Origin of the sequence: Kosakonia sp. YIM B13588 (genome assembly GCF_042788165.1) — a bacterium.
Lineage (GTDB): Bacteria > Pseudomonadota > Gammaproteobacteria > Enterobacterales > Enterobacteriaceae > Kosakonia > Kosakonia sacchari.
On record NZ_JBHZPO010000004.1, the window covers coordinates 253,025 to 310,695 of the forward strand.

Here is a 57,671-nt window from a genome sequence, read left to right on the forward strand (position 1 = left end):
ACGCTGCTGTTTTCGCAAACCGGCGAACGCCTGACATTACAAGCCATTACCCGCCCGGACTGGCGACCCGGTATGAAAGTGAATCTGCAGGTTAACGGAAGCGCCCGCGTATTTCCCCGCTGAAGACGATGCCCGGTTAACGCCGGGCCGAGTTATCAATTGTCATATTCTTGAGACCGATCTCAAAACAATGTTTTTACATGTGTAAAACTTCGTTTCGTTTTATATCACCATAAAAATAAAAGCCTTTGTTACCCGTAATGCCTGATGGCATTCACTCTTGGCCACATTTTCCAGAAACAGAAACTCGCGATTACACCGGTGCAGCCTGCCGGGAGAACCTGTTTCAGGAGAATGACCCATGCAATACCCTCTGGGACTTAGTGTGTTGTTTTGTTGCCTGCCAGCGATGGCGAATGCGGCAACGATACTTGAAGGCGCGGTTTTTGCCGACGCGCCGCTGGCGGGTGCATCGGTGACGGTGACCGACAGTTCAGGCAAGCGCCTTACCACCAAAACGCGCAGCGACGGACGCTATTCACTGGCCGTTGATGCGCTCACGCCGCCGTTAACCCTTTCCACCATTCAAAGCACGGGAACCGCACAGTCGTGTTTGCGAAGCGATGAGCCGCGTGCGCGCTGTATGGCCTCGCTGCTGATTACGCTGCAAAAAGAGCGCCGCAATACCGCTAACATCACGCCCTTTACCGACAGACTGGTTTCCGAAGTGGCCGGTGCGCTGGGCTTTATCGGCCCACAGCAATGGGTTGAGCGCGGTGATAACAGCAAGCTGAATGCCGGTTTGCTGACCGAACCACTGGCTAACTTTCGTCAAGGTATGGCCGACGCGTTGCGTTTATCTGGCCTGAATGCGCAAACCGCCGATCCGGTGCAGACGCCGATTCGCACCGGCAACGGCATGGCGCGGATTTTGTCGGTGATTAACCATAACCGCAACTATGACAACAACAGCGGCGAGGCGGGAAGTGCGGTGCTGACCGACAGCGCCTTTCGCCCGATTGTCGGTTTACAGAACAACGGGCCGTGGGAACCGTTAGATTTGCCGCGTGCGCTGCGCGATCGGCAGGCTATCAGCAGCGCGAAAACGCGGATTTTGCTGGTCAGCGACTCCACCGCCGCCACGTACGAAGTCGCCCGTTTACCGCGCATGGGCTGGGGGCAAGTTTTCCAGCACGCGTTTCGCGCTGATAGCGGTGTCGTGGTGCTTAATGGCGCGCGTTCCGGGCGCTCCAGCCGGGATTTTTACAACGAAGGCTGGTACCAGCAAATGGCGCGCGATTTGCGCCCCGGCGATTATGTCTTTATCGCCCACGGTCATAACGATCAAAACTGCGATAGCGATAAAGCGTTGCGCGGCGCGGCTGACGTGAAAAACCTCTGCACCTATCCCAATGATGCCAGCGGCAATCCGCAGTTTCCGCCGGGCGAGCCGTTGTTGTCGTTCCAGCACTCGCTGGAGCGCTATATCACGCTGGCGCGCGCAGCGGGCGCGACGCCGGTGCTGTTTACACCAACCACGCGGGTAAAAAACCGCGCCGGGAAAACGGCCTTTGAGCTGGGCGCCGACGATGTGGTGGTCAGCAGTCATTACACGGTGAAAAAGCCCGGTTACCGCTTTGCCGGGAATTACATCGACACCATCAAACAGACCGCTCAACGCAATCACGTGCCGCTTATCGATCTGGAAAAAGCGACCATCGATTTCGCCAATGCACATGCCAGTAACTGGATGAATTACTGGCTGGCCGTGGATGCCAGTGACCCGCGCTACCCCTGGTATAAAACGCAAACCTCCGGCATTCGCAGCAATCCTGATACCACCCATTTCCAGCAACAAGGTGCAGAAGCTGTCGCATCGATGGTGACTGATCTAATCCGAACCACCCCTGAATTGAGCTCGCTTGCCGACACATTAAAACCCTAAGGAGAGACCGATGAAAACACTGCACTATTCACTGCGCTATTCAGCGCTGTTGCTGGCTTGTATCAGCGTTTCCGCTCAGGCGAGCGAGTGGAATGCCGTTGTCTCCACCGCGCCGCAAGCCGGTGAGTACGCCACCATCAGCCAGGCGCTGGCTGCCGCGCCTGACAGCGGCACGCCGTGGCGGATCCTGGTCAAAGAGGGGCGCTGGAACGAACGGCTGGTGATTGAAAAACCGGTCACGCTGGTGGGGCAATCCAGAGAGCAAACGCAGATTGAGGCAAATACGCCTGCCGGTTCATTAGGCAGCGACGGACAGAAGCTCGGCACCGGGCGCACCAGCACGGTGGAAGTGCGCGCATCGGGCGTGACCATTGAGAATCTGACCATTCGCAATAGCTTTGACTTCCCGGCCAATGCCGCGCTGCCGGATGGCGATGCGAAGAAACTTAAAGACACGCAGGCGGTGGCGCTGATGGTGTCGGAAAACGTCGATAAAGCGCGTTTCCGCCATGTCCGGCTCGAAGGCTACCAGGACACCTTTTACAGCAAGAGCGGGAGCCGCAGCTATTTCACCGATTGTGAAGTGAGCGGGCACGTTGATTTTATTTTTGGCCCCGGCATTGCGGTGTTTGATCGCTGCGAGATTATCGCCCGTAACCGCAATGATATTGCCCCGCCGTATGGCTACATCACCGCGCCGGCAACGCAGGCGGATGAGAAGTTTGGCTTGTTGATCATCAACAGCAAGCTCAGCAAAGAAGCGGGCGTTCCGGCGAAAAGCTTCGCGCTGGGTCGCCCGTGGCATCCGACAACACAGTTCAGCGACGGGCGCTATGCCGATCCAAACGCCATTGGTCTTGCGGCGTTTATTAATTGTGAAATCGACGACCATATTTACGGCTGGGATAAAATGTCCGGCAAAGATAAAGCCGGGGAGAAAATCTGGTTTTATCCGGAAGACAGCCGTTTTTATGAGTTTGATAACCGTGGTCCGGGCGCAGGGCAAGGCGGTGAAAAATATCAATTAAGCAAGGCGGAAGCCGCGCAATACGATCCGGCGGCGATTTTTAGCGGCTGGGATAAGTCGTTGCTGGAGTAAGGGATGTTGCCCCCGTGAGCGGGGGCAATTTATCAGGATCAGCTGCCGTATTTCACGTTATATCCGAGCGTATCGCCTACGGTAGTGTATTCACGGAAATTGAAAATCAGGGGTTTCCATTTGCCTGAATCAACAATGCCATTTTCATTTAACAGCGCGTTTTCAACCCATAAGTTCACGATATCCAATTCCGCCAGCATAAAACGGCCTTTATCGCTGGTGGAGACTAAACGGCATTCAGCCTGGATTGGGCACTCTGCGACGCGCGGCGGTGCAACATCGACAGAGGCTTCTGTGTGTAACCCGGCTTTGGCGAATTTATCGTGGCAGATTTCTATGCCCCATTTGGTCTGGTTTTCCGACAAGCTGTCGCCGCCGGTAAGTTTGCCTATTTGCTCCACTTTTTCCCAAAGCGTGTGATCGGGAATATTGATCACGGCGTCTGAACCAGCCAATAAATTATTGTAGGTTTTACCGCCTTTACTGATGCCAATAATCAGTTTCTCACCAAGGGAAATAGAGGAGGATGCCGCTGAAATATTTGTGTTGCCATCTTTATCTTGCGTGGTGACTAAAAAAACAGGAAAGCCGTAATAAAAAGAATTGAGTTTGGATTTGTTTTTCATTGTGCATTAACCCTACGTTATAAATAATTCCTCACCCATTTTTCCCCTTTCGATATGCGCTTTACAATAACCATTTTTGAGTAATAAAAACCGACGGGAAATAGCCACTAAAAAAGTAGTCCACAAATTATAAAACAGGTATATCATATGCAACAAATTCTTTTCCCCCTCCCGGCAAACTCGCTTTGCTGAGATACAAAGAGGATGAAACATGCAACGTATTGCGATACCCGCGAACTATGTCCACACCCGCTCAACGCCGTTCTGGACCAAAGAAACCGCTCCGGCGTCCATCTGGAAGCGCCATCTCGACGCCGGAACACGGCAGGGTGTTTACCCCCGTTTGAGTGTGCTGCAAGGGGCGATCCGCTATTACGGTTACGCCGATGAAACCAGCCCGCAACCGGTAGAGACATTAACGATTAATGCCGGTGAATTTGGCGTTTTTCCGCCGGAAAAATGGCACAACATTGAAGCATTAAGCGACGATACGATATTTAGCGTCGATTTCTATGTTGACCCGAAAATTTTGATTGAAGGCTGAGGTAATTCTTATGACAACTGAAAACAAAGGTTATTCTTTAGCAGTTTCTAACCGTGCGAATAATGAAACGCAGGAAAAGGTCTATCTCAAGCCAATGTCGTTATATGTCCCTGATGTTGCCGTACAAGCGGTTTCGGAACTGATTGCTGGCCTTGCGGGTGCGAAAGATAATTCCAGTGAGTTTATCCTGACGGTGACCAACAATAATAACGGTGTTTCTGTGGATAAAGAGTTTTCCAGTCTTAATGAACTGAAAGATCCGCTTAATGCTGCAGACGCGGTGAAAGAGTTGATTAATATCGTCCGGGGCTATGAATCGGACGAAGAAACTAACGTGTGCGGCTGGTAATCGAAGCGGTTGCAGGAGGTTTTATGGCGTATCAAATTCCCGTTCATTTCCGTCATACCCGCTCAACGCCTTTCTGGACGAAAGAGACGGTTCCACAGGCGCTGCTCACCCATCACAACACCAAAAAAGGTGTCTTTGGCCGTTTGTCGGTGATGCAGGGGGCGGTGAAATACATTGGTTTTGCCAGCGAGCACGACACCACGCCGGAAGTGGAAGTGGTGATTGAAGCCGGGCATTTTGGCATTAGCCCGCCGCAATACTGGCACCATATTGAACTGTTAACCGATGACACCTACTTCAATATCGATTTCTTTGCCGACCCCAATGAAGCGTTGGAAGGGAAGGGAAGGGGATTGGTCAGGTTGTGAATACCCACCGTAGCTAAACATTTCACGCCCGCTTCGCAGCGGGCGTTTTTAAAAGTTCTCAATAAACCGTTTTACGGCGGGCGAACGCTCGAACTTGCGCCACGCCAGCGCTACATCCGTTTTTAATGTCTGTTCCGGCATCCGGTGAAATGTCACTTGCGGGTGGCTGAAACAGGCCATGGATTGCGGAACGATGGCGAAGCCGAAACCGGCGGCCACCATACTCAGCGAAGAGGAGAACTGCGACGCTTGTTGCTGGTTTTCCATATCAATACCCGCGCGCAGGCAAGCGTTGTAAACCAGTTCATACAGCCCCGGCGCGACCTGCTGAGGGAAGATAATCAGCGGTGTTTGTTGCAATTCGTTAAGCGAGATATCCGTTTTCGCGGAAAGTGGATGTGAGCGGTGTAACGCCAGCACCATCGGCTCTTCGTCGATCAGTTTCAAGTTGAACATTTTGCTGTTTTCACACGGCAGGCGCACAAAGGCCACGTCAATCAGTCCCTCTTCCAGCTCCTGCATCAGTGTCGCCATATTGTCCTCTTTTTGATACAGCGCCACCTGCGGATAGCTTTGCTGAAACTGGCGAAGCGCTGAAAAAATTTGCGTGTGAAACGCATTGGAGCTGGTCACGCCAAGGTACAATTTTCCATTAATCCCCCGCGCAATCCCTTTCGCTTTTTCCATTGCCGCATCGCTCAACGCGATGATTTGGCAGGCATCTTCATAAAACGCTTCGCCCGCTTCGGTGAGCTCAACACCGCGAGTTTGCCGGTAAAAAAGCGGCGTACCCACTTCTTGCTCAAGACGGCGAATTTGCTGGCTTAACGGCGGTTGCGACATACCCAGCATTTCTGCGGCACGGGTGAAATGTTGCGTCTGCGCAACGGCGACAAAATAGCGTAGATAACGGAGTTCCATATTAAAAACATCTCAAACCCTGATGCTTTGTATATTGGAATCTCTCGCTGAAACGAGTCAATAATTAATCAGCTTTTCTAAACGACTGCTCAGCGAGGTAAAGGATAATGAGTCATGTAACCGGTTGTTCTTGCGAGGAAAGTCTACGGGAAACATTTCGTGCTTTTTCACAAACCCGTCCAGAATGTGTGATATATCAAACATCGCTAATGAGTGCGCTATTAAGCGGTGTTTACGAAGGAAATACCACGATTGAGGATTTACTCAATCACGGCGACTTTGGGCTCGGCACATTTAACGAACTGGATGGCGAATTAATTGCGTTCAACAGTGAGGTTTACCAGTTGCGTGCTGACGGTAGCGCACGGGAAGCCAGCCGACAGCAAAAAACCCCTTTCGCGGTAATGACCTGGTTTAAACCAGAGCATGAATTTCACCTGGATAAACCGGCCAGCCGCCAGCAACTGCACGACATTATCGATAAGACGATCCCCTCCGATAATGTCTTTTGCGCCTTGCGTATTGATGGTCATTTTCGCCATGCGCACACCCGCACCGTTCCGCGCCAGACGCCACCTTATCGCGCCATGACTGACGTGCTTGACGATCAACCCGTGTTTCGTTTCAACGGGCGTGATGGCGTGCTCGTTGGGTTCCGCACACCGCAGCATATGCAGGGGATTAACGTGGCGGGCTACCACGAGCACTTTATTACGGATGACCGTCATGGCGGCGGACATTTGCTGGATTACCAGCTTGAAAGCGGCACGCTGACGTTTGGCGAAATCCACCATTTGCTGATTGACCTGCCTGCGGATGCGGCGTTTCTCAACGCCGATTTACACCCGGACAACCTGGACGCTGCCATTCGTTCCGTCGAGAACTGATAAACATTTAAAGGAGTAAATGATGAGTAAAGAGAGCCGTACACACCAGTGGGCGCATGGCGCCGATATGGTGGTGGCACAACTGGAAGCGCAGGGCGTGAAACATGTGTTTGGCATTCCCGGTGCCAAAATCGACAAAGTGTTTGATTCGCTTATTGATTCAACCATTCAAACTATTCCGGTGCGCCACGAAGCGAACGCGGCATTTATGGCGGCGGCAGTCGGGCGTATTACCGGTAAAGCTGGCGTCGCGCTGGTCACGTCTGGTCCCGGCTGTTCCAATTTGATTACCGGTATGGCGACCGCCAACAGCGAAGGCGACCCGGTGGTGGCGCTGGGCGGGGCGGTGAAACGGGCGGATAAAGCCAAGCTGGTGCACCAGAGCATGGACACGGTGGCGATGTTCAACCCGGTCACGAAATACGCAGTAGAGATAACCTCATCCGACGCGATTGCCGAAGTGGTATCCAATGCTTTTCGCGCCGCCGAGCAGGGTCGGCCGGGCAGCGCGTTTGTCAGCCTGCCGCAGGATATTGCCGATCAACCCGCGAGCGGCACTATCTTGCCCGCCAGCGGTGTTCCGCAGTTAGGTGCCGCACCGGATGCGGCGATTGACGAGGTGGCGAAACTTATCGCGCAGGCGCAAAACCCGGTGTTTTTACTCGGGCTGATGGCAAGCCGTGAGGAAAATATTTCGGCGCTGCATCAGTTGCTGGAAAAAAGCCATATTCCGGTCACCAGCACGTATCAGGCAGCAGGCGCGGTTAATCAGCAACATTTCACCCGCTTTGCCGGACGCGTGGGGTTATTTAATAACCAGGCCGGGGATCGGCTGCTGCACCTGGCGGATCTGATTATCTGTATTGGTTACAGCCCGGTGGAATATGAGCCATCGATGTGGAACACCGGTGACGCGAAACTGGTCCATATCGATGTGCTTCCCGCTTATGAAGAGCGCAATTACGTGCCGGATTGTGAACTGGTTGGCGATATTGCCAGCACGCTCGACAAACTGGCCGCGAAAATCGAAAAACCGCTGATCCTCACGCCGCGCGCCTCAGAGATCCTGATTGAGCGCCGCAACCAGCGGGAACTGCTCAGCCGTAAAGGGGCGCAGCTCAGCCAGTTCGCCATTCACCCGCTGCGTATTGTGCGGGCGATGCAGGATATTGTGAATAACGATGTCACGCTGACGGTTGATATGGGCAGTTTCCATATCTGGATTGCCCGCTATCTCTATAGCTTCCGCGCCCGCCAGGTGATGATTTCCAACGGTCAGCAAACCATGGGCGTTGCGTTGCCGTGGGCGATTGGTGCCTGGCTGGTCAACCCTGGCCGCAAAGTAGTGTCGGTTTCCGGCGATGGCGGTTTTTTACAATCGAGCATGGAACTGGAAACCGCTGTGCGCCTCAGGGCGAATGTGCTGCATATCATCTGGGTGGACAACGCCTACAACATGGTGGCCATTCAGGAAGAGAAAAAATATCAGCGCCTTTCCGGCGTCAATTTTGGCCCGGTCGATTTTAAAGCTTATGCCGAAGCATTTGGGGCTAAAGGTTTCGCTGTTGAAAGTACGGCAGAACTGGAGCCCACGCTGCGTGCGGCAATGGACACGGACGGTCCGGCGGTGGTCGCCATTCCGGTTGATTACAGCGATAACCCTCTGCTGATGGGCCAGCTCAATCTTAACCAGATTCTTTGAAAACCAAGGAGATATGATGAAAAAAGTTGCATTCGTGACCGGTGCGGGTCAGGGCATTGGTAAAGCCATTGCGTTGCGTCTGGCGAAAGATGGCTTTGCCGTCGCTGTTGCTGATTACAACGCCGCAACGGCAAAAGCAGTGGCTGACGAAATTAATAACAACAATGGCAGCGCGATTGCGGTGACGGTGGATGTTTCTGACCGCGACAAGGTGTTTGCCGCGGTAGAGGAGGCCAGAACCAAACTGAACGGTTTCGACGTGATTGTGAATAACGCCGGTGTTGCGCCTTCGACGCCGATTGAGTCCATCACGCCGGAAGTGGTGGATAAGGTTTATAACATCAACGTAAAAGGCGTGATTTGGGGTATCCAGGCGGCGGTAAAAGCCTTCAAAGCGGAAAAACACGGCGGAAAAATTATCAACGCGTGTTCACAAGCCGGACATGTCGGTAACCCGGAACTGGCCGTGTACAGTTCCAGCAAGTTCGCCGTGCGGGGATTAACGCAAACAGCCGCGCGGGATCTCGCGCCGCTGGGCATTACCGTCAATGGCTACTGTCCGGGCATCGTGAAAACACCAATGTGGGCGGAAATAGACCGTCAGGTCTCGGAAGCGGCTGGTAAACCGCTGGGGTATGGCACCGAGCAGTTCGCTAAACGCATTACACTTGGGCGTCTTTCGGAACCTGAAGACGTTGCCGCCTGCGTCTCTTACCTCGCAGGGCCGGATTCCGACTATATGACCGGCCAATCATTGCTGATCGATGGTGGTATGGTGTTTAACTAATTTTTATGGCTCGGACACAGCCTTGCCCTTGCGAAAACGCAGGGGCTTTTTTGTTGATGAAAGCCATTCTCATCTCCACACTGTTGTGTTAAGTTGCATATAAAATGCATGTTATGGAAAGGAGAGTCCGATGGCCGACAGTGATAAAGCAGGGCATACCTTTTTGGCGAGCCTCGGGAAAACGCGTTTGCGCCCCGGCGGGGTGGAAGCGACCGAATGGTTATTTAGCCAGGTACCGCTAAATGAGCAGAGCCGGGTGCTGGAAGTCGCCTGCAATATGGGCACCACCTCGATTGAACTGGTGCAGCGTTTTGGCTGTACGGTGGATGCCATCGACATGGATAAAAATGCGCTCGCGCAGGCGCGACAGAACGTGATTTCTGCCGGTCTCGACAGCCACATTCATCTTAGCGAAGCCAATGCGAATAAGCTGCCGTTCGACGATAACACTTTTGATGTGGTGATTAACGAAGCGATGCTGACCATGTATGTGGACAAAGCGAAAGCGAAGCTTATCAGCGAATATTACCGCGTGCTGAAACCCGGCGGTCGTTTACTGACGCACGACATTATGTTTATGCGCAGCGGGCTGGCGACAGATAACCAGTCAAAACTGGAGCAGGTGGTGAGATCGAATGTCAGCCCGATGACAGAAGCGGCGTGGAGAACATTGTTTATCGACAATGGCTTTGCCGAAGTAGAAACGCGCCACGGGGCAATGTCGCTGATGTCGCCCGTTGGGCTGATCCGTGATGAAGGTTTCGCGCGTACGCTGCGCATTGTTTTTAATGGCTTGCGCACCCGTGATAACCGGACGCGTTTTCTCGGCATGTTCCGCTTTTTCCGCGCAAATCGCCGCCAGTTAAACTACATTGCCTGCTGTTCACGCAAGGCGTAACACCTCAGATTTTGCGTGCTGTCCAGCCGTGAATTAACAGCGACTGGAAAAAGCGCTGCGGCGGGGTAAAACCAGCCTGTTCAATCAGTTCTTCCGTGGTTTCTGCCGGCAACAGCAGCAGGCGCTGTGACAGTTGCGCTTTGATTTCAGCCATATCGCGCGGTGCCTGGCTGGCGGTTTCGTGCATGGTTGTCCACACTTCGAGCTGTTCATCAAACGCCGGGCTGTGCATGTCCCCGGCGATCTCCGCCGTGATCACACGTCCGCCGCATTTTAACTGGCTCGCCATTTGTGAATAGATGCCATCGCGCTGTGGATGCTGAATGAAGTGAGTTACCAGCAGGCTGAGCACCGCATCAAAATCGCCGTTGGCGGGAAGCTCACTAAGATAGCCTTCATGCAATGTGCAGCGGTTGGCAATGCCTGCCTGGCCGAGCTTTTGCTGGCAAACTGCCAGCATATCTGGCGAGGGATCAACGCCGGTAAAATGCCAGTGCGGATGGTGCTGTGCAAGGCGAATGATTTCACTGCCGGTGCCGACGCCAACACAGAGAATTCGCGCTTGCTGCGGCATTTTGTTCAGCAACAGAGATATTAGCAGGTGCAGATTATTGGCAATTTCGCCCAGTCGCTCGTTGTAAGCATCGTACTGGCGGGAGAATTCGCTGTTAAAAATATCGTTCGTATTCTGTGCCACGTTATCTCCGGGATGGGTGTCAGTCATGTAACTTACAATATTACATGATAATAGGCAGCGCAAGACATATGCATATTTCGGCAAACCAGCGCAAAAATGATCGTTTTGGTTATAGCGCGCTTTGCGTTTAACTGAGCGCGTCAACCTTTGCTGGAGAACGTGCTGATGAAGACATTGCTGCAACGGTGGCTTAATCGCCTTACCCCGACGCTGCCATTACAGACGGACGCGGGGGAATATGATTCGGGGCGCCATGTTGCGCTGCTAATCCCGTTCGGCCTGCTTTATGGTCTCGATTATCATCCTTCTGTATGGATTTACGATGAAAAATGAGCGCCTTCACCTGGTGATACGCTATAGCTACTGGAATGAACTGTGCGCTGAAAAGTTAAAACCCGTCTGATAGCAGGCGGGTTTTTTGTTTGCGCTGCGCAGGGTTTTCGTGAATTCACAACTGCCGCTTTTTAACTGTTCTTTCGATCTCATTTCTCACTTTTTTAGAATTTACGAAGGCGATTTTTTCTGGCTTATGCCTGAGGTCACATTTTCGACAACTTAACTTGTATGGTAGTAGACATGAATTCCATAAGGGAGATAACGTGAAGACTGTGATGTTTTCCGGTGGCAACAGGCGTCCGTTATTAACGGCGCCGTTCTGGCACAAATAATTCTCTTATGGAGTTTTTATGTCCATGATAAATAAAGAACAGTTACAGCTTGAGAGATTTGTAAAGCTGAACAATCGCGGGGGCTGGCTATGACCCGTAAAAACCGAAAAGTAACGATTCCTGTCAGCATTGGTTACGGCATGACAGACATAATGGGCGGTGGCGCTTTTACGGTAATTGGTGCCTGGCTGCTGTTTTATTACACCACGTTTGTCGGTTTATCGCCGATTCAGGCGGCGTCCATTGTCGCGATCGCAAGGATTGTTGATGCTATCGTGAGCCTGTTTATGGGCAGTTTTACCGATCATTTTTATAAAAATTTTCTAGGCAAGAAATTTGGTCGGCGTCGTTTCTTTTTACTTATCGGCGCGCCGCTGATGCTGGTTTATATTCTGTTATGGCTGAACGGTATGAATTTTTGGTTTTATCTTGCCGTTTACCTGGCGTTTGAAATCATTGCTGCCATGGTCTTAATCCCGTGGGAAACATTGCCATCGGAAATGACCAAAGATTTTAACGATCGCACCAAGCTTTCCACTTGCCGCATGTTTCTTTCGGCTTCCGGCACGTTTCTCGCGACCTTTATCCCCGGTGTGCTAATTGGCTGGTTGGGTGAAAAAAACGCCGATGCTTATTTGATTAACGGTGTTGTTTTTGCTGTGCTGTTTATGGTCTGCGTATTTATTTCCTGGAAAGTAAGCTGGGAGCGCGAAATTACACCAGAAATGATGCAGGAGATGGAGAAAAAACGTCAAACTGGCAATGCAGCGCAAACACTTACCGGGGTGATTAAGTTATTTAAAGATTATGCCTCAACGCTGAAAATTCGTGCGTTCCGCAAGCATCTGGCTATTTATCTTTTCTCTTTCACGGCGAAAGATATTTATAACACGGTGTTTGTCTTTTTCTGTGTTTATTGCTTGCATGTCTCGTCTTCGCTGGCAGGAACTTTGCTGTCAATGAGCATCGTCGGGCTGCCGGTAACGCTCGTTGCGGGCTTCGCCATTATCAAATATGGCCCGTCCCGGCTTTATGTTTTTGCCTACAGCATGATGCTGCTGTGCCTGGGGGGGTTCTTCCTGGTGTACCAGTTCCCCACGGAAAACAAAGTGCTGCTGCTGGTGATCCTCGCCGGGTTTTACCAGGTTGGGCGCTGTGTTCTGGAATTCACGCCGTGGAACGTGTTCCCGTTTATTCCGGACATTGACGAAATGGTTACGCGCCAGCGCCGCGAAGGGCTATTTGCCGCCGTGATGACGTTTTCACGTAAAACTACGGTAGCCATTGCGACTTTTGCCGTGGGTTTGCTATTGCAGAGCGGTGGTTTTGTAAAAGGCAGCCTGCAACAGCCTCAGGAAGCGATCACTACCATTGTAATGCTGCTGTTTATCGGCACCGCCGGGCTTTTGCTGGTGGCAATGTGGCAAGCGCTGACCTTCCATCTGAATAAGCGCACGCACCGTATTTTTGTCGATGAACTTGACCGCCTGAAAGCCAACGGCAATAAACAGAGTGTGACGCCTGAAGCGCGTAAAGTTGTCGAAGATTTGACAGGTCACCGTTACGACACGCTTTGGTCTGATGCAACGGTCGACGATGCAGTAATATCAACTGCCGAATTAAGTAAAAGTTATATGCCGAAATAGGATTAATCGCCCGCTATATATCGAGTTGATATTTTAAAAAAAAACGGATCGGCTATTTTTGAAGGGCATTTATTGATGAATCAATATTATGTTGAGTCGGTGGAATATTCTCGGTGAGGGTAACTTTGCGGGCGGAAAAAATAACTTACATAATGTTGCACATCTGTCATATGAAGGCTGTGGTTTTCGTGTTTAATAGCTGCGGCTACTGTAACTCAGTGCGCGCCTACAAAGCACGCAGAGTTGCAAATTTTAACCGTTAGGTTAATTCATCTTTTCTAAGATTTGCTTAGACCTCCCGATTGCGATCCGGAGGTCTTTTTTTGCTTGTTGTGCCGCCTTTTTTTATTTTTCGCGGCTGACACAAAATTGTCATAAATTCGCTCTATGCTGCCCTCCCTCTTAATATTATTCAAAAATTTAATCACTATTTCGATTCGGAGAGATTATGGCAATGCTTAATGCGTCAGTTCGCCTGATGGCTGCTGCTCTTGCACTTTCTACGACTACTGTTTTCGCGGCAACGAATGTGACGGGTGCTGGTGGTACTTTCCCGGCGCCTGTGTATGCAAAATGGGCGGCCGAATACCAGAAACAGACGGGATCTCAGGTGAACTACCAGGGGATTGGTTCTTCTGGCGGCATCAAACAGATTATTGCGAAAACCGTGGATTTCGGCGCATCCGATGCCCCGATGAGTGATGATGATCTGGCGAAAAACGGCCTGTTTCAGTTCCCGACCGTCATTGGTGGTGTGGTGCTGGCGGTTAATATCCCTGGCGTAAAATCTGGCGAACTGACGCTGGACGGTAAAACGTTGGGTGATATCTATCTGGGCACCGTTAAAAAGTGGAACGACCCGGAAATCACCAAACTGAACCCGAAAGTCAAACTTCCGGACACGAATATTAACGTGGTGCGCCGCGCAGATGGCTCCGGCACCTCTTTTGTTTTCACCAGCTACTTATCCAAAGTGAATGCTGACTGGGCAAGCAAAGTGGGTAAAGGCTCAACGGTGAACTGGCCGGTTGGCTTAGGCGGTAAAGGCAACGATGGCGTTGCCGCGTTTGTACAGCGTCTGCCGGGCTCCATCGGCTATGTTGAATACGCCTATGCTAAACAGAACAACCTGACCTGGACAAAACTGTTTGACGCCGATGGCAAAGTGGTTGAGCCGTCACAGCAGAGCTTCAGCAACAGCGCTAAAGGGGCTGACTGGAGCAAATCTTTCGCTCAGGATCTCACTTTCCAGAAAGGCAAAGATGCATGGCCGATTTCGTCCACCACCTTTATCCTGGTGTATAAAAAACAGGATGACGCGGCGAAAGGTGCCGAAGTGCTTAAATTCTTCGACTGGTCTTACAAAAACGGCAGCACCATCGCCAGCGATCTGGATTACGCGCCGCTGCCGGATTCCGTTACCGCTCAGGTTCGCGCTGCATGGAAAGCCAACGTACAGGACGCTTCTGGTAAGCCGCTGTTCTAATCTCGCTTATTTCCTAAAAAATAAACCCGGTGCACTACCGGGTTTTTTTGTTATTAGCCCAAAGCTAATTTCCTACGCAACGTATTTTTATTTTATTACGTTGAGTGGCAAATAATTATATTAAGCAGATTAATAAGACTGAACTTTGTTATAGTGCCTTAAAAGATAATTCTGCACCGATGTTTTTATTGTCTTAATGCTTCTAAATTTTATTTTAAATAATGTGCTTCGATTGTCTGTTTTTCACTCACCAGGCCAAATGAATCATCTGATTTTGAAGTATGGCATATTGTTCTATTCCTGAACCCCTGTTAGTTTTTAGCCCGGTCTTGATTTATTCCCCGCTCGCGGGATACTGCGATGTTCAATCCTGATGTTAATTCTTCACAGGTTTTGTAAAAACCAGACGTCTCGCGAGGTGCCAGGTTTCAATTTTTATTGTGATTCGGTATGCCTGGTGAAGTTTGCCAATAAATTCATTCGAATAAACAAAATCGATTCCAGGCTCAGGAAACAAGACTGAGAACGTTTTATTTCAAATTGGTTCTGAAGGTTAATTAAAGGGAAGCAAAAGCGTGATTAATTCGGAAAAGAAAGTCCAACGCCTTGTGAGAACTCAGCTGGCCCCGTTGACGGTAGCAATGATATTCGCATTACCTGCTGTTGCGCATTCCGCTGGTTTAAGTATGAAAAATGGCACGCTATATAATGCGAATGGCGTGCCGGTCGTGGATATTAATAAACCTAACAGCAATGGCTTGTCACATAACGTCTGGGACAACCTGAACGTCGATAAAAACGGTATTATTTTTAATAACAGCGGCTCAGCATCCGATACGGTATTGGGCGGCACCATCCAGGGTAACAGCAACCTGACATCCGGGTCGGCAAAAGTTATTCTCAACGAAGTTACCTCCAAAAATGCGTCTACGATCAACGGCATGATGGAAGTTGCGGGTGATAAAGCTGCATTAATTATCGCCAACCCCAATGGTATTACGGTAAATGGTGGCGGTACGATTAATACCGATAAACTCACTCTGACCACCGGCACACCAGATATTCAGAACGACAAACTCGCTGGTTATTCCGTCAACGGCGGTACCATTACAATCAGCAAACTGGATAACGCCAGCCCAACTGAAATTTTGTCACGCAACGTAGTGCTCAGCGGGAAAGTTACCGCTGACGAACTGAATATTGTTGCGGGTAATAACTACGTTAATACAGACGGCCAGGTGACCGGAACTGTCACTGCGTCAGGCTCGCGTAACGGCTATAGCGTTGACGTTGCGCAAGTTGGCGGCATGTACGCGAATAAAATTAATCTTATCAGTACCGAAAGCGGCGTGGGCGTGCGTAATCAGGGCGTAATTGCCGGTGGCACTGGTGGGATCAGCATTGATGCTAATGGCCAGTTACTGAACAGTAATGCGCAGATTCAATCGACCGGTTCGACAAAGATTAATACCAACGGCAAATTGGACAATACAACGGGTCTTATTACTTCTGCTGGTGCTATTTATCTCGATACTAATAAGAACGCTATTGTTAATGCCCGTTCAGGTACGATTTCGACGACGGCAGATATCTACGTTAATAGCGGCGCAGTTGACAATACCAACGGCAAAATTGCCGCCAGCGGCGTGCTGGCTGTCGATACCAATAACAATACTTTTACCAACGCCGGTAAAGGGAACGATGTCGGTATCGAAGCGGGTATTGTCACCTTAAAAACCGGTACGCTAAATAACAGTAACGGCCAGATCCACGGCGGCTATCTGGGGCTTGAATCCGGCGCGATTAACAATAACAGCGGTATTCTGGAAACGTCAGGCGACATGGACATTGTCAGCCTTGGCAATGTCGACAATAACAAAGGCCTGATCCGATCTGCCAGCGGCCATATCAACATCCTGTCTGGCGGCACTATCAACAACGGCAGTACCAAAACAGCGGATACCGTCAGTTCCGATTCCTTAGGCATCGCAGCCGATACCGGTGTAGTAATCAACGCAAACAGCATCAATAACAGCGGTGGTCAGATCGCATCGAACGGCGATGTGTCGCTAAACAGTAAGGGCCTGGTCAATAACGATTCCGGTAATCTTCTTTCCAATAGCAAAGTGATTGTGAAGGGCGATTCTTATCGTAATGACTACGGTGGCATCGGCGGCAAGAAGGGCGTGGAGGTGTCGGTTAACGGCGACCTGAGCAACTATATCGGCGTTGTGAGTGCGGAAGAAGGTGATATTTCACTGAGTGCAAATGCAGTGGATACCCACGGCGGTTTCATGATGGGGCAAAATATCTCCATCGACGCGAAAGCCGGCGTAAATACCACCCGATCGCTGGTATTAGCCAGTGAAAAGCTGACTATCCATGCAGGCGGAAATGTTGATAACCGTGATGGTAATAGCTTTGGCAATGACTTCGGCCTCTATTTCGGCATGCCGCAACAGACCGGTGGCTTGATCGGTAAAGGTGGCGTTGAGATTTCCGGGCAGAATATTTACAACAACAACAGCCGCATCATTGCAGAAAATGGGCCAATGAGCCTGCAAGCGAAAGGGAACATTGATAATACGCGTGCGCTGATGGTCAGCGGGGCCGATACCGCAATCAAAACCGGCGGGGCTTTCTACAATAACTACGCAACGATTTCCAGCGGAGGCAACCTCACACTCGATACCGTTTCCCTGGAAAACTCCAGCAGCGGCACGCTTATCGATAATAACGCCACAGGTTTCATCAACTCAGATAAAGATATCACGCTGAATGTGGACAACAATTTCACGAACTACGGCTGGATCAGTGGTAAAGGCGCAGTGGCGCTGAATGTCGTGAAAGGGGCGTTTTATAACCGTAATACCATTGCGGCTGATAAGTCACTTGCGATCAATGCCCTGAACGGTATCGAGAACTTTAAAGATATCTCTGCAGGCGGCAGCCTGACGCTGGATACGCAACGTCATGTGACAAATAACAGCAACAGCAATATGGTCGGTAACGGGATTACTATTAACGCGGTAAACGACATTAATAACCGCGGCAATATTGTCAGTGATGGCGATATGAGTGTTGTGACCAAAGGTAACCTGTATAACTACCTCTATATGCTGGGCGCTGGTGATGTCGCTATTACCGCAAACAACGTCAACAACAATAATTCACTTATTGAGGCTGGTGGTGATCTGACGATTACCTCTACTGGCAATGTGGGTAATAACCGTGGCACGCTGCGCTCCCTGACGGGCGATGTAAATGTGGCGGCAAAAGGAACGGTTGATAACTATAGCGGTAAGATTACCTCTGCTGGCGATGTCGGAGTCAGTGGGAACTGGTTGCTCAATGATTATGGTCAGATTGCTGGCTTAAGCAATATTAACCTGATTCTGACGGGCAACTTCGACAGTTACAAAGGTTCTGTGACCTCTCAAATGGGCGATATCAAGCTGGTTGCCAACTCGGTGGATAACAACAACGGGTTAATCGCAGGTGAAAATATCTCCATTGATTCCAAATCAGGAATCTATAACAACACGGCGCTGATTGCCGCGAATAAAACACTTACCGTAAATGCTGTCGGCAATATTGAAAACAGAGACGGTAATAACTTCAGTTATTACAACGGCGAGTATTTTGGTGTCGCAGGCGATGTGGGTGGCATGGTGGGTAACGCGGGCGTCTCGCTTTCCGCACAGAATATCTACAGCACAAACAGCCGTATTCTGGCAGAAAATGGCCCGCTTAACGTGCTGTCCCGGGGCGTATTCGATAACACCCGCAGCATGCTGATGAGCGGTGCCAACGCCATTATTAAAGCGGCCGGTGTTTTCTATAATAACTATGCGATGACATATAGCGCAGGTAACCTCGATATCACTTCTGCTTACCTTGAGAACTTCAGCAACGGTAAGCTGGAAGATGGAACGGCAACAGGGGTTATCGCTTCTGATAAGAACCTGAGCCTGAGCGTGGATAACAGCACCACCAACTACGGCTGGATCAGCGGTAAAGGCGATGTGAATTTCAGCGTGTTAAAAGGTGTGCTGTATAACCGCAACACCATCGCCGCTAATAACGCGCTGGCGATTAATGCCCTGAACGGTATCGAGAACTTCAAAGATATCCTGGCGGGAACCAGCCTTACCCTTACTACCCAACGGCACGTTACCAACAACAGCAACAGTAATATGCTTGGGCAAAGCATTGGGATTAATGCGGTAAACGATATTAATAACCGAGGCAATATTGTCAGTGATTATGCATTAACCGTGAAAACAGACGGGAACGTGTATAACTACCTCAATATGCTGAGTTATGGCACCGCAAAAGTAACCGCGAATAAAGTCACGAACAGCGGCAAGGACGCGGTTCTGGGCGGTTTTTACGGCCTTGACCTTGAATCGAATGCAATCACCAATACCGGCACCATTGTAGGTCTGTAAATCGCAACAAAAGGCAGCGGCAATCGCTGCTGCCTTTCCTGATTTGATACCCGCCCACTGCCTTACGCGATCAGCGTAATCACGCGATTTTCCTCGATTAGATACTGACCATTAAACTGGCACCCTTGTTTGCGCTCTGGCGTCAGCAGCTGCGTTAACTCGAGGGTAAAACTTTGTGCCGCCGTATCGATGCTACAAATCCGCGCCGCTTCAAAACCGAAAAAACATTTCACCTCGGGATAGAGCGCTTTGAACAGACTCTCTTTGGCGGAAAATACTATCAATAACGCCGTTTCATACGCTAAGCCGCAGGCGGCAAGTAATCGCCGCTCCTCAGGGCTGGTGAACATTTCCGCTGTCTCTCTCATGGCCCTGGCGTCGAACATTTCAATATCAATGCCTGGCGTTAATCCTGCGTTACGCGGCGCAATAATCGCAATAGCGTGACCACTGGTATGAGAAAGGCTGCCGCACCAGCCCGCAGGCCAGACGGGTTCCCGGCCGGGAGACGTACCCACGTGACCATCGCAGCCTGCGTTTTGTAATAATTGTCTGGCGGCATAGCGAGCCGCCAGGTATTCCGCGCGCCGTTTTACTACTGCTTTATCAAGCGCCGTGGGAAAAGGGATGGCATATTCGCTAAAAAGCGCATCCCGGTAAGAGGCTGTGTCGAATGCGAGCTTGCAATAGGCTATTGCAGGGAATGGCGTGATGAATCCCGTTTCCGACCGCACCACGAAGTCAGAGGAGGTATGGCTTAGTTGTGACGTAAACATATTTATCTATCAACAAGTTAATGGGTAAGTGCATCGGTAAACGTGAAATCAGCAAATGCAATCAGTGTACCGCAGGCGGTGTCGTCATCGCGCATTTCTTTCTCAATCCGAGTGCGGTGGTGGTGAATCATCTTGTGGAAATCACACTGTTATCATTCATCAATGCGAAGGTTTTCTTTTATGTTGTCGTATATCTATCCATTGCATGAATAGTTGCACAGAATAATAAAATAAACGCCTATCGGAGTTTTTCGTTGCAGCGATAAATGTAAGAATATTTTTTGTCAAATTAAAAATAATAACGTCTTTATTATCAAGCGTATGGTGCTGTATATATCACTGAGGTGTTGTTAAGGTGATATATTTTCTTGCTATAAAGACGCAAAGAGTATTTATTATTGTTAACTTGCATGGATTATTACTTACTACAGATCGTTTAATTTTTAGTGAATAACGCCAAGAGTGACCAGATGAATTGATTTACGCTGTGCTTTATATGATGTGAAACTTACGAAATGATTTCTCCCGGTATTATTACGTGTTTTTTTAAATGGATATATCCAGTGAAGAGAGTGGGCGGTTACACTAATTGATAGATTTATCGTTAAGACATGTTCAGTTTTACCTCATACGGCTCGCGACGTTGACGACAAGGCATCCGGAGGGTGTAGAGGATAATTAGTCGTTCATTTAAAGGATAAAGACATTCATCAAGAATATTATTTGATGGTGCCATGCTTTCTGGAAATAAGCGTGCAGTCAATTAATTACAACGATTTGGTTTTCATTAATTAGGTTGGAATATATGGACATATCTCCCAATAATCGATTTTTAGACAGTGCATTAGTGACGAAAGAATATACAGCGCTTTCAACGTCCCGGTTTCCATTGAGTTCAGATCAGCAGGCGATTTGGTTCGCTCAGACGCTGAATCCTGAACTAACAAATTACAATATAGGGAGTGTGATGATCATTGATGGCAATATCGTTCCCGATATCATGGTTAAAGCGTTTGATTTCGTCATTAAGCGGCATGATGCATTTCGTTTGCGAATGGTTGCCGGTACGTCGCCAGCACAATATTTTGATTCTTACGCCTTGCCATTAATAGAGTTTAAGGATTTTTCCGCCACGGATAATCCAATAAATGAAGCTGAACAGTATGTGAAATTAAATTTTACGCAGCCATTTAATTTGGCTGAAAGGTTATGGCGCAGCGCGTTAATCTATGCAGGTAATCATCGCTGGTATTGGCAACTGTGCTGCCATCATATTATCGCCGACGGAACGAGTCTGAGCCTGCTTAATGCAGAGTTGAGCGAAAATTACAGTCATCTTATCCGCGGGGAGAATTTATCTGAAAGCGCATCGCTATCCTATGCCGATTTTGTTGCCAGTGATGCGGCTTATCTGAGTGCGAAGCAGTGCACCAAAGATCAGGCTTTTTGGCTTGCGCGATATACGGCATTGCCGCCACAGTTATTTCCTCCTTTGGTGACAGCCTCCGCGCCAGCAGCATCTCTGCCTGAGCCTGTTACCTGGATGCTTGAGGCAACCCTTTTTCAGCGTATTGAACAGGTGGCTTCTTTATATGGGTTGTCTGTATTGCATTTTATATTTGCCCTTTTTTCCTGTTATTTTAAAAGAATAAAAAACGTTGATGATATTTGTTTCGGTATACCACTCCATAATCGAAGAAATGCACAACAAAAAGCGGCGGTGGGAATGTATGCTTCGGTTATCCCGGTTCGCATTAGATTAACGGATGAAGATTCCTTTTCTGATGTGATGCAAAAAGCCGCCGATGAATTACGTATTTGCTACAAACACCAGCGGTTACCCATTACGGAAATCAACCGGAGAATAAAAAAACAGCAAAATAGCGACCGAGCCAATTTATTTGATATGTCGCTATCCTATGAACCTTATGACGTTAACATTCATCTGGAAGGGGCAGCAATTCATACCATCGAACCTCATCACCGGGCGCAATATCCTTTAGCGATAACCATTAATCAGTACGCCATCACCAGCAATAATAAACAGAGCCAATCGGTCTGCGTTGAATTTAATTATTCCCTCGACTATTTCACTCCTGAAGATATTCAGGTTATGCAATCTCGCCTCGCTGTATTACTGGAAGGCGCATTGCAGAATATTGATACGCCAGTCTCTTACTTACCGATTTTATCGCCACATGAATGCCAGCAACTGCTTCGGCCTGTTCACGCTACAGAAAGTGACGCTTCAAACTTATTAGTCCACGAAATGTTTGAAGCCCAGGTCCGTCGCTCGCCTCAGGCTGTCGCTGCCGTTTTCGAGGGGAGTTCATTAACCTATGACGCGCTGAACCGCAGGGCAAATACGCTGGCCCATCGGCTCATCAGAATGGGTGTTCATCCGAATGATCGCGTGGCTATTTGCCTGGAGCGCGGCCTCGACATGGTGATCGGCATCCTCGGAATCCTCAAGGCGGGCGGAGCCTATGTTCCTCTGGATCCGGTCTATCCGGGCGAACGACTGAATTACATGCTGGAAGATTCCGCCCCCATCGCACTGGTAACCTATTCTGCTCTTGCGCAGACGCTGAATAGCGCTACTCCTGCCGTGTTAATGGATGCGCCGTTACCAGCCGTTGCTGACGGAGATGATGAGAACAACCCTGTGCCATTATCACTCGGCCTGGCGACGCACCATCTGGCCTACGTTATTTATACGTCCGGTTCCACAGGCCAGCCGAAAGGCGTGATGGTTGAACACCGGAATATCACCCGACTTTTAACCGTCTGCCAGCCTGGTTTTAGCTTTAATAGCAACGATACCTGGTCGCTATGCCACTCTTTCGCTTTTGATTTTTCCGTCTGGGAGTTATTCGGCGCGTTATGTTCGGGTGGCCGGTTGGTTGTGGTATCAACCGCATGCGCCCGCTCACCCCAAACGCTTTATGCGCTGCTATGTCGTGAACAGGTTACGGTGCTCAACCAAACCCCCAGCGCATTCCGCCAGTTGATTGCTGCCCAGGACGCAACTTCCCACTCCCTGCGTTGTATTATCTTTGGCGGCGAAGCGCTTGAAATGCGCTCTCTGGTGCCGTGGATTAACAACGCATCAAACCGTAATACGCGTCTTATCAATATGTATGGCATCACGGAAATCACCGTGCATGCCAGCTGGTATGAAATAACGCCTTCAGATATCACCTCACATGGCGCCAGTTTAATTGGCGGTCCGCTCGCCGATCTGCGGATCTACATTCTGGACAGTCACCGCCAGTTGGTGCCGTTTGGCGTGACCGGAGAACTCTATGTCGCTGGCAATGGCGTGGCGCGCGGTTACCTGAACCGCCCGGAACTGACGGCAGAGCGTTTTCTGCCGGATCCCTTCACGCCCGGCCAGCGGATGTACCGAACCGGCGACCTGGGTCGCTGGCTGCCGGACGGCAACATTGCGTTCCTCGGGCGCAACGATTTTCAGGTCAAACTGCGCGGCTTCCGCATCGAGCTGGGGGAAATCGGTGCCTGCCTCACAGCGTGCGACGGCGTGCGCGACGCGGTGGTGATTGCGCGGGAAGACTCGCCGGGCGACAAACGGCTTGTCGCTTACCTGCTGGCGCAGCCCGGTCACACGCCGGAGCCTGCAAGGCTTCGTCAGCAGCTGGCGCAGTCGCTGGCGGAATACATGCTGCCCGCCGCGTTCGTCACGCTGGAGAGCTTTCCGCTCACGCTGAACGGCAAGCTGGACAGGCAGGCGCTGCCCGCCCCGGATCGCACCGCGGCGGTGACCCGCGGGGATGAAGCCCCGGCCGGTGAGGTGGAAACCGCGCTGGCCGCCGTCTGGTGTGAGCTGCTGGGGCTGTCGCAGGTCGGGCGGCAGGACAACTTTTTCGAGCTGGGCGGCCATTCGCTGATGGTGGTCAGCCTGCTGGAGCGGCTGCGCGGGCAGGGGATGACGCTGGATATCCGCGGGGCATTCTCCGCCCCGGTGCTGGCTGAAATGGCACAGTGTATTACCGTCCGCGATGCAGGTGGGGATACGCCGGTTCCGCCGCCGCGTATCCCGGCGCACTGTCAGGCCATCACGCCCGGCATGCTGCCGCTGGTCAGCCTGTCGCAGGCGGAGACTGATGCGGTGGTGGCCACGGTGGACGGCGGCGCGGCGAACGTGCAGGACATCTACCGGACGGCAACATTGAGTTCCTCGGGCGCAATGATTTTCAGGTCAAACTGCGCGGCTTTCGCATCGAACTCGGGGAAATTGAGGCCTGCCTGACGGCGTGCGCTGGCGTACGCGACGCGGTGGTGATTGCGCGGGAAGATACGCCGGGCGACAGACGGCTGGTTGCCTACCTGCTGGCAGAAGCCGGTCACACGCCGGAGCCTGCACGGCTCCGCCAGCAACTGGCGCAGTCGCTGGCGGAGTACATGCTGCCCGCCGCGTTCGTCACGCTGGAAAGCTTTCCGCTTACGCCGAACGGCAAGCTGGACAGGCAGGCGCTGCCCGCACCGGATCGCGCGGCAGCGGTCACCCGCGGGGATGAAGCCCCGGCTGGTGAGGTGGAAAAAACGCTTGCTGCTATCTGGTGTGAGCTGCTGGGGCTGTCGCAGGTCGGGCGGCATGACAACTTTTTTGAGCTCGGCGGCCACTCCTTACTGGCGGTTCAGCTGTTAAACCGCATGGCAACAACAGGACTCGCTATCTCGCTGGCGACACTCTTTGCTAATCCATCCCTGGCGCAGCTTGCCGGCGTCATTCAGTACAGGGAAGAGTCACTCGCTTCACCTTTTGCCGATAATCCCGTTGTGCTGCGGGGCGAAGGTGCGCAGCCGCCACTCTTTCTGGTGCACGAGCCTTCCGGCGATCCGCTGGTCTATTCGCCTCTGGCTACGATGTTGCGGGTTGATCGCCCCGTCTATGCACTTTCAGCACTTGGTCTGCATACCACCGGCAATCCGCCGACATCGCTGGAAGCGCTGGCCGCCTGTCATGTTGAAGCCATCCGTCGCGTACAGCCGCATGGGCCTTACCATCTTGCTGGCTGGTCTTTGGGTGGCGTTATTAGTTACGAAATTGCGCTGCAGTTGCAACAAAGCGGGGAAGATATCGCCTTTATCGGCATGATTGATAGCTATCATCCGGCTGCGCATCAAAAGCGTGATTTCAGCGCGAGCAGCGAACGGGCACTGCGTGACGAAATGATCGTAAATTTCTTATCCCTGCATGTGCCGGAGAGCGAAAGAAAGATGCTGGCACAACTGCAAAGCCCCATTGATATACAAGCCATTTTTGATCTTTGTCGCGAACATAACTGGTTGCCGAAGGATATTGGCTATGAGGATCTGTTGCTACGTCTGGAAACGGTGTTGTATATCAGGCCGCTGGGGCTTCGGTATCAGCCGACACCTGCGGATCTCACCATTAATCTTTATACGGCAAAGCCGGATGAAAGCGACGACATCTGGCGCGGCTGGCACGGTACAGTAAGCAGTGATTCGTCGCTGCATGTTATTGGTGGGACGCATTTATCGATTATGCAACCGCCGTTCCTGGCGCAACTGGCGAGGCAAATGACGGCAGATCTGCTTCCCCGATCTTCCTCTCACCCGGTGGTTGTTATGCAGGAGGGGGCAGCTTGCGAAACGCCACTCTTTTGCATCCCAGGCGCTGGTGCATCCGCATTCAGTTTTCTCGAACTGGTGGCGCTTTTGCCCGCAAATCTTCCTGTTTATGCGCTACAGGCTCGCGGGCTCACCGATGTGAAAACAATGCCGCATCTGACAATTGAAGAAACGGCTCGTGATTACATCTGCGCAATGCGTGAACGTCAGCCTTTTGGGCCCTATCACCTTATTGGGCACTCCTTTGGCGGCTGGATAGCCTTTGAAATTGCGCTGCAATTACAGGCGCAAGGGGAGATGGTTGCCAGGCTGATTATCATTGATAGCCGCTCACCTGGGGTTAAACCGCCGGTCAGCCACCTTGGGGCAGTGATGAAATTAATCAGCATTTATAATTTGATGCTGAACCGGGAACTGCCCATTACGGAGGACGCGCTATTGGGAATGGAGCCACACCAGCGGCTTATCTGTTTGCACCAACTTTTGATTGAGGCGGGGGTTTATACCCGTAACACGCCGCTTTCGTTGCTGGCCGGGGTTTTCCATGTGTTGTACGCAAACCTCAATACCTCCTATATTCCCCGCGAGCGTTACCTGGGCGTGTTGCATAGCATTAATGCACAAGAAGCTAATGGCGCAGAGCGGGAACAGCGCGAAGCAGTTTGGCGTGAATACGCGACACAATTTACCACCATACTGAGCCCTGGAAATCATATGACCATGCTGACCATGCCACATGCGGGCGCGCTTGCCAGTCATATTACGACCGTGTTGAGTCAGCCTTAGCCGCGCCCGTTTCTCATAACACACCTGAACCACCTCGGATGAGGTGGTTTTTTATTTGTGCGTATAAAAACAAAGATCCGCGATGCCTCCCGCTTCCGGTTATATTGGCTCGCTGGTAAAGTGATTCGCGGGTAAAGGCGAGGGAACAGAGGCAGACGAAGATGAGTGGGCGCATCGACTATCAGATTGAAAAATATAGTTTCACCGCGGTTGATGAAACGCCGCGTCTGGCGCGCCAGTGGGCCGATGTCATGGAAGAGTGCCGCCAGACGCAGGCCGGGGCGCAGGAGCGTTTACACATTGCATTGTTGAATGTGGATTACGTTACCAGCCTGGAGTTGCCCTTTCGTTTATTGCTGGTTCGCGCGCCGCAGCTAATCGACAGCCTGCGCGACGAGTTGCAAATCAGCCGCAAACCCGCCGTTATCAGCGGCAGCCGCTGGGGGTGTACCTACAGTCTGAAAAGCGATTTAAGCGCTATCCCGGATACCTTTAGTTACCGCTTTTCCAATCGTATTCGTCGCCTTGATCCCACTAACGTTACGGCTGTGCCGTACCAGCAAATCGCCAAAGAGGTTAAAGCCCCACGCGAACGCCTGAAGCTGGCGCTGGAAACAGGTCTCCAGGTCACGGCGCTCGATGCGTTATTCTGGTTTGGCATTCAGCGACTGGCCGCAGATGTGGCGAGGCTCAGAAAGAAAGAGATGCGGATCAGCACCGCAGAAACGGATGCATTCGATAGCCTGACGGGGACAACGCGGCGGGTACCGTACTATCAACTTGAACGGCGTTAAAGAAACTTTAGCGATAAATTAAAATACATTCAGGAATGCTTTCTGAAAATATTACGCGTCTTTATTGTCGGCAATAATATTATCTGGAAAGTGTTATGCGCTAATTAGCTCATTAATTAATAACTTCGCGTATTAATAATTAATTTAAAGCCTTTATTTATTCCTAATCTTTAATATTCGATGTAAAAAATGAAACGTTTTGGTTTATTGTTTCCGTGTTATGCGCAGGGAAAATTAGGCGCAAATATCACAGAGCAATAAACAGAGAGGGAACGATGAGCGATAGCTTCCAGAGGGAGATACCGAAAGCGCGTATCAACCTGAAACTCGACCTGCATACGGGCGGAGCACAGAAAAAAACAGAATTACCTTTGAAATTACTGGTTACGGGTGATTTTAGTAACGGGATGGAAACTGCATCTTTAAGCGAACGCGTTAAGGTCAATATTAATAAGAATAACTTTAATAGTGTTCTTTCTGATTATTCCCCAAAAGTTAACCTTGTGGTCGAAAATACACTGGCGGGTAATGGTGGCGAAGAGAATATCAGCTTAACGTTCCGCGATATGAAAGATTTCACGCCGGAAGAGGTCGCTCGCCAAATTCCACAGCTCAAAGCTATGCTGGCAATGCGCAATCTGCTTCGCGATCTGAAGGCGAACTTACTCGATAATCAGACTTTCCGAAAGGAATTAGAAAAAATTCTTCTTAACCCCTCTCTCAGCGCAGAACTGCGTGATGAGCTCTCCTCCCTTGCGCCCAAACAGCCATAAATGCTGGCGAAGTTTTAACAGATGAATAAGGAATGTTGATGTCTGTACAAAATGAAAGTGTCGCCACAGGCGAAAGCGTGGTTTTACAAGGCACGCAAACGGGAGGTGTCTACGCCTCTTTATTTGAAAAAATCAATTTGAACCCGGTAACGGCGTTAAGCGCGCTTGATATCTGGCAGGATGCGCAGGCGATGTCCGATGCAACTGCCGATGAGCGTCTGACCGCTGGGATGCAGGTATTCCTGGAATGTTTGACAAAGTCCGGTTCGAAAGTCGAAAAACTTGACCGTAATTTGATTGACCACCATATCGCAGAGCTGGATTACCAGATTAGCCGTCAACTGGATGCAGTGATGCATCATGAGGCGTTTCAGGCAGTAGAAAGTCTGTGGTGTGGGCTGAAATCACTGGTGGATAAAACCGATTTTCGCCAGAACGTCAAAATCGAACTGCTCGATCTCTCTAAAGACCATCTACGCCAGGATTTTGAAGACAGCCACGGTTTTGCCGGGCGGGGCGACATCTGTCTGTTCGGCGAGATGCTGAGTCGCTTCTTTGCGCTCTACACCGACATTTACCTGTTTAATCGCCTGATTATTATCCTGCAACCGACCGGAGAACGTCTGGAATGGGAAGAGAAGCACAATCGCCGTATTCCCGGCTGCCGGGGACGGCGCATGTACTGATGGGAACCCTCTCCGCCGTCCTGCTCAAATATGAGCCACGCCTGAAAAAAATCGCCGTTGTACTGCTGGAGCAGGAAATCCCCGGTGCACTGCGTTATGCCATAGACGCTGAACTCAAAGGTATTGGCCTGGTGCGTTATGGCACAGATTTTAAACCCGAAGGGCGGGTTCTGTTGCGACACCTTAAGCAACAGCAGTATCTCTAAACGACAACCCGTACGTGAGGCCAGGGAAGATAGTGTTCGTAAAATCACAATTCCTGCAAAAATGACCGTCCCAACAATCCCTCTCCGCTTCGTTCATCAGTGAGCGCCTGGCTGCTATCGCTACATTTCGCCAGTGAATGAAGCCGTGTCAGGAACAGGTGGAAGAGTGGCTAATGCGATATGAAACACAGCGTCACGCAGAAGGCGCGAACAGATAAAAAGCTTGAATGCTAGTGTTTATATCTGAACAAAAATTCAGGACGTACCCCAGCAATATTCTCGTGCCAAATCCATTTCCCACCGTGCAAAGCACGGCTTGCGCACGCTAACTCAGATATGAGCTCCTTTGCTGATAATGCCTTCAAAACCTTCCGTTCTATACAAGTTAAATGGATATCTGGTCATGATTGACATTTCCCCCCGTAAAATCAAAACCGGTAGCGACCCGCGTACCCTGCCGGATTATGCCACCCTGCGCGATGAACTGAGCAAGCTGAGCCATCCGGCGCGCCCGGATGTGAACTGGCGGTATGTAGAAAAACTCTGTCTGTCACTGTTTGAGCAAAATGGCGTGGAATTGCAGACAGCGGCCTGGTACACGCTTACCCGAACGCAACTGGCCGGATTATTCGGTCTGAATGAGGGCCTGGCAATACTGGAGGCCCTGATAAGTCATCAGTGGGGAGGGCTCTGGCCGCAGCCTGTACACGCCCGCATGGAAATTCTCAGCCATCTGAGCCAGCGCCTGCAGCAACGGATGCGCACACTAGCGCTGAACTACAGCGACCTCAGCCAGTTATATCGGGCTGAGCAACTGCTAACGCGTCTCGGCTCGGTGCTACAGCGTCTGGAACTTAAGCACCTGAGCCAGCTCGATACTTTGCGAATGATGATACATAACAGTGCTGTTCGGCTGGAAAATAGTGACGGCGCATCCGACTCTGGTGTATCGGCTTACCTCAACCCCGGAGATAACCCCTGGACTGAAATGTCCACAGTTAGTAACGCCGCCAGCGGTGCTGAAGGTTCTCTGCTGGAAAGTGTGACGGGCGTGAGTACGGGGGGCGGTCGTCAGGAGATGAAAGCTCCCGGGGAACGTAAGCAGAACCTGCATTTCTATTACGGCGACGCCTATGGACATCCAGCAACGAAAGTCATTGGCGGTATGGTGCCGGGCTATTCATGCGACAGTGCTGCCACTCCTTTCATGCCATATTTCAACAGCTCACTGGATGCTCTGGTCTGGCGAACTGGTGTCCCGGAGACCCTTTATCCCGAAGCACTCATCCCCGGGCAACGAGAAATCGGGGAAACCACATCCGGCAATATGTGGGGGAACGTTTATCCACGTAGCGGGTTTGTCACCCAGACAGACAGTTACAAATCAGCAGCGGTTGTAGTTCAGCGTGTCGCTGACGTCATTACCCGCTCCGGCCAGCTCCACGTCTACAACCCCCTTACGGGACAGAAGTCCCCGGGTTACTGGCCACCCGAGCCGGTAAAAGAAAATACCGGCACGAAAAACCACAAATGGCAGCGACTTTCGCCTCAGTTGTCCCAGACCTGTGCAGTGTTTCCCGACACCAATGGCCAGATTGCCCAGGACGGTAACTATGCCTGGGCATTGTGGCAACCGTACAGCTGCTGCAAACGTCGCGGCCAGACGTTCCTTTCCAGCACCGATTTCTCATAAAGGTTCAGAACATGAAAAAAGCAGGACTTTTACTGATTTTTGCCTCGCTGCCGGCAATGGCAGCTGATATCTCTTTGTCTTCATCGGGGGCGTCAGTTAGCGGTAACGCTATCAGCGATGGGCTCTTTTATTCTATTGGTGGCGGTTCGGTTATTTCACCCCCGCCCAGTCGTAACAATATGTCCAGGATAGGCATTAATGGTGGCCTTAGCAGTGATCTGATGTGTGGCAATTTCGACATCAAAACAACCGTTGGCAACCAGCTGAATGGTATTACCAGCGGGTTTAAGGATTTGATGGGGAATGTGATTCAGGGGGCGACCGGTGCTGTCATGAGTATGCCGGCAATGGCTATTCAGCGCGCAAACCCCGGGCTGTATGAAATGCTCACCAATGGCGTTCTGCAGGCCGGTTTGAGCTTTGATAAAGCGATGTTGAACTGTCAGAGTATGTCGAAGAAGCTGGCTGATTATACCATTGGCAATAAATGGCAGCAGGTAGCCGTCTCTGAAGAGTACAAAGATATTGTGGCCACAAGTGGTGGCGATGCGGTTTCCAGCGACCAGAAACTGCAAAAAGCAACTGGAGAGGAAGGCGTGACGTGGGTCGGTGGGCAGAAAAGGGGAGGTAAGGGGCAGCCCGCAATTCAACCCACTCGGGATCTGGCCAAAGCTGGTTATAACATGATGAATAATTTGCCAGTGACCAGTAACAGCAGCGTCGGCTCCTCGAGCTGCAATGGTACCGCATGCCAACGTTATAAATCTTCTGAAGAGGCCGCAGCGGCCGTTGTTAAAGTGCTTGGTGATCGCTCCATCAGGACTTGCAGGGAAACCAGTGAATGTACCAGTGGTGGAACCGATAACCAGCCGGGCAGTGCTGTCGCTGGTACTGGCTTTTCTCCCATCCTAGAGGATGCCACGAAAGAGAATCTGGAGCAGCTTAGTAAGCTGGTTAGTGGTGAACTGCAGCCCACCACTGATAACCTTTCCGCACTGAAAACCGGCAGTTTGGTTGTCACCCGCGGGGTAATTCAGGCATTACGTGACGATCCAGACAAAGCGGCCCTGGTTCAACGGCTTGCCGGCGAACTGGCGATGTCCGATACCGTTGAAACCGCGCTAACAATGCGCAGGATGCTCACCACCGGTGAATCCGAACCTAATGCTGCAGAGCAGCCGGAAGCTATTGCCGAGGGTGATCGCCGCATCGATGCCCTCGATCGCGAGCTGACGGCGCTGCGTAATGAGATGGAGTTACGCAAATCTATCAGCAATAACAGTCTGCTTACGGCACTGGAACGGCAGGGAACAAGGAATCAGGATAACCGTCTGCAGCAGAAAGCCGGTAACGAGGACCAGGGCTTCAGCCAGTTGGGCCAGTCTCAGTCTTCCGGAGCAAACTGATATGAGACTTAACCCGTTCAGCGGCCATATTGGCAGCATTCTCCTTATGGTGCTGCTCATTCTGTTGATGACGGCCAGCATGTTTGCTATCGCAGCGGTATTTATGGCTTACGACCCTGATGGCCACATCACACGGCGCTGGTTGCATGACAGCCGATGGGGACTGTTTGCCTGGCGACTGGTTCTTTATGGCTGCCTTATTACCGCCTGGATACTGAAGGTACGCCCACAGGCATTAATCCGTTGGCCGGACGGACGTCCGCGTCTTGTGCGTATGGAACTGATGGGGGTGTTGTTCCTGGTAGCCACAGAATATGTGGCCTGGACAAGCGCTGTGTAAGGAGAGGACGATGACCGCAAACAGTTTTCTGGAATATTTTCTCGTTCTCTTTGGCTGGGTAATGAATAATGCCATGTGGAGCATTCTCAGCAATACGGGCCTTTTTGCATTGCCACTGGTGATCAGGGTTCTTGGCGTCTGGCTGAAAGTGAGGGAGGAGGGGGCTGACGAGGGGAACAAAGGGCTTCTTGCCCTTCCGCGAATCGAACATGCACTGTATGTGTCTTATCTTGTGATGCTCTTTTGCTGTATTCCGCTGTTGCCGGTTGATATCAGCACAATCAAGTTCGACAGCTCGCGCGCTAAACAGTGCGGCGTCAGTGTGCCGACGCCACAGAATTCTGGCTACAAGGGACTCGTTAACGATTTTGACGGTCGTACGGCCGAGGTTCCAGTTTGGTGGTATCTCCTGCATATGATGTCGAAGGGCACAACGCAGGCAATGATTGCATCAATCCCATGCGGTACGAATTTGCGGCAGATGCGTTTTGACGTTCAGAACACGAAGCTGCGTGATCCTGTGTTGTTGCAGGAGGTCCAGGAATTTGCAGATCAATGTTACTCGAGAGCATATTTCAGACTGAAAAACAGCAACAGCCAGCTCAGTGATGCCACCATCAACTCTGTGGGCTGGATAGGTAGCAACTACTTCCTGAATACTTCCGGATATTATGACTACTACACGGCTATGACGCCACGTAGCCAGTGGCCTTACAACAGTAGCCGGGACAGTGGCTATCCAGATACAGGTGCAGGTGGATATCCAACATGTAAGACGTGGTGGTCCGATGGTACTTCCGGGCTTCGCAAACGAGTTCTGGCCAGCTTTAGTGATAACACACGTAAGGAGATGCAGCGCCAGTTCCCTGGACAGCAGTGGGAAGAAATCGCCCTGCGCTGGCTTGTCAGCCCACGTAACGCAGATCTGTCCGGGGGCGGTACCACTTATGCTGTTGGCAGTAGCGATACAACCACCGGAGTAGTTGGTAATCTTACACGCCTTACCTCGTCTATTGGTCTTGGACTGAAACAGGCCGAAGCGTTACCTGGTTTTGATGCAATGAAGCAGGCACTGCCGATGATCCAGGCATTATTGCTGATGATGATAATCACGGTCATTCCTGCGTTAATGATGTTCAGCGCCTACGATCCGAAAACCATTTTTACTATCTCATTCGCGTTATTCGCTCTTCAGTTCATTACGTTCTGGTGGGAACTGGCAGGCTGGCTTGATGACAGATTGATTACTATCCTTTATGACAATATGGCTGAGCAGGGGATTGCAAACAGCTCGGTGCCTTTCGCTGCTTTCTTTAGTTCAACGGCTGATGGATGGATTATGAACTTGGTACTGGGGATGATGTACCTGGTCTTTCCGATGTTCTGGGTTGGTATGCTGAGTTGGGCTGGAGTTCGAATTGGTAATATGGCTAACAACTTCAGTGATGCTTCTAAAATGCCTACGGATGCTGGCTCGGAAGCAGGTAAAAAAGCTCAAGGGGTGGCGATTGATGCAGCTTCAGGCGGGATTAAATCAGGATTAAGCAAAGGATAACTGATGGCTATATGAAGCGGTGGTTATGCCATCGCTTCATAAGATTAAAAACTGTTAGAACCACCGTTAATACCTTTTTTCTCCCAGCTGTAACGGATAGGAGATTTATATTGGTCCTGTTTGTCTTTTGTGACATCCGCTTTAGCGGTAGAGGTGAGCACAGATGAAATCACACAACCAATTTCTTGTGTTGCACTCGTAAGTTTTACCGGCTCAGGTTTTTTCCGCTTCAGCTTGGATTCATCGCAAACGATATTGCGGCGTTTTGTGGTGAAACGCGCAAAGGTGCTGCTCAGGTCATCTTTATTGAAACCGTCCTCGCTCATGGTAATGACTCCTCATTTTGTCTAATAAATAAGCTACTAAAAATCCCCTATACACGCAAATTATTAAGCACTATAGGGGAGGGCACCGGCTCACCGGCGCGTTCCTTGGCAACGAGCCCCAGTGCGCGGCGGAAGGCCTTAGGCCTTCACGCGGGCCTGTATTTCCACTTTCATTTCTTCGCCTTCCCGTCGTGGCGTGCCAGGGCCAGCAGCTCTGCCTGCAGCGCACGGCCATCCTCCCGGGTTTCCTTCAGCCCCACTTGGTGTCCTGCAGCTGCGCCGCCAGGTGTTCGCCGGTGGCGGCCAGACGGGCTAACGGAGATTTAGGCCATTCCGGAGTGGAGCCTTGAATTGATTGTTAACACCGTTGGTTGTTACTTAATAACATAAAGAAAAGGGCACTTCAGCGCCCTTTTCTTTACTCTTTGCCCGACCAGCATTACGGGACTGCTGGTAGTTCCTTATTTCAGTGGGTTACCGAATTGCTCGATATACATCTGACCAAACCTGTATGAGGCATAGTCCGTTAGATGTCCTTCATCACGATACACGGTCACGCCATCGACGTTAGAGACACATTTTCCGCTAACACACTGAATTGACTTTGAATCAATAAACGTCAGTGTTGGAAATTCTCTCTTCATCCTGTTCATCATTTCCATCACATTTTCACCATTATTTCTTCCGGGATTTTGATTATCACACTCGTTGATATCAAATGGATACCTGTGAATAACATGCTGATTTATGCAGCTTTGGTAGTTTTCAGGCATTCTCGCTATTGTAAACATGATTATAGGTTTAGACCCTGCGGCAGTGATAATCTGCAAGGCTGAACGAAGAGCATCTTCGTAGCGCTTGCTGGAAAGCGCTACGCTTCTCTCATCTCCGTCGTGATTGATCAGGTATGGGCCAAAATAATTACCCCATACCTGGCTAATAATCACGGAATCATAATGATTTTTCTTAATGTAATCGTAATATTTTTGGGTGTTGTTGTGGCATTTTTCATATTTAATTCCTTTATATTTCCACCAGTCAAACTGGTAAATTCCGGGTAATGCGAGACATGTGGATGTAGACAGGGAATACATTTTAACCCCGGCATCTTTGCCCAGAACATCATAGAATCCCCAGAAATGGTTGGCATTAGAATCTCCTATTAAAAAGGCTTTTTTAGTCCCTTTATAATCACCGAAATGGCAGTCAGCAAGAATTTGGTTACCGCCATGACAATCAAAACGCAATGTAGCTCTGTCTGTGGCGTCATGCAGCAACTGGAACGAGCGATTATATTCAGCGCTAAAACGCTGAGGTAGACCATCTGTTTTTTCAGTTACAGAGAACAGCGTCATAGTCACCACAACCGGAACCAAAACGAGCAGAACGACACTTTTTACAAACGAAACCCGTACCCGTCGGAGGCGATTTTCAATACCGTGGTAACAGATTACAGCCATAACGCAAGTAATTATCAGGGCAACAAACAGGGACTTTCCTGTCAGGGCATACCCCAGGTAGTTAAATATGGCAAAAACTGGCCAGTGCCACAGATACAGGGAGTACGAAATCTTTCCTGTATAATTCACAGGTGCCAGCTCTAAAAAATTATTCACAACCGCGTTACGGCTTAAAAATAATAATGCGGTGGCACCGCAGACAAGAAGTGTCCAGGTATTCGGATAGAAATCGACAGAAATCCTTTCTCCTGCGATCCACACAATGATTGCAATGGCGCTGGCGGCCAGAATGTTGCTCAGTATCTTATGGACCGGTGGCAGGCGCATAATCAACAACGCCGTACTTCCGCCGATCAGGAACTCAAAGGCTCTCATTGTTAGTGAGTAATAGTGCTGCGTGTAAGTAAACAGACTCGTTACGAGTAAAATAACGGTTGCGATGAAGGTTAGAACCAGCCACCCACAAAGCATCGACTTCCTTGTCACCCTGATTGCTGATTTGTTGATCAGCACCGTCAGCAGGGCTGCGAAAAGGGCAAAGAATAAGTACCATTGCCACTCGATGGCCAGAGACCATGTGTGTAAAAGCAGGAAGTAATCCGCATCTGGTGATGCATAGGTAGCACTTTGCTTATCAAAGAACTGGTTTGATAAAAATAAGGCAGTGTATTTTGCGCTTTTCGTAAAGACTTCATAATCGGCAGGCATATAACAATAGGATGCAACGATACATGTTGCTAGCATGGTTGTAATCAATGCTGGCTGCAGGCGCCATAATCGACCGGCTATGAAATTGGTTATTGAATATTTGTTTCTTTCGATATCACTGATAACTTTTCCGGTAATCAGAAATCCCGAAATAGTGAAAAAAATATCCACACCAATGAACCCTGAGGGAAAAAGTGACACGCCAGCATGAAATAATATAACGAGCACGACGGCAACAGCACGAAGTCCGTCAATATCCTTTCTGTAAACCTGAGAGACCTGACTTTTCGTTTGATTATCTAAAGCTAAATCCATGTTTTTAGGATCCCTAACATATTTATATTATTAATACTTAACACTGCATTTCCCTTTCTTGTATTTTTGGTTTTCTGATCAGTAAGATCATCGCGAGTTATAATGACGAACCAGATATAATTATCATTGACCGCTAAATTTCATGTTCGTGCTTCCCCATGGAGTGTGTCTGTTGCATCTTGATCGGGGTATGTGTGCTGCGGTGACCGGTGTACTTCCGCCGGCACTGGGCTCTCATTGACCTGCACCCCGACCGCGATTCCGGCGGCATGGCAGGCCTGCAGCCAGCCGGCCACCTGCAGGGGATCGCCTTCCAGGCGGGTGACCCGGCCGCCGGTGCTCCACAGCTGCAGGCAGGTGGTCCCGTCGAGGCGTATCACAAAATCCCCCCGGCAGGCGGTATGCGGGACGCCATTAAGACTGATTACGATGTCATCACCGGTCGGTCCCGGGCTGCCTTCCGGAATGGCCGGAACCAGTGGCAGAACATGCACCTCTGCCGCACGCTGTTCTGCCTGCACCCGCGCCTGTTCGTCTGCCAACAGCGACGTAGCCAGTGTTTGACCCTCCGGCGTCAGCTCCACGGCCAGCTGCAGGTTCGGCGCCCTCAGGGTTCGCAGCCAGCCTGCCGCTTCCATGCGCCGGCAGGATGCGCGCAGGTTCGGACCGTACACCGGACCGTGACCGCCCCCGGTGAGCAATTTTTCGATGAGACGGGTCGGAACGCACGTGCCCGGTTGCTGTGCATCGAGCGCGGCCAGCACTATCAGAATACACCTTTGCAGGGGTGACGTGCGGTGGCGGACACTGCTCATCACTCGTCCCCTTTCCCTTCAGGCAGGCCTGCCAGTTTTTGCAGTCTTCGCTTGTCCCGGTACAGATCCAGGTCGCCCCGGCCTGTTTTCACGGCTGCCTTGTCCCATAAACGGATGAGTCCCCGGAGCTCACCCCGGAGCATATCATCCTTCATTACCGGTCCGGATGTTACCTGCAGGGTTTCCCGTATCACGGTTTCTGCGCTCAGGTACAGTTCTTCATAGCTGAGTGAAAACGACACTTCTTCTTTCATCCTGCACTCCCTGTCTGGTTATGTGCTGCAAGGGTTAAAATCATATCACAAATGATTTTATTGATTATGATTGTTATCATTTCTCATATGCTTTTATTTATCTTTCTTTTAATTCATATCCTTTGCCGCGTTCCCGCCGCGCAGATTCGTTTTCCGGCAGCCAGAGAAGGAAAGATATTCACCTTAGCCACAGCTGCAGTCTAAAGGGAGTGCAGAGGCAGACTGGCGAATGCGGAAGCAACTCGAACTGGATGCTTGATGGAAGAAAATTCAGATGGGTAATGGTAAAGTGACTCACATGACCTTTCTCTATCACAGTATATAAATAATAATATTTATATTAATGAGCCAATATGCTTAAAAAAATCCTAGACAGCATTAGCTACCAGACACATAAGTTTATCCGTGACAACATTCATGTAAATCAATCATACATGGCACTGAAATGGAACGGCTTTGAAAAAATACTGGTCTCAGGTTCAAAGCATTACGTAAAGGCAATGCTTATATTGATATCGTTTTTTGCGGCCATTTTCATTGTAATGGTCTCAGGTAAAAGTTATATAAAACCATATATAGCTGAGTGGTTTCCTGATTGGTATACCCTGTTTGACGCGCAGATAAACCTCCTGGGGGGACAGCTTACCATTATAGGTATTGTCTATCCCATGGTCGTTGGCCTTGTCAGTGTGATATTTCAGAGGAAATCAGCCCGGAAAATCGTACACGCAGCGTATCAGACCTATTCCGGATTCATGCTGGCAGGTCTGAGCGGGTTATGTCTTTCCGGCTTCATGCTCTGCGGATTATTGCTGAGGACATTCGTCGGAAACTATAATTATGCGATAATTTGTGGAATAAGTATTATTTGGATGATGCTTAACATTGCGCTTTCTGTCTGGTTCTTTGTGCAAAGCCTCAGTGTCCTTGACGATGAAAAACGCGAAAGAATGGTGTTACGCTACCTCACTGCCGACATTTTATCAGCGCATGTGAAAAGTCAACTGCATAGCATTTTTTTAAACAACCCGGTTAAAAGCCAAATTATCAAAAATGAAAGATATAGCAACCTGACCTTTGAGGATTATTCTTTCGAAAATGATTACTCTGTTATAAAAAGTGAATTTTCAATACAAGAAGTCATTAAAGATATCTATATGAGGCCATTGAAGATTATTCTCTGGCTTGTAAATATGCATGGTCGTTTAAAGAAAAAACAAATAGCTATTGCGTTGTTTTCGAGGCTAGATAGCCGGGGTGAGTTCGAAACCCTACCTCTGTTTAAAGTTAAAAATATTGAGTCAGAGCATGTTCTGATAAATTTATTAACACGTTGTTTCCGCACAGGCATTGCTACTAAACGTCATATCGCAACAGACAGAATAATCAAAGGGCTTTTGGGTGATGCCATTGATGCGTTAGCCAGTGCTGATATTAATGCCTTTGACGAAGCTATTGAAGGATTCAGTCGTGACATAACAACTTTTACGGACGGATTTAACTTCAGGCAAGGGCAGCAGACAGATAATCTTTTGTTATTGGCAGATGACATTTTTTGGGATCGTAGTTTTACTGATAAATTATATACAGAGATTTATCAGCTTTTCCGGCAGGCAGTTATACGCATTGATGTATCTGAGAGATTTTATACAAAATGTATGAATATTCCAGGAATGCTGTGTTCTAAAAGAGAAAGCATTTCCTTCAAAGAAATACAGCTTGCTTTGATGTATACCTTTTATTCGTGGGACATCCTCGTGCGCTGGGGCCATGCCAGCACGGGGAGGCTTGATTTAACCCAGCGTCAGAGTTATGAGGCCCTTCTGAGGGATTTTGTCGAAATCTGGGAAGGGTGGATTGATGGTCTGGAATACATATCAAAAAAAACCGGAGGTCAGCAGTTATACCATGACTCTCTGAAAGAGCACCTTTTCACCTTACCCGACATAGTCGCATGTGCAGTGCTGTCAGGCGAGTCAGTCTCTGTTGACTGGGCGGTGGACTTAATGAACCGCTGGTTCCATAAAGCCCGAGGTTCTTATGAAAGTCATCACTCGGGTCTGTTTATCTGGCAGGAGTTTATCGTTACACAGGCGACTCTGGATGGAAAAATTGTTTTCAGACCAGAAATAACACCTGCAGGAAAACCAGTTGAAATTCCTCAACAGCTCGATATTTTCTATAAAAACACACTGACCGATCTTCGACTCTTAACTGCTGCTTTTATCATTAGCAAACCCGTTGCCGTTCAAAACACACAATGTCAGTTTGCTGTCAGCACTCTGCTTGAAGGGAGTCTTGTCGAAAATACCGGTGGTTTTGAACGCCTGTCTGATAGTATGGCTACGAGTACAGACATCATCGACGTGTTTATCCGTTTGCTTACCTGGGATAAAAGCGAACGCGGGGATGCAACAAATTCACCCGGGAATATTATAAGGAAATTATCATCAGCACATGGTAAAAGCCTGGTAAGCGGGCGAACCTATATGGGAAGACGCCTTGGGGGAATTGAGGATCTCATCCCCCAGATAGCGGAGTTGTCTGTATTGCGTTGCGGCGGTATAAATTCGGTCTCATCTAAAATGAAAACAATTGTTGCATCTGATCTATTTTCGTATCAGCTATTAGAAAAAATCGTAAGCAATCTGGCTTCACTGTTCAATGCTATCAATAAACTCTCCGGGGCAGCTTTTGTTGCTGAAGACGTTTTCAACGAGCGGCGTCAAAAAGTGTCTGAACTGGTACAAGACTATCTTGACCTTTTTACCAATCATAGGCAGCAAAGCATAATACAATCCCCAGTCAGCGAAACTATCCTGGAAAATTTCGGAAAAAATATTTCTGACTTCTTTTCAAAGAGCATAAAGAAGCAATTCCCATTTGCACTCTTTGGAAATATTTCTGTGAGTCATGTTGTTAACAGCAATATTATGAAACATGTAATTGTCCAGATGGATAAGCAGGATGTGACTGATAAATTTGCTCGCAAGATATATCAATGGGAAGAACATCGTGCCTCCAAGTTAGTCACTGAGCATGTACTTGACTTGCTCGATTTGCTGAGTCGTCAACCTGCTCAAAATTGTATTGATATTACGTCATTCGCCGAAATTATTAGTATGGTTCATGATTATGATGGCCTCCAGGAAGATGACTATCTCATTGTGAGTGATAAGAAATTATGGGAGGAATTTGATGAATACAGAAAGAATTTTTTAGACTATGTCGGGACTAAGACAGGTAATTTGTTTTATGATGAAGAGCACAATCTAAAGATTAGCGGAAAAAATACCACCTGTTCGGTCTATATCAGGCCTCACTTTGATTCTATTGATACCCTGCTTGTTAATAAAAGTTTTTTTGAAGAGTATAAAATCAAAAGTGATGGAGAGAGCATTTTCACTTTTAATGCTAATGAGGTTGATGGTAAACCACTGGAAATAGCTTTGCATTCTCATTATGAAGGAGAGGCTGTTTTCAGTGGTCAGGTTAAAGTCGGCTTTATTCTCTGTAAAGACTCCGTTAGTTTACAGGCCTTACTGGGTGAAGACGCATCATGAAATGAAAATTACAAATGGTCCGCTGGTCGGACAGTCGTTACCCTCACAGCGTGCAGGTTGTGAGGGGAAAAGTTTTCCCAAGAATCCTTTCAGGCGGGGCCACGACTGTTGGCCAGCCTACTCTCGATGCTGCTGGTTTGTTCCCGTGCCGTCTATCTCCAGATCCGAAAAAACTAAATGCGGAAAAATGCAGGCCTGTCGACGGTCTGCTTTTTTGAATTGGCAGAAATGTATCCTTCACTTTCAGAGACTCATTAGATGGCTTTAAGCCACAACATGCCGTATTTTTGCTCACGAGCTTCGAACGCCTGACGCCCTCCCTCAAGCACATCGCATATTGCCTTGCGCATGCTGTTTGGGGCATCATGATCTCCGTATTCAAGTGCCCCGCTACGGTAACTGATGACTTCATCATTATTAGTGGCGATGATGACCTGCTCTGCATCACAGTTCACCACCAGGTTGGCGTTATGCGTCACGATAATGACCTGCCTGTACTGTTTTATTTTTCTGAAGAGAGGTACCAGACTGTGCATGATGAAGTCATTGTCTAGGTCATCTTCTGGCTGATCGAATACAAACGGAGATCCGAAGGCGTCCGTCGCCAGCTTAAGGCAGACATAGAAGGTTCCCCGTTGACCGGCTGACAGTTTTTCGACCGTTTTGCCTTTGTATTCAAATTCCGCCCTGACGTTCAGATAGCGCTGGATCTGCTCCGGGCTGAACAGATAGCTGAGTAGTGAATCCGGTCCCTGACTGTTAAAATATTCATCACGCCAGAAGAACTCTTCGACGGTCAGTTTTCTGTCCGAAAATTCCGGCAGAACCAGCATGGGTTCATTTGCCTGCAGTGCCCGAAACTCATCAATACCGCTGACCCTGAACACCTCCCGAAGCCTGTCAACAGAGGTCAGCTCCCCGCTTGCCCTGAATCGTCCCCTGTTCAGACAACTGAGCATCCCGTCATAAAAGGCCTTTATATCAAAGTGTGGCTGTCCATAAATGCGGATATCCGTAAGAATGTCCTGTATCAGGGCCTGCTGGTCCTGCGTCAGATGTGGTTTTGTGGTTAGCGACGCGAAAGCCGTATCGATAACCCCCTGTCTGGACAGCAATCCATCCATGAATTCAGCCGCAACCTTGGCGCGTTGTTCCAGTCCGGTCTGGTACTGTGTCTCTCGACGCGCTATTTCACGCAGATGCGTTTCCGCAACCTCCGTTTGACGCTGATATTCATGTACTTTTTCCAGCAACCCTGTGATGTCCTGTCCCAGTCCCTGCTCGCGGAAAGCGCCAATTATCTCGTCGTTATCACGCCCGAACTGTGCCGTCTGCTCCTGCACGGATAGAAGCCTGCGCGCAATAGCCTCTGTCTGTGCTGACAGATCTACAAGCGGGATCGATTCTTGAGCGGTAGCGTCAGCATTAATAGCCGCTATGCTGGCATTCAGGTTATGTTCGGCCGTCGCAATGTCCGCACGTATACCCGTTAATTTATCCCGCATCTGAACCAGCAATGTCTGACGCCGGCTGTTTTCACGAAACGTCTCAATCAATGCCTTATTGCGGTCACTTGTGAGAACCTCTATTTTTTCCTGAGCGGCTCTGATGATCTGCTGCTGAAACTCACGCGTATTCACCGGCTCTGAATGCTCATTCCTGTACAAACTGAATTCACGCCAGGCACGCCAGGCGCTGAGGTTTTCTGCCAGTTGTGCGGCCGTATCACCCGCCTCATGAACCGGTGTCAGCCTCAGCATTTTCTTGATCTCATCACTGATGAGCCCTGGCTCCTGGCAGAGTTTTTTGATTTCCCCCTGAGACACATGCAGATACTCATACCCTTCTGAACGGGCATCAAATCGGATCTTCTCACCATTGGCCTTATCCAATTCAATGCTTAGATACTGAACATTCACTTCACGTTGCTCGCTTCCCCGTGCCGCGGTACCGGCAAAGCGGGAACGGAGTGCATCAAGCAGCAGGCTTTTACCGGTGCCCCGGCCGCCAATGATCGCCACCATATCCTGACTAAGGGGGATGGACAGCTTCCGAAAGCTGATTTCCTGACCATCAAAAATCGTCCCTTCAATATCGATCTGACTGAAATGTGCTTTTGGCGTGAGCTCAGTCAGCCACTCATCCCCGAGCCTCAGGCGGTCTTCAGGCTCCAGTAACGCCTGGCGAAGCCCCTCGAAGGTCGGAAGCGCCTTTACCCAGGTGTAACGGTTGCCGATATCCTCCACCCGGTGTGCATCGGAGCAGAGGAAGACGGGTTTGACGCCCGCACCGTCATAACGATTCGTTCTCAGAAAAAATTCACGATCACCCTTTCCGCCGAAAATAATCTGTCCCTGACGGTCGATCTCGGTTGCGATTGCCGCAGAGCGCCCATTTGCGTCGGGCCGATAACCGCCATACCCGTTCGGACAGACGGCCACTAAGTAATCCCTGAACGGGCGGAATGCGGAACTGAGATGCTCAAGCAGTGGACTGAACGCCACCACAATGGTATCCACACCATGGCCGCTCTCCGTGACGCTCTTTTCACAGCAGTAAATGGCCTTTCTGTCGCCGTCTGTTAACCGGAGCGGAAAACGGGCTAGGGCTTCGTTAATACGCTCGGTGCTCACCTTATCTGAAAAAAGGATATGGACATTAATAAAATCCCCGGCCTTGTTCTGTTGATCAAGGCGGAATTCCACATTTCCCAGCACGGTTATATTGAGACCCTGACGGGCAATCTCTTCCCTGATCGTTTCCAGCTCATTCTGCCTGAAATAAAAATAGTTGGTCACGGCGACAAGAGAAAGTTGCTTCTCTCCGAGCAGATGTACATAGCGCTCTATATCACATTGGCCGGAGTAACCATTGGCCTGCCATGTCATCGGACTGTGAATATGTAAATCCCATTTATTCCATTCTGAACCTTTCACAGACGATCCTTTATAATGAGAGTATTTCTCTTATAATAATGAGGTTATCGTTCTGTTGCCATTTGATTTCACTGTGCCTTCCTGAATGCCACTGGCAGCAGGGAATATAGCTTTCAAAACAATAATTGTTTTTATTCATGCATATTTCGCAATAATACATTTCAAGCAATAATCACCAAAAATAAATTCTTTCAATGCAATAATTCTTTTCTTCTTCCTCTGAGATCCGAAAACCCGTTGTCCCGGATCTGCTTCAACCCCTCCGGCGCGCAACGGCCCCATGACACAAGATGTAGTATCATCATCTGACATGGCTGCCAGATATTGTGTTATGTACCTTCCCTGTGACCCGACGCGCAGGGGCAGAAAAGACCGCTTCGCTTATTCCCTGACCGTGGTACACTTCCGGAAAGTTACTATCTGGCAGAAAATCGGATCTCCCGGAAACGTGCACCCGGTAATTTAATGAAGTGCCTATATGGTTGCTTATAATTAACCTGTAAACCATACCGGAAGTGAAAGTCATCAGGCGTGACGGACAGGCGCGTAAGTGGGTGATGATTGCGGTCAGGGATTATTTGATCGGTTTTAATTAAGGAGATTAGGTTATTGGAAGCTGAAGAACTGATAGATGATCTGATCGCAGACGAATACACACAGGCCTGGATTTGCTGGAAAGACCTCCCGACTGACGACGATGATGTCAGGATGACTGAGCGGCTGATCTTGGATACGAATGGAGTCATTATTGCTCGTCAGATTTGCCCCCCGTTAACTTACGGTTGGTCCCGGGTCGATTGGTCGTTAAGACCAGCTTTGTTCCCTATACCGGATCAAGCTATGGATCTGAATCTACACGATAGAGAAGAAGCTATCAGTACGGTTGTGTTTTTCGGATGTATATGAAAACGGGTTGCGGGATTTCTCAATAAAGCAGCGTAACAACTAAGGAGCTAAGGATGGGGCGTTCCACTAAGGTGATTATCAGGGGAAGGGAGTTTCCTTCCAAAAAAGCAGCTGTGGGGCATTTCATGGATCAGCGTGAAACAGTCAAAGAAGCGGGCCCGCTCAAAGAGGGAGAATTCTTTGATGAATTACGCGAGCTTTATCTGCGTTACTGCGAAGCGACCAGCTTTGATCTGAATGGCAGGATTATCTATGCCTTCAGTGTGGATTATGAGCCGCGACAGAACGGTCAGACCTGGGCATCTCACCTGTGCTACTGGGTACATTTCTCGCTGAAGCAGAGTTTGTCTTTTTCGGTCAGAGAAGCGGTGGATGAAATTGCAAAAGCTGCTGCTAAACAAATTTAATGGCGGGCGGGATTTATGATTAAAGAAATTCCATTGCTCTCTTTTGAATATCTGCATTACATCGTTGATAGTCTTGGATGGATGCTGCCAGTTTATTTATATCTCTTCAGTTTTATTTACGCATTTATTCATGAATCCGGACATGCCCTTATGGCCATGCGGCTGGGAACTCGGGTAACGCGCTTTCAAGTGGGGAAGCCTGTGTTGTTCCGGTTCAAAAGGGGCAGACTTATCCTGAAGTTTGGATTGTTATTTCCAGACGGAGGTGTCAGTTACCACTATGCGAATGATGCCCCCAGGTGGAAAGTTATGGCGGCGGCGCTGGCCGGTCCATTATTGCCCGTGATTCTGTCAGTACCAGTATTTACTCTTACCGGTATTCAGCCACTAACGGTCATTGCCGGGTTGATTGTGATGATGCTGACTCTGGTTAACCTAAATCCCTTCATGATGGAAACAGATGGCCAGAAAATTCTCAAGCATCTGCATGCCATAGTTCAGGGGCGGAAAGTCCTGAATTCCTGAGTAACTGTTACACGAGTTCCATCTACTTAGTTGAAAGGAATGCTGATGAAGATGTCTCTTCCTAGTCTGCCAGGCGAATATGTTGCCCAGTCACTGCAGCTTCCTGTGGCTATCGACTATCCAGCGGCGCTGGCGCTGCGTCAGATGGCTCTTTTGCATGACGAGCTGCCGAAATACCTGCTGGCACCGGAGGTGAGCGCCATGCTCCACTACGTGCCGGATCTGCATCGCAGGATGCTTCTGGCCACACTGTGGAACACTGGCGCGCGCATCAACGAAGCGCTGGCCCTGACGCGGGGGGATTTTTCGCTGGCACCGCCATACCCGTTTGTGCGGCTGGCCACGCTGAAGCAGCGCGCGGAAAAAGCGGCCAGAACGGCAGGCCGTGCGCCCACCGGCAGTCCGGCGCACCGTCTGGTCCCGCTGTCCGACAGCCAGTACGTCAGCCAGCTGCAGATGATGGTGGCCACGCTGAAAATTCCGCTGGAACGTAAAAATAAACGTACCGGCAGAATGGAAAAGGCACGCATCTGGGAGATCACCGATCGGACGGTCAGGACCTGGCTGAATGAAGCGGTCGAAGCCGCTGCGGCCGATGGCATTACATTCTCCGTACCAGTGACGCCGCACACGTTCCGTCACTCCTATGCCATGCACATGCTTTACGCCGGTATTCCGCTGAAGGTGCTGCAGAGCCTGATGGGCCATAAGTCAGTAAGCTCGACGGAGGTGTACACGAAGGTGTTTGCCCTTGATGTCGCTGCCAGGCACCGGGTTCAGTTTCAGATGCCTGCAGATGAAGCAGTAAGTTTGATGAAGCAGATTACTCAACATGCGCGGTAAACCTGTGCATATACAGAGCTACTAGAATTATCTAATCGAAGCGCAAGGGAGATCTGACCATTTCGTTGTATAAGAAGGTGAGAGCATTTCACGTTTCATTTGCCACTCCGGCGCTATCCCTCGTCCGGCAAACCATACTTTTCCCAGTCCGGAAAGGTTGATCCCGTCCAGCACTTTCATCAGGTCGTCGCTGTTTGCGCGCGGCTGTACCTCGTCAAACAGGTTAAGCTGAGAAACTCCGGTGGGTGTAAAGTCATTCAGCATTACACCGGCCTTTGCATAACGATGGCCATCTATAAAAATACGATCCAGAGCCTTTACCGCGGCGGTGATGATGTCACGTGTATCGCGCGTGGGAAGGAGTAGTTTCTCGCTGGCCACGTTGCCGTAATAAGTCTCTTTGACTGCAAATGGTGAGGTTTTGACGAAAACCGAGATGTGCCGGCAATACTGTCGTTCTCCCCGTAATTTCTCAGCTGCCCGCTCGGCATACTGACAAACAGCCTGGCGCAGCGCCTCATAAGTTGTGATCCTTTCCCCAAAGGAACGGCTGCAGACAATCTGCTGTTTCGCCGGAGGAGCCTCTTCAAGCGATATGCATGCTTCCCCGTTCAATTCGCGTACTGTGCGTTCCAGTACTACCGTGAAATTCTTGCGCACAAAGGTTGGGTTCATGCGGGCCAGCTGCAACGCAGTGGTGATGCCGTAGGTATTCAACTTTTTGGCTATTCGACTGCCAACACCCCAGATTTCTCCGACCGGCTGCAGGGACAGCAGTTTCTCCGTTCGCATCGGGTTACCTGATGTCAGGGCCAGTACTCCCCCGAACTGGGTCCATTCTTTTGATGCCCACTGAGCAGATTTAGCGAGGGTTTTGGTTGGACCCATCCCCACACCGATTGTTAACCCGGTCCCGTTCTGGACAAACTTGCGCAATTGTCGGCCGAAATCTTCGAAATTCATGCAGTTATCGATGCCACGGATATCAAGGAACATTTCATCGATGCTGTACTGTTCAACTCTTGGTGCAAGTTCCTCAAGGTGAGCCATGACCCTGTTACTCATGCTCGCGTAAAGTTCGTAATTACTTGAAAAAGCGATAACTCTAGCAGTAAACCTCATATCTTTTAGCTGAAACCATGGGACCCCCATTTTTATACCCAGACGTTTCGCTTCTATCGATCTTGCGATTACGCAACCGTCATTATTGCTCAAAACTACTACAGGGACGCTGCGTAGATCAGGTCTGAACACCTTTTCGCAGCTTGCGTAAAACGAGTTAACATCAGCCAGGGCGAACATTACTGCGCACCGCGAGTTTTATGGACAAAGGCAGTAACAACCCCAAAAATTTGTAGCTGTTCTGGTTCTGGCCACAATGTTGGATATGCAGGATTCATTGGTTGCAAGGCCGGACGTGGAGTGAGCAGGAGTCGTTTAACAGTAAACTCACCTTCGATCTCAGCAATAACAATATCGCCGTGCCGTGCCGATTCTGCCTTATCCACAATCATCAAATCGCCTGAATGCAGACCAATGTCCGTCATTGAGTTTCCTATGGCTCGTACAAAATAAGTCGAGCCCCTCCGCTGAATACAGTATTCGTTCAGGTCAAGTTCCGCTTCTACGTAATCTTGTGCCGGCGAAGGGAATCCGGCAGGGCATCGCTCAGTGAAAAGGGGGGCGGTAAAGGGCTCGGGGCAGGGCGCTGCTGGGACAAAACGAAGCATACTAAACCTCAAATAATACTGTATGAATAAACAGTATTATTAATCTTTTTTGGAAGCTTTCAAGTTGTATCAGCAGAGTTATTGGTAATCCTCTGTTATTGCGCAGGAAATTTTAGCTATGGAAGAAAGGAGTAACACATGCCTGACAGCCCACCACTGACTCTTTGTGTTGTAGGCAGGAGAGCAGTGAAAAAGGCAAAATTCATCAAATTGTAATCACTCTGATGCTTTATTTTGATTTTTCTATCTGTTAATGTCCGTTGAAACGTAATCGCAGACTTGAGGGAAGGCATGTTCAGATTCACACAGTTACTACAAAGCCTGATCAAAACGGGGAACATGGTTGCTGAAGATCGCATATCACAACTTGAAGATACATCCGTTAAGGAATTAACTACAGTTCGACTTCGTCCCGAAACAAAGGCCTATTTGCAATCGCAAAGCGAAACTCTTGGCGTTTCACTGTCTCAGGTAATTAATATGATCCTTGACGGCGTGGTTTCAATGGAAATGAAACCAGCAGCTGATAACAAAATCAAAGGAATATATGACAGGATTATGTCGCTGTTTGAATTGCATAACATCAATACAGTTGATATGGCGAAAATGCTCTCCGGTTATGGGATCAAGTTATCGCATCTTCGAAATCCGGATAAGTTTATTGATATTCTTTCAATGGATATGATTAAGGAGATAGCTGACTGGTTTTCTATTAATTATAAATGGATCATAGGAGAAACAAACGAGTTATATTCTCCTCGGGATAACACCTGGTATAAGGATTCCTATGGTTTCTCGCTACTGTTGCTGGAGAAATCATTCCGACATTCTGATCTTAAGGTTTCTGTGGTTAAGGCAAATAACGTATCTTTTGAGAACGCTGAGAAACTTGAAGAACAATATTCTAGGTTGTATGTTGGATTCATATTAAGTTATACATCTACGGTTAATGGTGTATCTTTTACAAAATACGAAGTTTGCGAGTTCCAGAGATGGAATTATGATAAATGTCGTGGTTATTTAAGATTCATTTTTTATTTTCTGGATTCTGTCAGGACGAAAATAAACTGCCAGGGCGTATCATTAAAAGAGGAGATTGTTGATGGTTTGATGGCAGGCAGGCTATTTCCATCGACAATTAAAGGGATGTTATCAGAAACTTGGTTCATTGCTGATCGAATAGGTCATATAGAAAGTAATTACGATGTAGAGATAAATCCAGTTGAGTATTTAAACAGATTTAACAGGCTTATACGTTTATTGCGTTTCGGTAGTTCTGTGACAATTTTAGATCTTGAATATACAACGAAAGACTTTTCATATGGATGGATTATTAAGTATTCATGTAATGGGGAATTTCACACGGAGTTTTACCACAGTCTTGCCACTGGTCTGGACGATATTTATGATAAGTTCTTCGTCGAGAATCCTTCCTAAAGGTGACTATTGATTACGTGTAAATCGCTAAAGGAACCCTTCAAATTTTGGAGGGTTTCCTGCAGACTCGTCTTCCATGTCACAGATAAAAACTTGATAAAGGATCACGCTCCGATCTAATATCTTTCTCGTTGTACCGTTGCGTTGTATGCAACATGCCAATGCCTCGGCGATCTGAGAGAGGCGCCTTCGGGTGATCGCCATGCCAATGCCACCGTGACCTGAGAGGTGGCGCCTTCGGGCGGTAACTTCGTTTACCCTTTGAAAACGAAGATCGCATACAGTTTGTATCTGGCGATGAAGGTCCCTTTCACTTCTGTATCTGTTTTTCAGATACGTCTTGTAGCCGTTGTCTGGCCGTAATTTTCTTATCGTTTTCACTCTTTATGACGCTGCTTGCCGTTGCGAACTTTGCGGCGTGGGTATGACCATTTGGGCATCTTCCACGACTGCATTGAGAGCAGAGGAGCGCGGCGTCACTTGTGTACGAGTGAAACGAGTACCAAGTGACGCGCGCAGCGCATAACTGGCAGAGCTGACGCACTGCCATTTCGACAACTTTTTTACCAACTGACCAACACGTACTTAAAGGTTTTAAGGGCCTTAAAAACGTACTTCATTCACTTCTTGTTCATTTATCAACCAAACGTCTTTCCCGTAAAAACGGGTAAGGACTTCATTCTGAAAGGAGAAAATCGACACGATATCGATGGCGACACCAGTCAACATACTGGTGTGTGGAAGCAGACTGATTAATTTCAGCCCGGTGCAAACCGCGAACAAGTCAGAGACCTGGGGAGCTTCGCAATAACTCAACATTTCGCCGCCCCGATGCACAGATATCTGTCGAGACGCAGGAAGCGCAACCATAAACCGTGCCGTCGGGGTGAAATTCATCGTCTGTAGCTGTGGCGCAGCCGGTGTCAGTGCTTTTCCGTTCACGCAGACGGAAAAGCACTGACACCTGTTTAAATGGAGGGTTGTTGATGGCAAAACTGAATAAAAATCTTAAAACGCTTGCCAGGCAGGCAGGGGGAAGTTTTAAAACCGTTTCTGACCGAATGAAAATTGCGGACAGGTTTGCCGAACGTTTATTAAAACTTAATATTCAAATCAGAGATATTAAAAATATCAAGACGGGGCATATCGAATTGTATATGAAGAGTCGTCTTTCCGAAGATATTTCCAGACGCACACTTCAGAACGAAATGGCAGCTATCAGGGCTTTGTTACGGGGTGCGGGGAAAACATTCATGGCAAATCCTTCTCACGAAAAACTGAGCAATCAGGCTCTGGGTATTTCGGAAACGAGTCGGGATGGAACTAAGGTTGCTATTCCAGATGCTTATTTCCGGCAGGTATTGACGAGTGTAGAGCAAAAGGACGATGGCGTTGCATGTGCAATGAGACTATCCAGATTACTCGGTCTAAGAACAGAAGAAACAGTACAGTCGGCTAAATCATTGCGTACCTGGCAAAAAGCTTTACTCAATGGTGACGAAAAAATACGTGTTGTATTCGGGACAAAAGGAGGACGTCCAAGAGATACAACGATATTAGATCGTGAGTCAACTCTGGCTGCAATCAATGCGTCCATTAAACACTTGAATGAAAATAATGGAAAGCTGATTGATAAGCCATCATTACATACAGCTATTGAACGTTATCGCAATGTTGTCCGTGAATCCGGATTAACAGGAAAATATGCGCCTCATAGTTTACGTTATGCCTACTCTGTTGATGTCATGAATTATCATATGAATAAAGGTTTCTCTAAAGAAGAGGCACAGGCTCTGGCATCAATGGATTTGGGACATGGCGATGGCAGGGGACATTACGTGGCTCGTGTTTATAATAAGGTTGAGGGTAATGAGTAAAAGCTTTTTTGTTTCTGGTGAGGATTTGGTTATTAGTTGTGTGTTTTTGGGATGGAAGGAAAGGATTTCACGCATTATCGATAGAGGGCATTACGAGGTGGCCTGTTCACAGGAGGTTCATGCGCATTACGGCGACAAATTCACCCGTGCTGATGCCTGTCTGTATTTCATCCGTGGCGCACTGTCTGAAACTTTCAGGAAATCTCTGAGAGAAAAAGAAAACGCTCATGAAATGTAAAAATATGATCCTTTTTTCTGGTCAATTTAAACATGACACATTTTCTCAGGATATTATCAGCAGTAGTGACTTTCCCGTTAAGGGCTTCATCGTCCTGGTTCAAACCATAATGTGGAAAGATCTTTGCGTTGACACTATTGCCTGAGGTGCGGGAATTGTGTACGCTTAATTTGCTAACGTTGTCTCTGACAACTGCCAATGCCTGAGTGATTTGAGACAGGCGCCTTCGGGTAATCACATGCCAATGCCATCATAACCTGAGAGATGGCGCTTTCGGGCGGTTCAAACCTGTTTAACCTTTGCAAACAGGAACCTGATTACAGGTTAAGGTCCTTTTCTACTTCACTTCACACTACCAAACACCTGATTTACTCATCCGGCATTTTTGGCCTGATTCTCACCCTGAGGGATACTTTCCCTTTGGGACGGTTCCCTTTTTTCATAAGGAATCGTACCCATGCATTACACCAGAATGATCAATCCGCTCGCGTTACTGAGTTGTGACTCACGCGCTTCTGCAAAAATCATTGTGGATTACGTAAAAACTCAGCTTAACGTTCGTCTGGATAACAAACTCATGGTCGACGCAGATCCTCAGGTTCCTGCTGACGGCCTTCCTGATTACCTGACTTTTCTCAGACATGTCGCGCATACAGTTGGTTTTGCAACTGAGCATGGCTTCATAAAACATACCTTTGTCGAAGAAGCAGTGAGCGAGCTTACGCTTCTGGGGACAGATGTTCACAGTTTTCACTGGAGTACAGCTTTTCTTCAGGGCGTAACCAGGTCTCGCGAGGAAAAAGAGCTGGACGAAGCTACAGAGCAATTGCGCGAAATGTTTTATCAGAGCGCCCATTTCTCAGACATCGCCTGACGGCCTTATTAGTCGAAATTAGTCGAAGATTTTCTCACCCTAACGGGACTTCTGTCCCAGTCAGGGACAGGATTCCACAACTATTTAAGGAATCCTTTATGAACGAGTTAATTCTCACCGAAGATTTTCATATCCGTGCCAGCGAGCGTAATGCTCACAAAGTTGCACTGGCTAAAGCGGAAGGCGAACTGCTGAGTATCGCAGCGCTTCGCCGCCTTGACCTAAATACCGGGACAGATGAAGACGGCTTTCCGTATTACGTCTGGGATATGGCTTCTGTTGCCCGGGAACTGGCTGAACTGTATGTTCGAAAACTTATACCGGGATCATGGGAGGCATTCTTTAACGACCTCTGCCGCATGGCAGAAGGTATTGATAAAGAAGCCTGGACATATTTCTACAAAAGCGCAGTCAAAGACGAAGAGGCCTTTCTGTCTATGGAACGCAGCGATGCTGATTTCTGACGTGAAGCACTGAACCCTATGGGGACTTTCTCCATACGGAGGTGGTTGTGTTTTCTGAATGAAGCCAGCTTATAACTGATGTACCAACCCATGCGGGGACAACCTCCCTGCATCTGCGGTGATGGTTTTCTCCGCATTAACTAAGGAGAAAACCATGAGCAGTATAATACTGTTGTTTATCACCCATACCACGCGCGTCCTCAGCCGCATTTCAGAAGCAATGCGGCAGCAGCAGGCCGAATGGTTCACCAACCGTAGCGGTCACAGCAGTTTCCGCGCCGAGGTCGTTCAGTCTGAAGGGGGTTTTACTGCCATCATTTCACGCAGAACGGGCTACAGTTCGCGTGACTGGCAGTATCAGCAACTGGCCAGCGCCGGTCAGTTTGCCTCCGCACGTAAGGCTTTACGGGCGGGACGACAGATGGCGCAGCAGATGGCCTGGCTGCGTTACCGTTTCGACTGAATCAGTTCTGACTGATTAACACTTCCCGGAGGGACCTTCCCTCCAGGGGAGGTCTCCTCCTTATTAATTTAAGGAGTCCTGATGATTCGCTTTACCTCAACCGAATTACGCCCTCTTTTATCACAGCAGGGCGGTATGCAAAGGCCACTGCTGCTTGAAAAGAACCTTGGTATATACATCCGGGTTCCGGATGACCGAAACCCCGGCGAATGGCTCAGGGCATGGGCGGAAGGTTGTAATCCCTCGAAAGATGCAAACTGGTCGGAAAATGCAGACCTGTTAATTCCCGGGAAGGAATACGCTTTTCAGACCTTTATGGAGCAGAGCAAATTCGACGCCGTTCTGAACGAACACCACGATCTTTTTATGATGCCATCGGCCGGTCCACTGGGGACTGGTATGACAATTCGTAAGGAGACCCGTCCGCCAGAAAAGGTGTATGTCCTGGTGGAGGAATATCGCAGCAATATTCGCTGGCTCTACGATCAGTCTCTCCGGCATTTACCTGCCTGTGTAGGGAATGCGGAACGTCTGAGCTGGCGCTCACAGGCGCTGTCTGTGCTTGACAGGGTAATACGTCTCGACTGTAAACGGGCAAAACCGGCTGATCGCACGATGTTTGAGAGTGCGGTTCGCAGCGTACGCAGCAGCGTCAGCGAGGTGATGTCTGATGGCTCTTTCCGTTACGCGGGAATCCGCCGCTAGGTTGTATTACTGACTATCTCTGACTTTTTTCCACTCCCGGTGGCGCATTCTTCCGCCCCGGGGAGGATGCGCCCTTTTTTATAGGTTGCATCCTTATGAACAAATCCATTCGCGGCCGTAAGGCCGCGCCGGCTCAGAAAGCCGATCTTTACCAGCAGGTCACCGACAAAATCATTGCCGCCCTGGAAAAAGGGGTTCCACCGTGGCGCCGGCCGTGGCGTTCTGCACAGAACGTACATGGCAGCGCGTTACCGGTGAATGCCACAAACCGGTACCGACACCTGCCGGGTCACCGTCTCAAAAAGGGTAAAAACCTCTTCGTACCGGAGTGACTGATAGCTGACTGCTGGCAGCAACAGGGCGTCCGCACCTGCCAACTGTGCATCCTCAGCCAGACGCAGGATGGCGTCGGTGCTGACCGCTCCTACACACAGCATCACCGGGATGTCTCCGGCATGCTGTTTCGCCAGAGTACCGATGCGCTTGCGCTGTTCCCGGGTCAGATATGCATAACTGCCGGTGGAGCCCAGAATACCCATTGAATCAACGCGGGCTGCCGTAAGGCGAGCCAGAATCTTACTGAACCCCTGTTCATCCACGCCGCTGGCGGTGACGGGAGTTAACGGGAAAGCAGACAAACCGGTGAACATAAACTTTCTCCTGAATGATATTACGTGCGTTGTGCTTCGATGAGCACAACGTCAAACTGCAGACCCGGCATCATTTTTTCAAGGCCGTCGGTCAACATCTTCCCGGCTTCATAAAGCTTCTCCAGCGGTATCTGCGGCAGGCTTTCCAGAATGAACCACATTTGCTGGGCTTCAACGCCCAGGCGGGTTCTGATCCCCTGCCGCCAGTTCCATCGGCGACAGGTTATTCCCGCATCATCACACCAGATAACTTCACCCTGTGGCGGATATTCAACTGCGGGTTCACCGTCTTTTACAGTATCAAAAGGTTCTGTCCCTTTTGCCACAATCAGACGCGGTGAACCCTGATAGGCAGCGATATTTTCGCCACCAACGGGAACGGCATACCGCAGACTAACGGCATTATAGAGATCCACGATCGGATCGAGGGCCGGCATATCACCGTCGCGAAGCACGCGTTTACGCAGAGCGTCAGCCGAGCAGGGTGTGCGTTTGGGTTTGGCGCCAAATGCCTGGAAAGCCTCAGCCCATGCGGCAAGATGTGATTCTGCCCATTCTGGAGCGCCTGCCAGAACAGCTTTACAGGCTTCTTTCAATGCTAATTCACCAACCTGAGGATTCAGTACGGGCGCGGCCTGCACAGAGATACTGAGCGCCCGAAAATCAGGTGCGACAGCATATATTTCAGGGGCGATTGACGGAGAGACAATGAACACGTGATAATCCTGTAATGACCAATTTATTTCATGATACCGACCAATGACCAAAAAAGTCAATTTAGTGACCGGTGCCGGTGCTGATGTTAGTACAGTGAACGAAGCCGTGTCACATCGAATAAAGCAGTACCGCAAGCAAAAAAAATTATCGCTCGACGAGTTATCCAGACGAGCAAATGTCAGTAAAGGCATGCTGGTCGAGATTGAGGGATGTAAGGCCAACCCCAGTATTGCGCTGTTGTGCCGTCTTGCTGCTGCAATGGGCGTCTCGGTGGCCGACTTTGTCGATGTCAGCACCCGGCCTGATGTTCACATTATTGCGGATGCTGAGATCCCTGAACTCTGGAAGGGAGAAAAGGGCGGAAGCGCCAGGCTGCTTGCCGGTTCAGGGGGGCCTGACATGACGGAACTCTGGATGTGGGAGATGCAGCCAGGGGAAAAGTTTTCTTCGCCAGGACACCCTTCGGGTACGCTTGAGCTACTTTATGTCCAGGCCGGAACGCTGACATTGGGTGTGAAGGACAGCCTTTTTCAGGTGATTACCGGCTACTCTGCGGCGGCGAGAACCGATGCTCCCCACTTCTATGAAAACCAGGGCGAAAGCATTCTGAAATTCATCATGACGGTCAACGAAAAAGCATCCTGAGTGGGATACCACAGGAGATGAACCGTCCTTAAACACAAGGAGAATGTAATCATGCGTACGCCATCCGGTCTTTTAGTCACCCTGATGGAGCTCAAAAAATTTCAGGAAATGGCCTTTTATGACCTGTTACTTTCTGCTGAATGCGATGCAGTGCCTGAGATTGTTCGCACCGGGTCATACTGGCTTAATCATATTCATATCGTGGATAAAATTTTCCGCGCTCACCTGAGCGGAGAAGTTCATGGTTTTACGTCGACGGTAAGCGATGACATTCCTGAACTGCAGCTTCTGAGACAAGAAGCAGCTAACAGCAACGACTGGCTGATTGACTATGCCGGGTCACTGAATGCAGACACGGCCACTGAGCGTGTTCAATTCGCATTTACCGATGGGGCGCCTGGTGATATGACGCGTGAAGAGATTCTGCTGCATTTGCTCACGCATGCCAGTTACCATCTGAGTACCTGCAGTCCGTCCCTGGAAAAAAATGGACTTACGATGCCTCCAATGTTGCTGACCACCATGCTGAGCTCAACCCGTGCGGATTCTCTTTAAAAAAGCCTGGCAGAGTTACCCATGAGGATTTTGACTTGTGAACAATCAGCATCTTACTTTTAGAAAAGACCGCTATACGGTGACGACAGATCCTGCGTTTTTCCAGATTGACGCCATACACGATTTTCTTTCACAGTCATCTTGGGCATCTGGAATCAATGCAGAAACAGTTTCTCTATCAATAGAGAACAGTCTGTGTTTTGGCCTGCTTGATGGCTCAGAACAAATAGGATTTGCCCGGCTGGTGACTGACCATGCCACTTTTGGCTATCTCTGCGACGTGTATGTCCTTGAAGCGTATCGGAAGACGGGACTTGGTCGATGGTTAATCGAGTGCTGCCATGCTCATCCGGTAATGTCACGTCTTCGTCGCATAATGCTGGTGACTGACAGCGCGCCGTGGTTATACGAAAAGCTCGGGTACACTCCACTGAATCGACCTGATTTTGTCTGGCAAATCAACCGCCCGGATATCTACCAGCAACCGAAATCTTGATTGCAAGACGGAAATGGAATTCCGTGGCTTTCGCAAGTAACCAGTACCAGCCGCCAG

48 protein-coding genes and 7 pseudogenes (1 of these 55 cut by a window edge) are annotated in these 57,671 nt (G+C 49.5%); 41 read left to right on the plus strand and 14 right to left on the minus strand.

Annotated elements, in window-relative coordinates:
• The 3 genes from ACFX4U_RS10295 to ACFX4U_RS10305 form a co-directional block, all read left to right on the plus strand.
• Nucleotides 1-123 carry the end of an ABC transporter ATP-binding protein gene (locus tag ACFX4U_RS10295; RefSeq protein WP_313508078.1) on the plus strand. It extends 912 nt beyond the left edge of the window, so only the last 123 of its 1,035 coding nucleotides appear in the window; its start codon lies off the left edge, out of view; it ends in the stop codon at nt 121-123.
• A 238-nt stretch (nt 124-361) separates the two neighbouring features.
• Complete coding sequence (locus ACFX4U_RS10300) at nt 362-1,945, plus strand: GDSL-type esterase/lipase family protein (RefSeq protein ID WP_313508079.1); 1,584 nt, start codon at nt 362-364, stop codon at nt 1,943-1,945.
• Nucleotides 1,946-1,955: 10 nt separating this feature from the next.
• A complete protein-coding gene (locus tag ACFX4U_RS10305) occupies nt 1,956-3,044 on the plus strand; it encodes a pectinesterase family protein (protein WP_313508080.1) in 1,089 nt (362 codons plus the stop codon).
• Nucleotides 3,045-3,082: 38 nt separating this feature from the next.
• Here ACFX4U_RS10305 and ACFX4U_RS10310 read toward each other — a convergent pair whose 3' ends face one another.
• A complete protein-coding gene (locus ACFX4U_RS10310; protein WP_313508081.1) occupies nt 3,083-3,670 on the minus strand; it encodes a flavin reductase family protein in 588 nt (195 codons plus the stop codon).
• Nucleotides 3,671-3,881: 211 nt separating this feature from the next.
• On the opposite strand from ACFX4U_RS10310, the gene ACFX4U_RS10315 reads away from it, so the two are divergent.
• The 3 genes from ACFX4U_RS10315 to ACFX4U_RS10325 are packed head-to-tail and all read left to right on the plus strand — an operon-like array spanning nt 3,882 to nt 4,931.
• Complete coding sequence (locus ACFX4U_RS10315; RefSeq protein WP_045512182.1) at nt 3,882-4,214, plus strand: DUF1971 domain-containing protein; 333 nt, start codon at nt 3,882-3,884, stop codon at nt 4,212-4,214.
• A gap of 10 nt (nt 4,215-4,224) precedes the next feature.
• On the plus strand, nt 4,225-4,563 hold the full coding sequence (locus ACFX4U_RS10320) for a DUF1869 domain-containing protein (RefSeq protein WP_305734999.1): 339 nt from the start codon (nt 4,225-4,227) through the stop codon (nt 4,561-4,563).
• Between the two features lie 23 nt (nt 4,564-4,586).
• Nucleotides 4,587-4,931: a DUF1971 domain-containing protein gene (locus ACFX4U_RS10325; protein ID WP_380218637.1), complete on the plus strand. Its 345-nt coding sequence runs from the start codon at nt 4,587-4,589 to the stop codon at nt 4,929-4,931.
• A 48-nt stretch (nt 4,932-4,979) separates the two neighbouring features.
• On the opposite strand, the gene ACFX4U_RS10330 is transcribed toward ACFX4U_RS10325, so the two are convergent.
• Nucleotides 4,980-5,852, minus strand: a complete 873-nt coding sequence (locus ACFX4U_RS10330; RefSeq protein WP_200552233.1) for a LysR family transcriptional regulator — start codon at nt 5,850-5,852, stop codon at nt 4,980-4,982.
• 107 nt (nt 5,853-5,959) lie between these two features.
• Between ACFX4U_RS10330 and budA the strand changes: the two genes are divergently transcribed.
• The 4 genes from budA to ACFX4U_RS10350 all read left to right on the plus strand — a co-directional run bounded on the left by budA (nt 5,960) and on the right by ACFX4U_RS10350 (nt 10,126).
• Nucleotides 5,960-6,739, plus strand: coding sequence for an acetolactate decarboxylase (gene budA / locus ACFX4U_RS10335; RefSeq protein ID WP_305735002.1), 780 nt, complete (start codon nt 5,960-5,962; stop codon nt 6,737-6,739).
• A gap of 22 nt (nt 6,740-6,761) precedes the next feature.
• A complete protein-coding gene (gene alsS, locus ACFX4U_RS10340; protein WP_305737551.1) occupies nt 6,762-8,441 on the plus strand; it encodes an acetolactate synthase AlsS in 1,680 nt (559 codons plus the stop codon).
• Nucleotides 8,442-8,457: 16 nt separating this feature from the next.
• Nucleotides 8,458-9,228 carry a (S)-acetoin forming diacetyl reductase gene (locus tag ACFX4U_RS10345; RefSeq protein ID WP_200552231.1) on the plus strand — a complete coding sequence of 257 codons (771 nt, stop codon included), beginning with the start codon at nt 8,458-8,460 and terminating at the stop codon, nt 9,226-9,228.
• A gap of 130 nt (nt 9,229-9,358) precedes the next feature.
• Nucleotides 9,359-10,126, plus strand: coding sequence for a class I SAM-dependent methyltransferase (locus tag ACFX4U_RS10350; RefSeq protein ID WP_313508082.1), 768 nt, complete (start codon nt 9,359-9,361; stop codon nt 10,124-10,126).
• 4 nt (nt 10,127-10,130) lie between these two features.
• Here ACFX4U_RS10350 and ACFX4U_RS10355 read toward each other — a convergent pair whose 3' ends face one another.
• On the minus strand, nt 10,131-10,823 hold the full coding sequence (locus ACFX4U_RS10355; protein ID WP_313508083.1) for a class I SAM-dependent methyltransferase: 693 nt from the start codon (nt 10,821-10,823) through the stop codon (nt 10,131-10,133).
• Nucleotides 10,824-10,988: 165 nt separating this feature from the next.
• Between ACFX4U_RS10355 and ACFX4U_RS10360 the strand changes: the two genes are divergently transcribed.
• The 4 genes from ACFX4U_RS10360 to ACFX4U_RS10375 all read left to right on the plus strand — a co-directional run bounded on the left by ACFX4U_RS10360 (nt 10,989) and on the right by ACFX4U_RS10375 (nt 19,074).
• The gene (locus tag ACFX4U_RS10360; protein ID WP_313508084.1) at nt 10,989-11,156 is read left to right on the plus strand and encodes a hypothetical protein; all 168 of its coding nucleotides are present in this window, start codon (nt 10,989-10,991) and stop codon (nt 11,154-11,156) included.
• Nucleotides 11,157-11,580: 424 nt separating this feature from the next.
• Nucleotides 11,581-13,137 (plus strand): MFS transporter, encoded by a 1,557-nt coding sequence (locus ACFX4U_RS10365; RefSeq protein ID WP_305735005.1) that lies wholly within the window; start codon nt 11,581-11,583, stop codon nt 13,135-13,137.
• Between the two features lie 454 nt (nt 13,138-13,591).
• A complete protein-coding gene (gene pstS / locus ACFX4U_RS10370) occupies nt 13,592-14,623 on the plus strand; it encodes a phosphate ABC transporter substrate-binding protein PstS (RefSeq protein WP_370568886.1) in 1,032 nt (343 codons plus the stop codon).
• Nucleotides 14,624-15,309: 686 nt separating this feature from the next.
• Nucleotides 15,310-19,074, plus strand: a complete 3,765-nt coding sequence (locus ACFX4U_RS10375) for a filamentous hemagglutinin N-terminal domain-containing protein (RefSeq protein WP_313508085.1) — start codon at nt 15,310-15,312, stop codon at nt 19,072-19,074.
• Between the two features lie 62 nt (nt 19,075-19,136).
• On the opposite strand, the gene ACFX4U_RS10380 is transcribed toward ACFX4U_RS10375, so the two are convergent.
• Nucleotides 19,137-19,850 carry a 4'-phosphopantetheinyl transferase superfamily protein gene (locus ACFX4U_RS10380; RefSeq protein WP_313508086.1) on the minus strand — a complete coding sequence of 238 codons (714 nt, stop codon included), beginning with the start codon at nt 19,848-19,850 and terminating at the stop codon, nt 19,137-19,139.
• A gap of 805 nt (nt 19,851-20,655) precedes the next feature.
• Between ACFX4U_RS10380 and ACFX4U_RS10385 the strand changes: the two genes are divergently transcribed.
• The 12 genes and pseudogenes from ACFX4U_RS10385 to ACFX4U_RS10440 all read left to right on the plus strand — a co-directional run bounded on the left by ACFX4U_RS10385 (nt 20,656) and on the right by ACFX4U_RS10440 (nt 33,705).
• Nucleotides 20,656-24,120, plus strand: a complete 3,465-nt coding sequence (locus tag ACFX4U_RS10385; RefSeq protein WP_313508087.1) for an amino acid adenylation domain-containing protein — start codon at nt 20,656-20,658, stop codon at nt 24,118-24,120.
• Nucleotides 24,121-24,146: 26 nt separating this feature from the next.
• Entirely contained in the window at nt 24,147-26,252 is a 2,106-nt protein-coding gene (locus ACFX4U_RS10390; RefSeq protein WP_349350410.1) for an alpha/beta fold hydrolase, read from the plus strand.
• A gap of 161 nt (nt 26,253-26,413) precedes the next feature.
• Nucleotides 26,414-27,046, plus strand: coding sequence for a helix-turn-helix domain-containing protein (locus ACFX4U_RS10395; RefSeq protein ID WP_313508089.1), 633 nt, complete (start codon nt 26,414-26,416; stop codon nt 27,044-27,046).
• A gap of 275 nt (nt 27,047-27,321) precedes the next feature.
• A complete protein-coding gene (gene tssB, locus ACFX4U_RS10400; protein ID WP_313508090.1) occupies nt 27,322-27,819 on the plus strand; it encodes a type VI secretion system contractile sheath small subunit in 498 nt (165 codons plus the stop codon).
• Nucleotides 27,820-27,851: 32 nt separating this feature from the next.
• Nucleotides 27,852-28,316 (plus strand): annotated as a pseudogene (locus ACFX4U_RS10405) (type VI secretion system contractile sheath domain-containing protein); the annotation flags it as partial.
• A gap of 6 nt (nt 28,317-28,322) precedes the next feature.
• Nucleotides 28,323-28,505, plus strand: a pseudogene (locus tag ACFX4U_RS10410) (type VI secretion system baseplate subunit TssF); the annotation flags it as partial.
• A pseudogene (locus ACFX4U_RS10415) lies at nt 28,481-28,711 on the plus strand (type VI secretion system baseplate subunit TssE); the annotation flags it as partial. The pseudogenes ACFX4U_RS10410 and ACFX4U_RS10415, both read left to right, overlap by 25 nt.
• Before the next feature lie 403 nt (nt 28,712-29,114).
• Nucleotides 29,115-29,438: pseudogene (locus ACFX4U_RS10420) on the plus strand (type VI secretion system ImpA family N-terminal domain-containing protein); the annotation flags it as partial.
• Nucleotides 29,439-29,657: 219 nt separating this feature from the next.
• A pseudogene (locus tag ACFX4U_RS10425) lies at nt 29,658-30,404 on the plus strand (TIGR03756 family integrating conjugative element protein); the annotation flags it as partial.
• An 11-nt stretch (nt 30,405-30,415) separates the two neighbouring features.
• The gene (locus ACFX4U_RS10430; RefSeq protein WP_313508091.1) at nt 30,416-31,810 is read left to right on the plus strand and encodes an integrating conjugative element protein; all 1,395 of its coding nucleotides are present in this window, start codon (nt 30,416-30,418) and stop codon (nt 31,808-31,810) included.
• A gap of 1 nt (nt 31,811) precedes the next feature.
• On the plus strand, nt 31,812-32,150 hold the full coding sequence (locus tag ACFX4U_RS10435; protein WP_313508092.1) for a hypothetical protein: 339 nt from the start codon (nt 31,812-31,814) through the stop codon (nt 32,148-32,150).
• Between the two features lie 10 nt (nt 32,151-32,160).
• A complete protein-coding gene (locus ACFX4U_RS10440; protein WP_313508093.1) occupies nt 32,161-33,705 on the plus strand; it encodes a conjugal transfer protein TraG N-terminal domain-containing protein in 1,545 nt (514 codons plus the stop codon).
• A gap of 44 nt (nt 33,706-33,749) precedes the next feature.
• Here ACFX4U_RS10440 and ACFX4U_RS10445 read toward each other — a convergent pair whose 3' ends face one another.
• From ACFX4U_RS10445 to ACFX4U_RS10460, 4 genes are all read right to left on the minus strand, one after another.
• Nucleotides 33,750-34,031, minus strand: coding sequence for a hypothetical protein (locus ACFX4U_RS10445; protein ID WP_313508094.1), 282 nt, complete (start codon nt 34,029-34,031; stop codon nt 33,750-33,752).
• Nucleotides 34,032-34,492: 461 nt separating this feature from the next.
• Nucleotides 34,493-36,514 (minus strand): acyltransferase family protein, encoded by a 2,022-nt coding sequence (locus ACFX4U_RS10450; RefSeq protein ID WP_313508095.1) that lies wholly within the window; start codon nt 36,512-36,514, stop codon nt 34,493-34,495.
• A gap of 140 nt (nt 36,515-36,654) precedes the next feature.
• Entirely contained in the window at nt 36,655-37,329 is a 675-nt protein-coding gene (locus tag ACFX4U_RS10455; protein ID WP_313508096.1) for a hypothetical protein, read from the minus strand.
• Nucleotides 37,329-37,583 carry a hypothetical protein gene (locus ACFX4U_RS10460; protein ID WP_313508097.1) on the minus strand — a complete coding sequence of 85 codons (255 nt, stop codon included), beginning with the start codon at nt 37,581-37,583 and terminating at the stop codon, nt 37,329-37,331. Before ACFX4U_RS10460 ends, ACFX4U_RS10455 begins: the two co-directional genes overlap by 1 nt.
• A gap of 353 nt (nt 37,584-37,936) precedes the next feature.
• Between ACFX4U_RS10460 and ACFX4U_RS10465 the strand changes: the two genes are divergently transcribed.
• Complete coding sequence (locus ACFX4U_RS10465; protein WP_313508098.1) at nt 37,937-41,146, plus strand: hypothetical protein; 3,210 nt, start codon at nt 37,937-37,939, stop codon at nt 41,144-41,146.
• A gap of 254 nt (nt 41,147-41,400) precedes the next feature.
• Here the strand turns inward: ACFX4U_RS10465 and ACFX4U_RS10470 are convergent, their stop codons facing one another.
• Nucleotides 41,401-44,082 carry a TrlF family AAA-like ATPase gene (locus tag ACFX4U_RS10470; RefSeq protein ID WP_313508099.1) on the minus strand — a complete coding sequence of 894 codons (2,682 nt, stop codon included), beginning with the start codon at nt 44,080-44,082 and terminating at the stop codon, nt 41,401-41,403.
• A 135-nt stretch (nt 44,083-44,217) separates the two neighbouring features.
• Complete coding sequence (locus ACFX4U_RS10475) at nt 44,218-44,394, minus strand: hypothetical protein (RefSeq protein ID WP_313508100.1); 177 nt, start codon at nt 44,392-44,394, stop codon at nt 44,218-44,220.
• A 647-nt stretch (nt 44,395-45,041) separates the two neighbouring features.
• Between ACFX4U_RS10475 and ACFX4U_RS10480 the strand changes: the two genes are divergently transcribed.
• Genes ACFX4U_RS10480 through ACFX4U_RS10490 form a run of 3 tightly spaced genes read left to right on the plus strand, consistent with a single transcriptional unit; the run spans nt 45,042 to nt 46,763 of the window.
• Nucleotides 45,042-45,395: a hypothetical protein gene (locus ACFX4U_RS10480; RefSeq protein WP_313508101.1), complete on the plus strand. Its 354-nt coding sequence runs from the start codon at nt 45,042-45,044 to the stop codon at nt 45,393-45,395.
• 15 nt (nt 45,396-45,410) lie between these two features.
• Nucleotides 45,411-45,920 (plus strand): M50 family metallopeptidase, encoded by a 510-nt coding sequence (locus ACFX4U_RS10485; RefSeq protein WP_313508102.1) that lies wholly within the window; start codon nt 45,411-45,413, stop codon nt 45,918-45,920.
• A gap of 51 nt (nt 45,921-45,971) precedes the next feature.
• Entirely contained in the window at nt 45,972-46,763 is a 792-nt protein-coding gene (locus ACFX4U_RS10490) for a site-specific integrase (RefSeq protein ID WP_313508103.1), read from the plus strand.
• 27 nt (nt 46,764-46,790) lie between these two features.
• Here ACFX4U_RS10490 and ACFX4U_RS10495 read toward each other — a convergent pair whose 3' ends face one another.
• Both ACFX4U_RS10495 and umuD read right to left on the minus strand, forming a co-directional pair.
• The gene (locus ACFX4U_RS10495) at nt 46,791-48,065 is read right to left on the minus strand and encodes a Y-family DNA polymerase (protein WP_313508104.1); all 1,275 of its coding nucleotides are present in this window, start codon (nt 48,063-48,065) and stop codon (nt 46,791-46,793) included.
• Nucleotides 48,065-48,493, minus strand: coding sequence for a translesion error-prone DNA polymerase V autoproteolytic subunit (gene umuD, locus ACFX4U_RS10500; RefSeq protein ID WP_058799382.1), 429 nt, complete (start codon nt 48,491-48,493; stop codon nt 48,065-48,067). Before umuD ends, ACFX4U_RS10495 begins: the two co-directional genes overlap by 1 nt.
• Before the next feature lie 339 nt (nt 48,494-48,832).
• Here umuD and ACFX4U_RS10505 point away from each other — a divergent pair, with 339 nt between their 5' ends.
• From ACFX4U_RS10505 to ACFX4U_RS10540, 8 genes and pseudogenes are all read left to right on the plus strand, one after another.
• A complete protein-coding gene (locus ACFX4U_RS10505) occupies nt 48,833-49,930 on the plus strand; it encodes a hypothetical protein (RefSeq protein ID WP_313508105.1) in 1,098 nt (365 codons plus the stop codon).
• 986 nt (nt 49,931-50,916) lie between these two features.
• Nucleotides 50,917-51,807 (plus strand): integrase domain-containing protein, encoded by an 891-nt coding sequence (locus ACFX4U_RS10510; RefSeq protein ID WP_313508106.1) that lies wholly within the window; start codon nt 50,917-50,919, stop codon nt 51,805-51,807.
• Nucleotides 51,800-52,045: a hypothetical protein gene (locus ACFX4U_RS10515; protein WP_313508107.1), complete on the plus strand. Its 246-nt coding sequence runs from the start codon at nt 51,800-51,802 to the stop codon at nt 52,043-52,045. Before ACFX4U_RS10510 ends, ACFX4U_RS10515 begins: the two co-directional genes overlap by 8 nt.
• Before the next feature lie 457 nt (nt 52,046-52,502).
• A complete protein-coding gene (locus ACFX4U_RS10520) occupies nt 52,503-52,919 on the plus strand; it encodes a hypothetical protein (protein ID WP_313508108.1) in 417 nt (138 codons plus the stop codon).
• Between the two features lie 98 nt (nt 52,920-53,017).
• Entirely contained in the window at nt 53,018-53,383 is a 366-nt protein-coding gene (locus ACFX4U_RS10525; protein ID WP_001003975.1) for a hypothetical protein, read from the plus strand.
• A gap of 154 nt (nt 53,384-53,537) precedes the next feature.
• Complete coding sequence (locus ACFX4U_RS10530) at nt 53,538-53,846, plus strand: hypothetical protein (RefSeq protein WP_032676630.1); 309 nt, start codon at nt 53,538-53,540, stop codon at nt 53,844-53,846.
• 81 nt (nt 53,847-53,927) lie between these two features.
• On the plus strand, nt 53,928-54,551 hold the full coding sequence (locus ACFX4U_RS10535) for a hypothetical protein (RefSeq protein WP_313508109.1): 624 nt from the start codon (nt 53,928-53,930) through the stop codon (nt 54,549-54,551).
• 95 nt (nt 54,552-54,646) lie between these two features.
• A pseudogene (locus ACFX4U_RS10540) lies at nt 54,647-54,841 on the plus strand (ArdC-like ssDNA-binding domain-containing protein); the annotation flags it as partial.
• Here ACFX4U_RS10540 and ACFX4U_RS10545 read toward each other — a convergent pair.
• Nucleotides 54,815-55,201 (minus strand): annotated as a pseudogene (locus ACFX4U_RS10545) (dihydrodipicolinate synthase family protein); the annotation flags it as partial. The pseudogenes ACFX4U_RS10540 and ACFX4U_RS10545 overlap by 27 nt on opposite strands.
• A gap of 20 nt (nt 55,202-55,221) precedes the next feature.
• Complete coding sequence (locus ACFX4U_RS10550; protein WP_313508110.1) at nt 55,222-55,917, minus strand: B3/4 domain-containing protein; 696 nt, start codon at nt 55,915-55,917, stop codon at nt 55,222-55,224.
• A gap of 43 nt (nt 55,918-55,960) precedes the next feature.
• On the opposite strand from ACFX4U_RS10550, the gene ACFX4U_RS10555 reads away from it, so the two are divergent.
• The 3 genes from ACFX4U_RS10555 to ACFX4U_RS10565 are packed head-to-tail and all read left to right on the plus strand — an operon-like array spanning nt 55,961 to nt 57,614.
• A complete protein-coding gene (locus tag ACFX4U_RS10555; RefSeq protein WP_313508111.1) occupies nt 55,961-56,563 on the plus strand; it encodes a helix-turn-helix domain-containing protein in 603 nt (200 codons plus the stop codon).
• Between the two features lie 51 nt (nt 56,564-56,614).
• On the plus strand, nt 56,615-57,118 hold the full coding sequence (locus tag ACFX4U_RS10560) for a DinB family protein (RefSeq protein WP_313508112.1): 504 nt from the start codon (nt 56,615-56,617) through the stop codon (nt 57,116-57,118).
• Between the two features lie 37 nt (nt 57,119-57,155).
• Entirely contained in the window at nt 57,156-57,614 is a 459-nt protein-coding gene (locus tag ACFX4U_RS10565) for a GNAT family N-acetyltransferase (RefSeq protein WP_313508113.1), read from the plus strand.
• Nucleotides 57,615-57,671: the final 57 nt, after the last annotated feature.

Bases quoted from the DNA above. Each gene is read 5' to 3' on its own strand.
- ACFX4U_RS10345 (WP_200552231.1), top strand. From the start codon at position 8,458: ATGAAAAAAGTTGCATTCGTGACCGGTGCGGGTCAGGGCATTGGTAAA.
- ACFX4U_RS10385 (WP_313508087.1), top strand. From the start codon at position 20,656: ATGGACATATCTCCCAATAATCGATTTTTAGACAGTGCATTAGTGACG.
- ACFX4U_RS10320 (WP_305734999.1), top strand. From the start codon at position 4,225: ATGACAACTGAAAACAAAGGTTATTCTTTAGCAGTTTCTAACCGTGCG.
- ACFX4U_RS10520 (WP_313508108.1), top strand. From the start codon at position 52,503: ATGCATTACACCAGAATGATCAATCCGCTCGCGTTACTGAGTTGTGAC.
- ACFX4U_RS10350 (WP_313508082.1), top strand. From the start codon at position 9,359: ATGGCCGACAGTGATAAAGCAGGGCATACCTTTTTGGCGAGCCTCGGG.
- budA (WP_305735002.1), top strand. From the start codon at position 5,960: ATGAGTCATGTAACCGGTTGTTCTTGCGAGGAAAGTCTACGGGAAACA.
- tssB (WP_313508090.1), top strand. From the start codon at position 27,322: ATGAGCGATAGCTTCCAGAGGGAGATACCGAAAGCGCGTATCAACCTG.
- ACFX4U_RS10375 (WP_313508085.1), top strand. From the start codon at position 15,310: ATGAAAAATGGCACGCTATATAATGCGAATGGCGTGCCGGTCGTGGAT.
- ACFX4U_RS10495 (WP_313508104.1), bottom strand. From the start codon at position 48,065: ATGTTCGCCCTGGCTGATGTTAACTCGTTTTACGCAAGCTGCGAAAAG.
- alsS (WP_305737551.1), top strand. From the start codon at position 6,762: ATGAGTAAAGAGAGCCGTACACACCAGTGGGCGCATGGCGCCGATATG.
- ACFX4U_RS10325 (WP_380218637.1), top strand. From the start codon at position 4,587: ATGGCGTATCAAATTCCCGTTCATTTCCGTCATACCCGCTCAACGCCT.
- ACFX4U_RS10310 (WP_313508081.1), bottom strand. From the start codon at position 3,670: ATGAAAAACAAATCCAAACTCAATTCTTTTTATTACGGCTTTCCTGTT.
- ACFX4U_RS10480 (WP_313508101.1), top strand. From the start codon at position 45,042: ATGGGGCGTTCCACTAAGGTGATTATCAGGGGAAGGGAGTTTCCTTCC.
- ACFX4U_RS10460 (WP_313508097.1), bottom strand. From the start codon at position 37,583: ATGAAAGAAGAAGTGTCGTTTTCACTCAGCTATGAAGAACTGTACCTG.
- ACFX4U_RS10440 (WP_313508093.1), top strand. From the start codon at position 32,161: ATGACCGCAAACAGTTTTCTGGAATATTTTCTCGTTCTCTTTGGCTGG.
- ACFX4U_RS10300 (WP_313508079.1), top strand. From the start codon at position 362: ATGCAATACCCTCTGGGACTTAGTGTGTTGTTTTGTTGCCTGCCAGCG.
- ACFX4U_RS10330 (WP_200552233.1), bottom strand. From the start codon at position 5,852: ATGGAACTCCGTTATCTACGCTATTTTGTCGCCGTTGCGCAGACGCAA.
- ACFX4U_RS10465 (WP_313508098.1), top strand. From the start codon at position 37,937: ATGCTTAAAAAAATCCTAGACAGCATTAGCTACCAGACACATAAGTTT.
- ACFX4U_RS10475 (WP_313508100.1), bottom strand. From the start codon at position 44,394: ATGTCAGATGATGATACTACATCTTGTGTCATGGGGCCGTTGCGCGCC.
- ACFX4U_RS10505 (WP_313508105.1), top strand. From the start codon at position 48,833: ATGGTTGCTGAAGATCGCATATCACAACTTGAAGATACATCCGTTAAG.
- ACFX4U_RS10535 (WP_313508109.1), top strand. From the start codon at position 53,928: ATGATTCGCTTTACCTCAACCGAATTACGCCCTCTTTTATCACAGCAG.
- ACFX4U_RS10515 (WP_313508107.1), top strand. From the start codon at position 51,800: ATGAGTAAAAGCTTTTTTGTTTCTGGTGAGGATTTGGTTATTAGTTGT.
- ACFX4U_RS10455 (WP_313508096.1), bottom strand. From the start codon at position 37,329: ATGAGCAGTGTCCGCCACCGCACGTCACCCCTGCAAAGGTGTATTCTG.
- ACFX4U_RS10360 (WP_313508084.1), top strand. From the start codon at position 10,989: ATGAAGACATTGCTGCAACGGTGGCTTAATCGCCTTACCCCGACGCTG.
- ACFX4U_RS10485 (WP_313508102.1), top strand. From the start codon at position 45,411: ATGATTAAAGAAATTCCATTGCTCTCTTTTGAATATCTGCATTACATC.
- ACFX4U_RS10395 (WP_313508089.1), top strand. From the start codon at position 26,414: ATGAGTGGGCGCATCGACTATCAGATTGAAAAATATAGTTTCACCGCG.
- ACFX4U_RS10560 (WP_313508112.1), top strand. From the start codon at position 56,615: ATGCGTACGCCATCCGGTCTTTTAGTCACCCTGATGGAGCTCAAAAAA.
- ACFX4U_RS10365 (WP_305735005.1), top strand. From the start codon at position 11,581: ATGACCCGTAAAAACCGAAAAGTAACGATTCCTGTCAGCATTGGTTAC.
- ACFX4U_RS10445 (WP_313508094.1), bottom strand. From the start codon at position 34,031: ATGAGCGAGGACGGTTTCAATAAAGATGACCTGAGCAGCACCTTTGCG.
- ACFX4U_RS10510 (WP_313508106.1), top strand. From the start codon at position 50,917: ATGGCAAAACTGAATAAAAATCTTAAAACGCTTGCCAGGCAGGCAGGG.
- ACFX4U_RS10450 (WP_313508095.1), bottom strand. From the start codon at position 36,514: ATGGATTTAGCTTTAGATAATCAAACGAAAAGTCAGGTCTCTCAGGTT.
- ACFX4U_RS10435 (WP_313508092.1), top strand. From the start codon at position 31,812: ATGAGACTTAACCCGTTCAGCGGCCATATTGGCAGCATTCTCCTTATG.
- ACFX4U_RS10525 (WP_001003975.1), top strand. From the start codon at position 53,018: ATGAACGAGTTAATTCTCACCGAAGATTTTCATATCCGTGCCAGCGAG.
- ACFX4U_RS10315 (WP_045512182.1), top strand. From the start codon at position 3,882: ATGCAACGTATTGCGATACCCGCGAACTATGTCCACACCCGCTCAACG.
- ACFX4U_RS10430 (WP_313508091.1), top strand. From the start codon at position 30,416: ATGAAAAAAGCAGGACTTTTACTGATTTTTGCCTCGCTGCCGGCAATG.
- ACFX4U_RS10530 (WP_032676630.1), top strand. From the start codon at position 53,538: ATGAGCAGTATAATACTGTTGTTTATCACCCATACCACGCGCGTCCTC.
- ACFX4U_RS10380 (WP_313508086.1), bottom strand. From the start codon at position 19,850: ATGTTTACGTCACAACTAAGCCATACCTCCTCTGACTTCGTGGTGCGG.
- ACFX4U_RS10490 (WP_313508103.1), top strand. From the start codon at position 45,972: ATGTCTCTTCCTAGTCTGCCAGGCGAATATGTTGCCCAGTCACTGCAG.
- ACFX4U_RS10555 (WP_313508111.1), top strand. From the start codon at position 55,961: ATGACCAAAAAAGTCAATTTAGTGACCGGTGCCGGTGCTGATGTTAGT.
- ACFX4U_RS10305 (WP_313508080.1), top strand. From the start codon at position 1,956: ATGAAAACACTGCACTATTCACTGCGCTATTCAGCGCTGTTGCTGGCT.
- umuD (WP_058799382.1), bottom strand. From the start codon at position 48,493: ATGCTTCGTTTTGTCCCAGCAGCGCCCTGCCCCGAGCCCTTTACCGCC.
- pstS (WP_370568886.1), top strand. From the start codon at position 13,592: ATGCTTAATGCGTCAGTTCGCCTGATGGCTGCTGCTCTTGCACTTTCT.